This is a genomic window from Vibrio sp. 10N.247.311.14 (assembly GCF_041467715.1).
Lineage (GTDB): Bacteria > Pseudomonadota > Gammaproteobacteria > Enterobacterales > Vibrionaceae > Vibrio > Vibrio crassostreae_C.
In genome coordinates this window covers 1-57,671 of the sequence record NZ_JBFSVE010000009.1, presented here as the reverse complement: position 1 = coordinate 57,671, position 57,671 = coordinate 1, and the positions used below count along the sequence as shown (strand labels likewise).

General features: G+C 44.7%; 44 protein-coding genes (1 of these 44 running past the window's edge). 17 read left to right on the top strand and 27 right to left on the bottom strand.

Annotation, left to right across the window (positions count from 1 at the left end):
- A protein-coding gene (locus tag AB6F11_RS05110) for a LysR family transcriptional regulator (protein WP_102394259.1) crosses the window boundary here: on the top strand, positions 1 to 548 show its 3' portion. 382 nt of this gene lie to the left of the window's left edge; 548 of the gene's 930 nt are visible here — the last part of the coding sequence; its start codon lies off the left edge, out of view; the stop codon is at positions 546 to 548.
- Positions 549 to 706: 158 nt separating this feature from the next.
- Here the strand turns inward: AB6F11_RS05110 and AB6F11_RS05105 are convergent, their stop codons facing one another.
- The 5 genes from AB6F11_RS05105 to dsrO form a co-directional block, all read right to left on the bottom strand.
- Positions 707 to 1,768, bottom strand: coding sequence for a c-type cytochrome (locus AB6F11_RS05105; protein ID WP_102394260.1), 1,062 nt, complete (start codon positions 1,766 to 1,768; stop codon positions 707 to 709).
- Between the two features lie 9 nt (positions 1,769 to 1,777).
- Positions 1,778 to 2,419 (bottom strand): c-type cytochrome, encoded by a 642-nt coding sequence (locus tag AB6F11_RS05100; protein WP_102300028.1) that lies wholly within the window; start codon positions 2,417 to 2,419, stop codon positions 1,778 to 1,780.
- Positions 2,420 to 2,910: 491 nt separating this feature from the next.
- Positions 2,911 to 6,003 carry a tetrathionate reductase subunit A gene (locus AB6F11_RS05095; protein ID WP_102394261.1) on the bottom strand — a complete coding sequence of 1,031 codons (3,093 nt, stop codon included), beginning with the start codon at positions 6,001 to 6,003 and terminating at the stop codon, positions 2,911 to 2,913.
- Positions 6,004 to 6,017: 14 nt separating this feature from the next.
- Entirely contained in the window at positions 6,018 to 7,148 is a 1,131-nt protein-coding gene (gene nrfD, locus AB6F11_RS05090; protein ID WP_102394262.1) for an NrfD/PsrC family molybdoenzyme membrane anchor subunit, read from the bottom strand.
- Positions 7,145 to 7,981 carry a sulfate reduction electron transfer complex DsrMKJOP subunit DsrO gene (gene dsrO, locus AB6F11_RS05085; protein ID WP_102279811.1) on the bottom strand — a complete coding sequence of 279 codons (837 nt, stop codon included), beginning with the start codon at positions 7,979 to 7,981 and terminating at the stop codon, positions 7,145 to 7,147. Before dsrO ends, nrfD begins: the two co-directional genes overlap by 4 nt.
- 270 nt (positions 7,982 to 8,251) lie before the next feature.
- On the opposite strand from dsrO, the gene AB6F11_RS05080 reads away from it, so the two are divergent.
- The 3 genes from AB6F11_RS05080 to AB6F11_RS05070 all read left to right on the top strand — a co-directional run bounded on the left by AB6F11_RS05080 (position 8,252) and on the right by AB6F11_RS05070 (position 12,363).
- The gene (locus tag AB6F11_RS05080) at positions 8,252 to 10,147 is read left to right on the top strand and encodes a sensor histidine kinase (protein WP_102394263.1); all 1,896 of its coding nucleotides are present in this window, start codon (positions 8,252 to 8,254) and stop codon (positions 10,145 to 10,147) included.
- A gap of 11 nt (positions 10,148 to 10,158) precedes the next feature.
- On the top strand, positions 10,159 to 10,761 hold the full coding sequence (locus tag AB6F11_RS05075; protein WP_102394264.1) for a response regulator transcription factor: 603 nt from the start codon (positions 10,159 to 10,161) through the stop codon (positions 10,759 to 10,761).
- 363 nt (positions 10,762 to 11,124) lie between these two features.
- Complete coding sequence (locus tag AB6F11_RS05070) at positions 11,125 to 12,363, top strand: tetratricopeptide repeat protein (RefSeq protein ID WP_102394265.1); 1,239 nt, start codon at positions 11,125 to 11,127, stop codon at positions 12,361 to 12,363.
- Between the two features lie 232 nt (positions 12,364 to 12,595).
- On the opposite strand, the gene sstT is transcribed toward AB6F11_RS05070, so the two are convergent.
- On the bottom strand, positions 12,596 to 13,810 hold the full coding sequence (gene sstT, locus AB6F11_RS05065; RefSeq protein ID WP_102394266.1) for a serine/threonine transporter SstT: 1,215 nt from the start codon (positions 13,808 to 13,810) through the stop codon (positions 12,596 to 12,598).
- Between the two features lie 635 nt (positions 13,811 to 14,445).
- Here sstT and AB6F11_RS05060 point away from each other — a divergent pair.
- The 3 genes from AB6F11_RS05060 to AB6F11_RS05050 all read left to right on the top strand — a co-directional run bounded on the left by AB6F11_RS05060 (position 14,446) and on the right by AB6F11_RS05050 (position 16,841).
- Positions 14,446 to 14,766, top strand: coding sequence for a hypothetical protein (locus AB6F11_RS05060; RefSeq protein WP_017072398.1), 321 nt, complete (start codon positions 14,446 to 14,448; stop codon positions 14,764 to 14,766).
- Complete coding sequence (locus AB6F11_RS05055; protein ID WP_017081815.1) at positions 14,767 to 15,990, top strand: HlyD family secretion protein; 1,224 nt, start codon at positions 14,767 to 14,769, stop codon at positions 15,988 to 15,990. It abuts the gene before it with no gap.
- Positions 15,991 to 16,178: 188 nt separating this feature from the next.
- On the top strand, positions 16,179 to 16,841 hold the full coding sequence (locus AB6F11_RS05050; protein WP_029224309.1) for an OmpA family protein: 663 nt from the start codon (positions 16,179 to 16,181) through the stop codon (positions 16,839 to 16,841).
- 56 nt (positions 16,842 to 16,897) lie between these two features.
- On the opposite strand, the gene AB6F11_RS05045 is transcribed toward AB6F11_RS05050, so the two are convergent.
- Complete coding sequence (locus tag AB6F11_RS05045; RefSeq protein ID WP_017081817.1) at positions 16,898 to 17,905, bottom strand: AraC family transcriptional regulator; 1,008 nt, start codon at positions 17,903 to 17,905, stop codon at positions 16,898 to 16,900.
- A gap of 285 nt (positions 17,906 to 18,190) precedes the next feature.
- Here AB6F11_RS05045 and AB6F11_RS05040 point away from each other — a divergent pair, with 285 nt between their 5' ends.
- Together AB6F11_RS05040 and AB6F11_RS05035 are read left to right on the top strand one after the other, a co-directional pair.
- Complete coding sequence (locus AB6F11_RS05040; protein WP_102394267.1) at positions 18,191 to 19,159, top strand: alpha/beta fold hydrolase; 969 nt, start codon at positions 18,191 to 18,193, stop codon at positions 19,157 to 19,159.
- Positions 19,160 to 19,307: 148 nt separating this feature from the next.
- Positions 19,308 to 19,499 carry a hypothetical protein gene (locus tag AB6F11_RS05035; protein ID WP_102394268.1) on the top strand — a complete coding sequence of 64 codons (192 nt, stop codon included), beginning with the start codon at positions 19,308 to 19,310 and terminating at the stop codon, positions 19,497 to 19,499.
- Between the two features lie 310 nt (positions 19,500 to 19,809).
- Here the strand turns inward: AB6F11_RS05035 and AB6F11_RS05030 are convergent, their stop codons facing one another.
- The 7 genes from AB6F11_RS05030 to malT form a co-directional block, all read right to left on the bottom strand.
- Entirely contained in the window at positions 19,810 to 20,343 is a 534-nt protein-coding gene (locus AB6F11_RS05030; protein WP_102394269.1) for a DUF4136 domain-containing protein, read from the bottom strand.
- Between the two features lie 387 nt (positions 20,344 to 20,730).
- Positions 20,731 to 21,795 carry a ribosome small subunit-dependent GTPase A gene (rsgA, locus tag AB6F11_RS05025; protein WP_102398414.1) on the bottom strand — a complete coding sequence of 355 codons (1,065 nt, stop codon included), beginning with the start codon at positions 21,793 to 21,795 and terminating at the stop codon, positions 20,731 to 20,733.
- A 462-nt stretch (positions 21,796 to 22,257) separates the two neighbouring features.
- Positions 22,258 to 22,716 (bottom strand): copper chaperone PCu(A)C, encoded by a 459-nt coding sequence (locus tag AB6F11_RS05020; protein WP_017064234.1) that lies wholly within the window; start codon positions 22,714 to 22,716, stop codon positions 22,258 to 22,260.
- Between the two features lie 85 nt (positions 22,717 to 22,801).
- On the bottom strand, positions 22,802 to 23,398 hold the full coding sequence (locus tag AB6F11_RS05015) for an SCO family protein (RefSeq protein ID WP_004732104.1): 597 nt from the start codon (positions 23,396 to 23,398) through the stop codon (positions 22,802 to 22,804).
- Positions 23,395 to 23,835, bottom strand: coding sequence for a hypothetical protein (locus AB6F11_RS05010; protein WP_017061864.1), 441 nt, complete (start codon positions 23,833 to 23,835; stop codon positions 23,395 to 23,397). The genes AB6F11_RS05015 and AB6F11_RS05010 overlap by 4 nt, the downstream gene beginning before the upstream one ends.
- Positions 23,836 to 24,038: 203 nt before the next feature.
- Positions 24,039 to 24,959 carry a DUF368 domain-containing protein gene (locus tag AB6F11_RS05005; protein ID WP_102321107.1) on the bottom strand — a complete coding sequence of 307 codons (921 nt, stop codon included), beginning with the start codon at positions 24,957 to 24,959 and terminating at the stop codon, positions 24,039 to 24,041.
- 603 nt (positions 24,960 to 25,562) lie between these two features.
- Entirely contained in the window at positions 25,563 to 28,271 is a 2,709-nt protein-coding gene (gene malT / locus AB6F11_RS05000) for an HTH-type transcriptional regulator MalT (protein ID WP_017061867.1), read from the bottom strand.
- Between the two features lie 567 nt (positions 28,272 to 28,838).
- On the opposite strand from malT, the gene AB6F11_RS04995 reads away from it, so the two are divergent.
- From AB6F11_RS04995 to glgB, 3 genes are all read left to right on the top strand, one after another.
- Positions 28,839 to 31,292 carry a glycogen/starch/alpha-glucan phosphorylase gene (locus AB6F11_RS04995; RefSeq protein ID WP_017064238.1) on the top strand — a complete coding sequence of 818 codons (2,454 nt, stop codon included), beginning with the start codon at positions 28,839 to 28,841 and terminating at the stop codon, positions 31,290 to 31,292.
- Between the two features lie 185 nt (positions 31,293 to 31,477).
- The gene (gene malQ / locus AB6F11_RS04990; protein WP_017067441.1) at positions 31,478 to 33,658 is read left to right on the top strand and encodes a 4-alpha-glucanotransferase; all 2,181 of its coding nucleotides are present in this window, start codon (positions 31,478 to 31,480) and stop codon (positions 33,656 to 33,658) included.
- A 174-nt stretch (positions 33,659 to 33,832) separates the two neighbouring features.
- The gene (glgB, locus tag AB6F11_RS04985) at positions 33,833 to 36,013 is read left to right on the top strand and encodes a 1,4-alpha-glucan branching protein GlgB (protein ID WP_102394045.1); all 2,181 of its coding nucleotides are present in this window, start codon (positions 33,833 to 33,835) and stop codon (positions 36,011 to 36,013) included.
- Between the two features lie 80 nt (positions 36,014 to 36,093).
- On the opposite strand, the gene AB6F11_RS04980 is transcribed toward glgB, so the two are convergent.
- From AB6F11_RS04980 to AB6F11_RS04955, 6 genes are all read right to left on the bottom strand, one after another.
- Positions 36,094 to 36,564, bottom strand: a complete 471-nt coding sequence (locus AB6F11_RS04980) for a TetR/AcrR family transcriptional regulator (protein ID WP_017072409.1) — start codon at positions 36,562 to 36,564, stop codon at positions 36,094 to 36,096.
- A gap of 223 nt (positions 36,565 to 36,787) precedes the next feature.
- Positions 36,788 to 37,627, bottom strand: coding sequence for an energy-coupling factor transporter transmembrane protein EcfT (locus tag AB6F11_RS04975; protein WP_017064241.1), 840 nt, complete (start codon positions 37,625 to 37,627; stop codon positions 36,788 to 36,790).
- A complete protein-coding gene (locus AB6F11_RS04970; protein ID WP_017064242.1) occupies positions 37,624 to 39,318 on the bottom strand; it encodes an ABC transporter ATP-binding protein in 1,695 nt (564 codons plus the stop codon). Before AB6F11_RS04970 ends, AB6F11_RS04975 begins: the two co-directional genes overlap by 4 nt.
- Positions 39,319 to 39,324: 6 nt before the next feature.
- A complete protein-coding gene (locus tag AB6F11_RS04965) occupies positions 39,325 to 39,873 on the bottom strand; it encodes an ECF-type riboflavin transporter substrate-binding protein (RefSeq protein WP_017066579.1) in 549 nt (182 codons plus the stop codon).
- Positions 39,874 to 40,175: 302 nt separating this feature from the next.
- Positions 40,176 to 41,306, bottom strand: coding sequence for an HlyD family secretion protein (locus tag AB6F11_RS04960; RefSeq protein WP_017061874.1), 1,131 nt, complete (start codon positions 41,304 to 41,306; stop codon positions 40,176 to 40,178).
- Positions 41,306 to 41,701: a DUF3302 domain-containing protein gene (locus tag AB6F11_RS04955; RefSeq protein WP_017061875.1), complete on the bottom strand. Its 396-nt coding sequence runs from the start codon at positions 41,699 to 41,701 to the stop codon at positions 41,306 to 41,308. Before AB6F11_RS04955 ends, AB6F11_RS04960 begins: the two co-directional genes overlap by 1 nt.
- A 250-nt stretch (positions 41,702 to 41,951) precedes the next feature.
- On the opposite strand from AB6F11_RS04955, the gene AB6F11_RS04950 reads away from it, so the two are divergent.
- Complete coding sequence (locus AB6F11_RS04950) at positions 41,952 to 42,854, top strand: DMT family transporter (protein ID WP_017061876.1); 903 nt, start codon at positions 41,952 to 41,954, stop codon at positions 42,852 to 42,854.
- 32 nt (positions 42,855 to 42,886) lie between these two features.
- On the opposite strand, the gene AB6F11_RS04945 is transcribed toward AB6F11_RS04950, so the two are convergent.
- From AB6F11_RS04945 to deoD, 4 genes are all read right to left on the bottom strand, one after another.
- Positions 42,887 to 44,467, bottom strand: coding sequence for a GGDEF domain-containing protein (locus AB6F11_RS04945; RefSeq protein ID WP_102394046.1), 1,581 nt, complete (start codon positions 44,465 to 44,467; stop codon positions 42,887 to 42,889).
- Positions 44,467 to 45,936, bottom strand: coding sequence for a hypothetical protein (locus tag AB6F11_RS04940; protein WP_102394047.1), 1,470 nt, complete (start codon positions 45,934 to 45,936; stop codon positions 44,467 to 44,469). The genes AB6F11_RS04945 and AB6F11_RS04940 overlap by 1 nt, the downstream gene beginning before the upstream one ends.
- Before the next feature lie 186 nt (positions 45,937 to 46,122).
- Positions 46,123 to 47,592: a lactate dehydrogenase gene (locus tag AB6F11_RS04935; RefSeq protein WP_102394048.1), complete on the bottom strand. Its 1,470-nt coding sequence runs from the start codon at positions 47,590 to 47,592 to the stop codon at positions 46,123 to 46,125.
- Between the two features lie 82 nt (positions 47,593 to 47,674).
- On the bottom strand, positions 47,675 to 48,385 hold the full coding sequence (gene deoD, locus AB6F11_RS04930; protein WP_017061880.1) for a purine-nucleoside phosphorylase: 711 nt from the start codon (positions 48,383 to 48,385) through the stop codon (positions 47,675 to 47,677).
- A 346-nt stretch (positions 48,386 to 48,731) separates the two neighbouring features.
- On the opposite strand from deoD, the gene AB6F11_RS04925 reads away from it, so the two are divergent.
- Positions 48,732 to 49,706 carry a L,D-transpeptidase family protein gene (locus AB6F11_RS04925; RefSeq protein WP_019821668.1) on the top strand — a complete coding sequence of 325 codons (975 nt, stop codon included), beginning with the start codon at positions 48,732 to 48,734 and terminating at the stop codon, positions 49,704 to 49,706.
- A 177-nt stretch (positions 49,707 to 49,883) separates the two neighbouring features.
- Here the strand turns inward: AB6F11_RS04925 and AB6F11_RS04920 are convergent, their stop codons facing one another.
- Positions 49,884 to 50,150 carry an Lpp/OprI family alanine-zipper lipoprotein gene (locus AB6F11_RS04920; RefSeq protein ID WP_017061882.1) on the bottom strand — a complete coding sequence of 89 codons (267 nt, stop codon included), beginning with the start codon at positions 50,148 to 50,150 and terminating at the stop codon, positions 49,884 to 49,886.
- Positions 50,151 to 50,511: 361 nt separating this feature from the next.
- Here AB6F11_RS04920 and AB6F11_RS04915 point away from each other — a divergent pair, with 361 nt between their 5' ends.
- The gene (locus AB6F11_RS04915) at positions 50,512 to 51,843 is read left to right on the top strand and encodes a DEAD/DEAH box helicase (protein WP_102398413.1); all 1,332 of its coding nucleotides are present in this window, start codon (positions 50,512 to 50,514) and stop codon (positions 51,841 to 51,843) included.
- 131 nt (positions 51,844 to 51,974) lie between these two features.
- Here the strand turns inward: AB6F11_RS04915 and AB6F11_RS04910 are convergent, their stop codons facing one another.
- Positions 51,975 to 53,222: an SGNH/GDSL hydrolase family protein gene (locus AB6F11_RS04910; RefSeq protein ID WP_102398412.1), complete on the bottom strand. Its 1,248-nt coding sequence runs from the start codon at positions 53,220 to 53,222 to the stop codon at positions 51,975 to 51,977.
- Positions 53,223 to 53,709: 487 nt separating this feature from the next.
- Between AB6F11_RS04910 and AB6F11_RS04905 the strand changes: the two genes are divergently transcribed.
- Both AB6F11_RS04905 and AB6F11_RS04900 read left to right on the top strand, forming a co-directional pair.
- Positions 53,710 to 54,651 carry a triacylglycerol lipase gene (locus AB6F11_RS04905; protein ID WP_102398411.1) on the top strand — a complete coding sequence of 314 codons (942 nt, stop codon included), beginning with the start codon at positions 53,710 to 53,712 and terminating at the stop codon, positions 54,649 to 54,651.
- Positions 54,652 to 54,688: 37 nt separating this feature from the next.
- Positions 54,689 to 55,576 (top strand): lipase secretion chaperone, encoded by an 888-nt coding sequence (locus AB6F11_RS04900; RefSeq protein ID WP_102398410.1) that lies wholly within the window; start codon positions 54,689 to 54,691, stop codon positions 55,574 to 55,576.
- A 107-nt stretch (positions 55,577 to 55,683) separates the two neighbouring features.
- On the opposite strand, the gene AB6F11_RS04895 is transcribed toward AB6F11_RS04900, so the two are convergent.
- Positions 55,684 to 57,327 carry a methyl-accepting chemotaxis protein gene (locus AB6F11_RS04895; protein ID WP_102398409.1) on the bottom strand — a complete coding sequence of 548 codons (1,644 nt, stop codon included), beginning with the start codon at positions 57,325 to 57,327 and terminating at the stop codon, positions 55,684 to 55,686.
- Between the last annotated feature and the right edge of the window lie 344 nt (positions 57,328 to 57,671).

Below are 57,671 nucleotides of genomic sequence, written 5' to 3'. Positions count from 1 at the left end.
ACGATAAGATCGCCAACATCATTGCAGGACAGTTCGATATCGCGTTTCGCTTTAGTAAGCTTGTTGAATCGAATTTGATTGCCAAGAAGATTGCCGACAGTAACTTCATGTTGGTCGCCTCGAACGACTTTGTGAAGCAGCATGGTGAGCCGAAGACGCCACAAGATTTACTTGCGCTACCTGCCGTGATTTATACCAATGGTGATATGACGGTCGATCATCTGCGTATCAGTGAAGAGCCGCATGGCAACACTTTCCAAAGCCTAACGATTCGTGGCAACTATAAGGTCAGTGATGTTCGTACCATGGTGTCTTGTGTGAAAGACGGTTTAGGTTATGGCTTCCTTGATCAATCAAACCTGTATGCCTCAATGAAAGAACTGGGCTTGGTTACTTTACTGCCGGATTATCCGATCTCTACAATCGATACTGCGATCTACGCTGTCTATCCACACCGTAAGCAGACCAAACTGGTCAAAGAATTCATCACTACGGTTCAAGACTATATTGGCTCTCCGACCATTTGGGAGAAGATGCAGCAAGGTTAGTTGTCTTTCTAAAAGTTTAAACACAAAAAAGGAGCCAGGTCGTCATACGATCTGGCTCCTTTTTATTCTTCCGGCGAATACTGATTTACAATGTAAAGCTTAGCTATAGCAGGCGTGAGCAGTTCTTACTTTCGAAAAGAGAGGCTCATGATTCGAGATCAGTGCTCGTGAATCGCTTCCTTGCCACTTGGGTACGCTTTAGAACCCAGCACACCACCGTCGACCTCTTTACCATAGTAACCTTGGTGGTTGTGGTAACGCTTAGCATTGCCTGCAACATCACCCTTGTATCGTGGGTCTTGTGGGCGTTCATGACTGTTCACAAACGCGGCCACATCCCATGCATCCTGAATTGAAAGCTGTTGGCTCTTTCCAAGCGGCATGTTTTCATAGATGAAGTACGCGGCGGTGTTCACTCGGTGCATACCTGCGCCCCAGTTGAATGAGTTTTCGCCCCAAAGTGGTGGCAGGTATGAGCGACCATCAGCCCCTTTAATTCCTTCTCCATTTTGACCATGACAGGTTTGGCAGCTGGTTTGGTAAACCTTTTCACCACGCGCTATCGACGGCTCTTGTTCAGGGTTAGCAATCTTAGGGTAGCCACGACCGGCCAACTTGCTTCTGTCATCAATTGGGTATTTGCTTAGCAGCTCTTCAGGAAGAGGGAAGCTTTCCGCTTTTCCTCCGACTTGTAAATCTGCATCGCTGATCTCAGGGACGGGCGTGTCTTGCATGCCGTTCTTATCTAAGATGCCACCCATCGCCAACCAGTATGAGTAGGCCGTAAGCGCGACCATCTCTTTTGAGCCTACTGCTGGTGGTAAGCCATTCATTGAATAGGTAAAACAACCTTGGATACGTTCTGCGTAGCTGTTTACCTTGTCGTTTTTCTTACGGTAAGTAGGGTAAGCCATGTACGCTCCCCAAAGAGGTGCAGCATTTGCCTTCATGCCCGCTTGCATGTGGCAGTTTACACAGTTTTGTTCATTGCCTACGAACGTCCCACGCATCTGCTGAGAATCGACAAACAGCGAATAGCCCAGTTTGACTTTGTCACCAAATTCCCCAGCAGGGATATCAACCAAGCCTCGTGGTACCAGATATTTGTTATCTTGAGGTTTCTCAACTGCTGGCAGTTCGGTTTGACGATCAGGCAACTCTGCTTCGGCATAAGCGATTCCAGAGGCAAGGGTTGCGGTAATTAAAAGTAATGTTTTCATACGAGCCCTTTAGTATCGGAAAGATGCGAAGTAGTAAGACAGGTTTTTGATTTCATCGTCAGTTAACTTACCGGCGATGTTGCCCATCATGTTCAAATCATCACCCTTACGAGTGCCGTTTTTCCAAGCATTGAGCTGAGTTTGAATGTAGTCGGCGTGCTGGCTCGCTAGGCGTGGGAATTTGTCTACGCCCATACCACTTGGGCCGTGGCAGGTTGCACAAGCAGGAATGTTTCGATCCCAATCGCCTTGGAATACAAGCTTACGGTAGGGGTTATCAATATCCGCTTGTGAGCCGCGCTGTTCTAAATCGCTGAATTCGTATGAAGGTAGTGAAGCAAAGTACTCTGCTACTTCACGACGAATAGCAGGATCAGACACACCATCCGCCATGCCCTTCATGATCGCGCTTTGACGCTCACCACTAGAGAAAAGAACCAGTTGATGTTCAAGGTAGTCAGCATTGAGCCCAGCTAGCATAGGGGCAATGTTGGGCATGCCTTTACCGTCAACTTGGTGGCAGCCACTACAGGTTTCTGCAGCTTCTGGCATTGGATTAGGCGCTGCTTGTGCAAAACCAGATAAAGAAAGGCTTCCCAGAGCTGCGATACAAAGCGTTAATGTTTGAGTTTTAATTTTCAGCTTAGTCATGAGGCGTCGCTATTGGTTGTAGTGCACGCATTTTCGACATAATTGATTGTTCGCGCTATTGTGGATTTCCACATTAATTCACTTTGAATTTGAGGGAGGTCTCACATTAATAACCTCAACCACCATAATGGTATTGATGTGAATTCCGTCAGGCTAATCCAATCGCTGTTTACGAAATGCAAGGAAACTGCCATGTTCGCCTCGGTGTAACTGCTTGTTAAGGCTCTTTTATGGCACCGATTGTATAAGCATAGCTGCTTTATAGATGCGGGCTTAAAAAGTTGTGATGAAGGGAAGAAAAGAGAAGTGAAGAGTGTTTGTTGCGGGTTGGGTTGAATGTTGCGGGTTGGGTTGAATGTTGCGGATTGGATGTTGTCGATTGAATGCTGTCGATGTATTGACTGCTAAAAAAGCAGAGCAACCTCGAATGACGAAGTTGCTCTGTTGTGTTCCTATTCAGGAATGACTAGGGATATATGTTGGATCACTGATTAGACTTTGTAGATCTTAGCCGGAAGCGCTTGTCTTGCTGCTGCACCCACAACCCAATCTAACATCACGCCTTTGCCTTCTCTCGTCGGGTCAATCAAGCCTATATCATTGATGTTAACGCCATCGTTCGACTTCATCTTCACTGGTTGTTGTGTGTCACCAATCCAGTGTGCACGTTCACCGAGCTCTTTGTGTCCAAAGCCGTGTTCAAAGCCCAATGTGCCTTGTTTGATGCCATCAATCACCATCGCCAACGCGTGTGTGGTTGAACTCGGTGTTTCAATGGCAAATACGTCGCCTGTTTTGATGCCAGCAGAAGAGGCGTCTTGCGGGTGAATGTAAACTGGGTTCACGCCTTTGATAGACTCCAAACGTGGTGACAAGTTAGATACTGCACTGTGAATGTTGGATTTAAAGTTGGTCAGAGTAAATGGCCACTCTTTGGTCGGGAACTGCTCTGCCAATGGCGTGCCGTCTGCCAATTTTTGTGGATACCACGTTGGGCAACCCATGTACTGCTCGCCGCTGATGGTGTTGCGAGAGGTACCCAGCTTTTCATTCCAGATAGCCAAAGGTTTGGTCCATTTGTATTTCATGGTTTCATTGGTGTAGGCATTGGTTGCGTCTTCAAAACGACCGCCACGCGCAAAGATATACGCCACTTTGAGCATCTCTTCTGGTTTAAGCGTTTTGTTCATCACAGGCACTAGGCGCTCTAGACCAGACCAAACGATATCTTCGGCATCTACATTCGGCACTCCGCCTTTAACGAACGCTAGATTAGCCGCAGAGCGTAGGTAGAAATCTTCCGCACTATGGATGCCGTGCCAGTTACCTTGGCTGTCTTTGATTACGTTATCGCCAAAGCCACCTAAGCTAAGTGTTTTTGCAACATCAATAAAGAAGTTCTCTAGGTTGATGGCGCGCCCATCTTGAGTGCGTGAGGTTTTAGGCTCAACTATCGGCCAGCGAGCGGTGATCGCTTTGGTCGCAACACCATGCCATGGTGTTGCCATGCCCCAGCTTTCGTAGGTAACCGTGTCTGGCACAAGGTAATCCGATAACGCTGTCGTTTCATTGATGAAGGCATCGATAGACACGATCAAACCCAGTTGCTTTGGATCCTTAAGCTTTTCACCTAGTAAGTTATCTAAGCCTGGAACGCCATAAAGTGGATTAGCCATGTGGTTGATCCACGCTTTTGCGCGGTAAGGATAGCCATCAATCGCAGCTGATAAATGCTCGGTTAAAAGCGGCGCTGATATTGGATACCACGGCGCGCGTGTCGGGTAAGGTGATTCACCTGCCGCAACACGACGCTTGTATTCGCTGGTCTTGTGATACGGGAATTTGCTGCGAGATAAGAACACACCTTGAGGCTTAGTCTTGCCTTTGAACTTGGTAAAGTCATAACGTGGGCCAGCAACCGAAGTTGGGTAGCCGCCCGCTTTCGCCATCGCCCCGCCTTTTGCATTGATGTTACCAATCAGCGCGTTCAGCATTAGGATAGAGAACGAGTTGTAGAAGCCGTTGGTGTGCATGTTGCCACCATGAGTATCAACAACTGCTTTCGTTCCGTAGCTGGTGAAGCGTTTCGCCAGTGCAATAATCTGGTCTTGTGGAATCTCACACTGCTCGCTGTAGTAAGCAAGGTCATATTTGAAGGCTTCTTCCTTCAATCTTTGTAGAGAAGATTTCACACGAACGGTTTGACCATCAATTTCTACGTCTTGATCGACGAACAGAGCCGCTTCATTCACCTGAATATGCGATGATAATAGTGACGTTGTCACATCTAGTGCGATAAATCCATCATCGTCAGACATCGGTTCGCCTGTTTCTAGCAAACCCACATCCGATGCGCGAAGCATACGCCCGTTTTGTGGGTGTGCTTCGTCACTGATTACAAGGTGTGAAGCATTACACCAATGCGTGGTGCCTGCTTTTTGCATCGCTTGCGTACTTGGGCGAGACAAGAAGTCGTGATTGTAGCGTTGGTTCTCGATGATCCATTGGATCATGCCCAATACTAATGCTGAATCGGTGCCAGGTTTGATCGGTAGCCAGTTGTTGCGATCGCCCGCAGCAAGGCTTGAAGATCCTGCAGGAAGGCTCGGAGTCACTATGGTGTAGCTCAGTTTTCCGTTGGTACGAGCCTCAGCCAATTGTCTTGCTTGACGCTTGAACGGGTTACCCGCTTGAGCCGGAGACATACCGATGAAAAGAATGAACTCTGCGTTGTTGAAATCTGGTTTTAAGTGCGAGAACTTGTCTAGATCGTTCATGATCGCACCTGAACCTGCACGGAATGCGTAGCCACAGTAAGAGCCGTGGTGACCGAAGTTTCGTGTACCATAGCTGTTGAATGCAAAGCGCTTCAAGATGTCATCACGGCCTTCATTACCAGCATTCGTCACCAACAATTGGTTGGCTTTGGGACCGTATTCAGGGTTGTTTGGATCAAGTGGTGTTTCGATATCGCGAATCGATCGTAAGCCTTCCACTTCGCCTTCACCGAACAAGTCACCACCTTCGGTGATCTCAGTGATTAGTTGCTCGTAGCTGATCGGTTCCCACTTGCCTTCACCACGTTTACCGACACGTTTGAGCGGTTGAGTGATTCGGTATGGGCTGTTTTGAATCTCTAACATGCCATTACCACGGGCGCAGGCTGTCGAACGATTATTGATACCGGATTCTCCAGACAAGCCAATGTAGGCGTCTTTTACCGGTGTTTTGAACGGGATTTGCTGATCACTTGATAGCGGATGGTAGGGATTGCCCGAGATACGCAAAATTTCGTCATTGCGATTATCGATACGTACACGCAAGCCACACAGTGTCCAACAACCGAAACACATTGATGGTGCTACGCGCTGATTTGGATTCGGCGAGATCTTATCTTGTTCATCGACACTGTATTCCGTCTCTAACGAATTACCGTGGTGGATGTGGTTGGTTTTCTTACCCGCGGTGCCATCAAGAGCACCGTGAACCATGTGTTTTGTGGTTGTCGCATAACCTGCAGCAAAAGCTCCAACACCACCGGCAGCAAGGCCTGCTTTTAAAAATTGACGACGTTTGTTATCCATGATGATTCCCCAGACTACAAGCTATGTGAGCGGTTAAGTGGTGAAGGTGTATTTTGGTTTGGCTTCGATGTTGTCTTTGGTGCAGAACCAGTAGACACGATCTCAGAGGCGAACAACGCAAGTGCTAACCAAAGACCACACATACCAACAATGCCGAGTAATCCTGCGCTACCCATCGGCAGTTCATAAGGGAATGGGCCAACATCGAAACGTGGAATGGTTTGAACTTCCATCATGGTGACCCAACGTACCGCCCATGCAGAAACTATGGTCGCAAGCGCAACACAGATAATTCCTAGCTTACTTTGCGATAGGCGTTGCAGTGGTAGAACCAAGATCATGCACAGCAAAATGCTGGTGGTCATGATGCCTAAATTGATGCCCCAAGCGTCATTCTCATACAGGCTGAAGTGACCATGGTTAGATGCCCAAATCGACGTGAGAATGATGGCAAGGCCACCCGTTAAGGTAATGGTTCTTTGTATCAGAGCTAGGTCTGTTGGTTTTAAGCTTGGCTTGCTTGAAGGCAGAAGAGCCCAAATCAACAGCGTTAAACCCGTTGCAGCAAAGAATGCAGTAGTGAACCAAAGTAGTGGAGAAGCCGGTTGATGCCAAAGCGGTCGGCTCGCCAAAATCGCAATCTCTGCGCCTGTATAAAGCGCGATGCTTAGGCCCGAAATAGCCGTCACAGCAGCGAGTGCAATCATCAGCTTTGATGATATTTGCCATTTACCTAGCGTCAGCCAAGACAAACGTTTTAGAAGTGGGTTTTCACTCTCTTTGAGCTGTGCGATGTCATCACGCAGGTAAACCCAAGCAGTCGCAACAGCCAGACCAGAAAACAAAGGTAGAAACAGAGAGCCCAATGACATCCATGACCAAGGTGTGATGTGAGCGTAGAAGTGCCACGCACGGCCAGGTTGGTGTAAGTCACCGGTTAGCGCCAGTGGGCCAACAATCGCGCCGATGGCCATCACAAGCACAAGGGCAGAACGAAATTGGTGGCTGGTTGAGTTCTTGAATATCAGTGCAATCAAAAACAGAATAGCGGCCGCGTAAGCCGAACCAATGTAGAAGAAATATTGAACCGCCCACGGTAGCCAAGCGATCTCTTGAGCGGGAACTAACACCTCAGTGATATTCATGCTGTCTCTCCTTGTTTGCCTTGTGTCGCGATTGCCAATTCTTGTTTGCTAGAGGATGAGTTATCGATGGCGGCTGGATCATAAATCGCAGGTTGGCCTTCAATGTGGCTAACGAATCGCTCATTCATGCCGATATAGAAAACATGTGGGTTGGTATTCTGCTCTGGTTTAAGCACTTTTATGTCGTCTTGGTTTTCATTGAGCAGGCGGTTAATTTCGCTGTTTGGGTCTTTGAGGTCACCAATCACACGAGCACCACCAACACAGGTTTCGACACAAGCGGGCAGTAAACCGTCTTCAAGGCGGTGTGCACAGAAGGTGCATTTGTCTGCGGTAAGGGTGTCGTTGTTGATGAATCGAGCGTCGTAAGGGCAAGCTTGAACACAGTAAGCACAGGCTACGCAGCGTTCGTTGTCGACCATTACAATGCCGTCTTCACGTTGGAAGGTCGCTTGAACAGGACAAACCTTGATGCAGGGTGCGTTGTCACAGTGATTACATAGGCGAGGTAACATGAATGATTTCACGTCTTGCTGAGCTGTCGAACCATCATCAAGGGAGACTTCATATTGTTTTACGGTGGTTCTGAACTGGCCAATCGGCGCTTGGTTTTCAACGCTGCAGCCAACAGTGCATGCCTGACAGCCAACGCATTTACGTAAATCAATCGCCATCGCGTAGCGCTTGCCTACTTCGCCTTTGCGGTCAGGCTGGTTGTTATTGCGAATGGCTGTGCTCGCGACTGCGGTGTTGATTCCGGTAATGGGAATGAGCGCAGCGCCGGCGGAAACTTTACCAAATTGGCTGAGAAACCGTCTTTTCAATGAGTCCATATAGGTACCTATAAATGGGTATTCGATCTGTTAGGCTCATTGTCAGTTTTTGACCGTTAACGGGGTATTGTGGATTTCCACATACCCAGATCAAAGTTGATCTAGAACAAATGTGGTTTTCGCTATCTAGCTGTTATGCTTTGTTTTAGAGGCTTATCTCAAGCGCTCTAAAGGGTGAGTTAAGCGTTGGACATGTCGTCAGCTTCAAGAAAAAGTGAAATGACGAGAGAATAAATCGAATAAACAATCTGCTTGGAGAAAGAGATTTCAGTGACAGTTCGAAACCTAATGACAGTCGTTAGCCTTTGTTGGCTGAGCCTAACCGCAGGAGTGTGTTTAGCGGCTCAATCAGAACAAGTGATAGCAGCCCCAAGCTCAAGCCCAAACCAAAACCAAAATACAGGTGAACCCGATCAGATTATCGAGGTTGGCGTGTTGGCGACCCGAGGAAAACTTGCGGCGCAGCAGCGTTGGCAGCCTACGATGGATTGGCTGTCTGAGCGTATTCCGGGTAAGCACTTTGTTCTCAAGCCTTTTAATTTGGAAGAGATGGCCGAAGCGGTGAAAGATGTGACGGTCGATTTCGTTATTACTAACCCAGGTCAGGCGGTTCGCTTAGGACGACAGTACGCGCTTTCTTGGATGGCGACTATGACCAGTCATAACTTCGAAGAGCCAAGTTCTAACAATACCCGCAGCATTGGTTCTGCTTTAGTGGTAAGAAGAATGTCGCCCTATATCTCTTTCGAACAACTCAGTGGTAAGCCGATTGCAGCGGTCTCGGAAAATGCATTTGGTGGTTACTTAACAATGCGTTATCAAGTGATGCAAGAAGGGCTTAATCCCAACCACTTTTTTTCCAATACGCAGTTCTTAGGTTTCCCTATCGATGCCAGCTTGTACCAACTGCGAGAAGGACACATTGAAGCGGCTGTGGTGCCAGCTTGTTTGGTCGAGAGCATGATCAGTGAAGGCTTGCTGGTGGCGGGTCAGTATCGTGTTATCGGTAATCAAGCGCCTGAAGGTTTTCGATGCCAAGTGTCTACGCCTCTGTATTCCAACTGGTCGTTTGCTAAAACAGAGCGAGCCTCTTCGGCATTAGCTAAGCAAATGAGTCAGGTGCTGTTTTCAATGCCAAAAAGCAGTGTGCCAGCCGTTGCTGCGAATGCTTCGGGTTGGACGTCACCCACAAGCTTGCTCTCAATCGACAAGCTTTATCAGCAACTCGACATACACCCACTGCAACAACCTTGGTGGAAAGAAGCGTTAATCTGGCTTAAATACAATCAACAGTGGGCTTGGGCGTTCTTTATTTTTGTCGTGTTACTGAATGCTTACCACTTCTGGTTAGAGTACAAATTCAGCCGCAGTAAAAAACAGTTAGAAGCGACGCTACACAAGCTGAAAAGCAAGAGTGAACAGCTGGAACATTCGCAACGTATCGCGGTGGTTGGTGAACTGGGAAGCAGCTTGGCACACGAGATCAATCAACCTTTGGCGGCCATTCGCAACTACAGCGAAGGCGGCTTATTACGGATTTCGAAGAACAAACCATTGACCGATATTGAACCTGTGTTTGAGAAGATTCAGTCTCAAGTGGATCGTGCTGATGCGATCATTCAACGCTTAAGAAACATGATAAAGAAACGCTCATCAGATAAGTCTCAGACGGACATCGAGCAGTTACTCACAGACACCATTGAGCTGCTGCAATTTCGATTACAGAAACACAAGATAACCATTGAGCGCCACGCTGTAGGTAAGCCAATCCAACTGCATGTCGATCCTGTGGGATTGCAGCAAGTGATTGTAAACCTGATCAACAATGCTACTGACGCGTGTAACGCACAACAACACCGCGAACAAAGCGCTGCGTCTGATATTGATAACAAAAACAGCGAGCCACCAACAATTAAAGTGATTACCGAGTATCAACCGGATAAAATGATGCTGTCGGTTATCGATAACGGCACGGGTTTAGATTTCACCGAACAACAAGTCACTCAAGCCTTTGTGAGTAGCAAAGAAAATGGCTTGGGTTTAGGGCTTGCGATTTGCCAAGATGTGATTGAAGACCACAGTGGCCAAATGGCCATCAAATCATTGACTCCTCATGGCTGTCACGTCGCAGTGACGTTACCTTTTTCTCTTTCAAATGATTCATAAGGAATCTTGTTATGTCTGAACTTCATCAAACGTTACCGGTCTATGTGGTTGATGACGATGAGTCGATGCGTGACTCATTGGTGTTCCTATTGGAAGAGCATGATTTTATGGTGTCAGCCTATGAAGATGGCCCAAGCTTTCTGGATTCAGTGGATTTGAGTGCGCCGGGGTGCGTGGTGTTAGACAGCCGAATGCCTGAAATGAGAGGGCAACAAGTTCATGAATTGATGGTGAAAGCGCAGAGCCCACTGTCGGTGATCTATCTGACGGGCCACGGCGATGTGCCAATGGCGGTAGAGGCTCTACAAGCCGGTGCGGTGAACTTCTTCCAAAAACCGGTTAAGGGCAGCGAATTGGCTCAGGCAATCAAACAAGGGCTAGAGGCTTCTGAAAAGCACTTACACATGAACGTGCATCGCCAAGCGTATGCGTCGTTAACTGAACGCGAAATAGACATACTAAAGCAGATCATTGATGGCAAACGTAACCAGAAAATTGCCGATGAATTATGTATCGCGATGAGAACGGTGGAAGTACATCGAGCGAGTTTGATGAAGAAGTTTTCGGCGAAGACGGTTGCCGAGTTGGCTTACATATACGGTCAATTGACCTAGGCATAGAGCTATTTCTGTATGCCATTTGAACTAAAGCTGTATGAAGGTTGTACGAAACTATTGATTGGAAAACATCAAGTTCGTCACCAAGCTTTAGGACTTTCCTGATGAAAGGCAGCCTTCATCATTTATTTATATTGAAGCAAGATCACATCGTCTATGGACTGCATACGGATTGAAACCCCTAGGCTTCTTATCGCAATGTAATCCTGAGATACTGAACTAAGTTCATTTTAAGGCGGAACGTGCCAGTAACTGCACTTTTCCCTGTAATTCGAAACATAACATTCACTATGGGTAGAACACACTCTCAACGTCGAGTCTTGTATCTGCTGAGTTAGGTTAAAATATTCTATGAGTACAATGGGAATCGCAATTGGTGCGACGGCTCTTTCGTTAATACTTGTGGCCGTATGGCTGGTTTCTTTGTCGTTAAGAAAGCAGCGAGTGGAACAAGAACGTAAAGCTCGTGCTGTCGCTTACCGGAAGGCGATTGAAAAAGCACGCATCCAAGAGCAAAAAGAGCGTAACTTCAAAGCCGAAACCGGCCATGTTCCATCGATTTTGTATTTGGCGAAAGAGGCTGAACGTAACAATATTAAGGAAGCCCTATATTGGTACGATAAAGCCGCGCATTTAGATAATGTCACCGGCATGTACGGCATTGTACGCATGAGTATGAAGCGTAAAGAAGACTTAATTTTAAGAGAAAAAGCCAACTTTTGGCAGCTCGCTATTTCAGCTTTAGATAACGATATGGTTGCGAAGTTTGAGATGGGTAAAGCGCTCGTTTTTGGTCGCGGAACCGATAAGAATATCCCCAAGGGTTATACCTACATCGAAGAGTCAGCGACGGGCGGAAACACCGAAGCGATGCTGTTTATGGGGGAGTGGTGTCTAGACAGAGAAAACCCAGATTACTCAGCCGAAAGCTCATTCGAGTGGTACCAAAAGGCCGCAGATAAAAACAACTTAGACGGAAAAATCAAACTAGGTTTGAGTTATTTGAATGGTGTTGGTGTGGAGCCCAATCATGGTGAGGCTGTTTACTGTTTTGAGACTGCCGCGGAAAAGAACAGTGCAGAAGCCATGTTTAGAGCCGGTGAAGCTTGGATTGACCATGGTGAACACGGTAATGCGATTGCCTATATTTGGTTGTTTTTGTCCGCTCATTTTGGTTATTCAGAAGCAAAACAGTTGAGGGATAAAGTTGGGGGTGAACTTGGGGTTGATGCTGTCGTAGGGTTGCAGGCTCTCACGAAACCAATCATGACCAAATTGACTCAAGAAGCCGTCACCAAACATTCGGTTATTAAGGCGTTGAATAAACTCTACAAACGTAACATCCCGATCCCTAAAAAGGTGAAAGAGGTTACTGAAGAAGAGGAAATTGACGAGTCGAATGTGCAAGGCAGCGATGTTGAAATGAGTTTCGAGATGAAAACCCCGAACTCCAACCCAGAGCACAACCAACAATATTCACCAGAGCAACACGCAGCGTCCCAAACGGGTTCGGCTCAAAGCACAGATAATGCATCGTCACCAGCGCCTAGCAGTGCGTCTTTAGACTTTAGCCAAACCAATTGGAGTAACAAAAATTAAGTCAGTAGCTTGATGAGATGAGCGTTCGAGCGAGTTGAACTCTCATTTAGGTCAGCTCAGCTTATTTTAGTCACACTCCATTGGAGACGGGACACTCTGAGTTAGGAATGACAGGATCAAAAAAGGGAAGCGAATGCTTCCCTTTTTATTTATGTGCTATTTGCTTTTAGAGCTTAGAGCTTAGAGCTTAGAGCTTAGAGCTTAGAGCGAAAGCCTAATACTTAAGAGCTTATTAAGCTTTGTTTTGCTCAGCTTTACATACAGCCGCAGTGAACACGACGTCTGTTGAGCTGTTAAGCGCTGTTTCCGCTGAATCTTGAATCACACCGATAATGAAGCCTACCGCTACAACCTGCATCGCTACATCGTTAGAAATACCGAATAGGCCACATGCTAGTGGGATAAGCAGCAGTGAACCGCCAGCAACACCCGATGCGCCACATGCTGAAATTGCAGCAACAAGGCTTAATAGAATCGCAGTGAAGATATCAATCTCAATACCCATAGTGTGTACAGCAGCAAGTGTTAACACAGTGATAGTGATTGCAGCACCCGCCATGTTGATCGTTGCGCCTAGAGGAATAGATACAGAGTAAGTATCTTCGTCTAGGTTTAGCTTCTTACAAAGGTTCATGTTTACTGGGATGTTCGCAGCACTTGAACGAGTGAAGAATGCAGTTACGCCTGATTCACGAATACATTGGAATACTAGAGGGTATGGGTTCTGCTTTGTTTTAACGAAAACAAGCAGTGGGTTAACCACTAGAGCAATGATGAGCATTGAACCTAGTAGTACCGCTAGAAGTTGACCATAGCTTGCTAGCGCCTCAAAACCAGTGGTTGCGAAAGTCGCTGAAACTAGACCGAAGATACCAAATGGCGCTAGGCGAATTATGAAGCGAACAATGTGTGAAACACTGTGGCTTAGATCTTCGAAAACCGCTTTGGTTGTTGCAGATGCGTGGTGCAGAGCAAGACCAAGACCGATAGCCCAAGCAAGAATACCGATGTAGTTTGCGCTCATTAGCGCGCTAACTGGGTTGTCTACAAGCTTGAATAGAAGCGTGTGAAGAACTTCACCAATACCTTGAGGAGGAGTAGCACCTTCCGCGCCAGCAACCAGTGTCAAAGTGGTTGGGAACATGAAGCTTAATACTACGGCTGTAAGTGCTGCAGAGAAAGTACCAATCAAGTAAAGCACGATGATTGGACGCATATGAGTATGCTGACCTTTCTTTTGGTTTGCGATAGAAGCTGCAACAAGAATGAATACTAAAATTGGGGCAACAGCTTTCAGAGCACCAACAAACAGACTACCTAAAAGGCCTGCGTCTTGAGCTGCTGAAGGAGAAACCATGGCGAGAACGACACCGAAAACAATACCAGCAAGGATCTGTAGGACAAGATTCCCACGAGCGATGCGGGCGAGCATGTTGTGATTTTGCATAAAATACCTGCAATTGTTAATTTATTATAGTGATGTATCTTTTATAAAGTTGTACCGATTCCAACTATACACTAGTGGAATGGGCGGTCATATTAGCGGGATCTAAGAGGGTGTCTAGGAATAGTTTACTTTTAGGGTGATTGTTTGCGCTGCGTGGTGTTTTTAGAGCTAAATGTTAAATTTTTGTGCTTTTGTTGAGGTATAAGTCTGCTGAATAATGTTCCATTGGCTTAATGTTCTAGTATTTATGGTGTGTAAACCATTACTGATAAAAACATTGTGTTCGGAAATAGCTGCCTAAACTTGTATAGGTAAAAAAGCCACTTCAACAGACATCATAGACATCACCTACTTTGCTTAATCTACGTTGGTGCATGACTTGCCATGTTTTGTCGTTATCTAATCTTTCTATCGGCATTCCCACCTACTTAAGCAGCGTTAGCTGTGAATCTCATCAGCTCTCCTTAATAGCGTCAGGCTACTGAACTTAATACCTTGCTACTTTGATATATCGCACACCTTATCTGGTGATTTATATCATCATGTTATTTTATATGACGTAATTTATCTAAAATTGCCGTTGTAAGTGGGTGGCATATATCCTGTGTTGGTCTTAATTTACAAGAGTATGAGCAATGAGTTTAATCAGTATCCCTTATGTAGAGACCTCTGCAGATACCGTTTTACATATAGCAGCCGCTATCGTGCTGATCAGCACCATAGCGGCTGGCCTGTTCGGTTTTTGGAAGCTTCACGAGATCCCTATTCAAAAGGCTCATAAGACTGACCACCATCAGATAGGGTTGATTACCGCGCTCACTTGGATTGGCTTCATTTGGCACTGGGTGTGGGTTCTCGCCATTATCATTGCGTTTGTAGATTTTGAAAAAGCCATTATCCGACTGCGTGATTTATGGAATTCTCCGGCTCAAGTTAATCAATCAGAGGATGTCTAAATGTTAGAAGGTTTAGCGGTTTGGTGTTTGTTCATCTATTTATTAAGACTTGTTGGCATGCCTTGGAACACAGGGACTAAAGCATTCGCTTATCTAGGAGGCAGTGGTTGGTTGTTATTTGTGTGGGTAGGATTAATTAACTATACACCAATGGATTTGTCGGGAGGCTCTGTGGTGCAGTCTCCTCACATTCAGCTTCGCCCAACCTCAACCAATGTCTCGGGCAAGGTCGACCAGATTTATATCACCCCGAACCAACGCATTGAGAAAGGACAGTTAATCTATGAGATTGAAAACGAGCCTTATCAAATTGCTTATGAACAAGCGAAGATTTCGCGCGACTCGGCAAACGTAGCGGTTAGCACTGCGGCTGAAGAAGTAAAAATCGCTGAATCCAGCTATCAGGCAGCGTTACATGATTTTGAAATGACACAAAGTGAGCTTTCAGCTGCTCAGTCAAATAGAGACTTACAGAAAAGAACGTTGAAGCGTTATCTTGAACAAAACCGAGTCGTGCGTAATACGATCACTGAAAGCATGATTGATAACCAGCAAACGGTCGCCGATTCTGCTGTGTACACTGTGGCCAAGCTTGAGTCACAGCTGAGCAAAAAGAAATCTGATGTAGAGAAAGCCAAGCTACAAATAACCAAAGCGGAACTCTCGGTTGAATCCCGTCAGTCAGACTTTAACGAAACAATTCAGAAGGTGAATAAAGCGAAATGGGATCTTGATAGCACCAAGATTTATGCACCCGCTGATGGCTTTGTGACTAACTTTATTCTTCGTGAAGGTCAGCTTGTTTCTAGAGTTCCACGATTGCAGATGTACACCAACGAGAAATACGTATTGATGAGAGTGAATCATCAAGCGATTAGAAATGTTAAACCGGGTCAATTGGCTGAATTTACAACGCCAGTTTATCCAGGGAAAGTATTCACGGCAGAGGTTGAAGGTATTATTGAAGCAACCGGCGAAGCGCAAAGTAACTTGCTTGGCTTTGACCAGAATGTTCGCTCTACGACAGGCAAGAACCTACAAAACAAACATCACTTTGTTAGGTTGAAAGTCTTTGAACCTGAAGGCTATAGCGTACCAGTCGGCTCGGTTGGTTTAGCTTGGATTAGCGGAGAAAAGCCAACAGAGCTTATGGCGTTTCTTGATGTAATACGTGGAATCATTTTACGTATGAAGTCGCAGCTTTACTACTTCTACTCTTTCTAGATCTAGAACCAGAGTTAATTCGGTTATTTAATTCCGAATTATTCAAAATAAGATTATTAATGAAATTACGGGCCACAGTCGTGGTCTGTAATTTTAATATGTTTGCTATTCAGTGAATATTTAATCGAAAGTCTAAATTTAACTGGAATATATTTATGCTATTCATATCTTCTGAAATAAAAAGATGCATTAAACCTATTATCTCTCTGTTGCTATTAACGAGCTTGGTGGGCTGTCAGGCGACTCAACGTCAGGACGCAACGACTGGTGAGATGGAAACGAATTCCACTACAAAAGGGGCTGCGATTGGTTCTTTGTCTGGTGCTGCGATTGGTCTCCTGTCTGGAGATAATTCAAAAGAACGGAAAAAGAGAGCGTTAATTGGGGCAACGGCTGGCGGTCTCATCGGTGGAGGAGTCGGCTACTCACTGGATAAACAAGAGGAAGCTTTGCGTCAGGAGTTGCTAGATTCAGGCGTTCAAGTAAAGCGTGTTGGTGAAAATGAGTTAGTGTTGGTGATGGAAAACGGCATCGGTTTTCGCTCTGGTGAATACCTACTTGAAGCGACGGTATACAATTCATTGAATGGTGTTGCGAGAATATTGGTCGAGTACCCAGATTCGTATTTGCAGATCAAAGGCTATACCGACAGTACTGGCAATGATGCTTCTAATCAGCAGTTGTCTGAGAAACGTGCTGATTCAGTAAAAGCTTACTTAGTGAATCAAAAAGTGAAAGGTGGACGAATCAGTACCAGCGGCCTTGGTGAACGTTACCCTATTTGTGACAATGCAACCGAAGACGGAAGAGCCTGCAATCGCCGTGTCGAGATCAGTATCCAAGCCATCTAGCGAGGTGATGCAATCTTTCTCATCCGCAAGTAGAGACATTTTGCGGATGTTCTATTTTATTCTAATGACTTGAGGTATTGCTTTGGTGTCATGCCTCGATGTTTCTTAAACATATGTGTAAAACTGTCTAGGTGGCTATATCCCAATTTGTGGGCAACTTCGTCGACAGGCATTGATTGGCTTAGCATCTTGACGGCTTTATTACTCAAGACAAAACCACACATTTCGGTGAAGTTATGGCCATACTTGTGGAATCTGCGTTGAAATGTTTGTGTAGATAGACCAAATAATTTCGATACTCTTTCGAGCGTCGGTAATCCAAAGTGACATGAGTAATTGATGGCCTCATAAACCAATTTAGTATCATCGCTTGGATCGGGCATATCTAAGCATCGATCCAAGTCCTCAAAATTTAAAGAAAAGGTTTGTTTGGTATCTTGATTTTCAGCCAGATTTGCCAAGCGTAAGTTGGAATGAAACCAGATCTCTGTTTGATGATGATTCCATGTTACGTCACAGCCAAAATAGTCTCGATATAGGTTCTCATCCGCACGCTCCCCAGAAAGTAATACGCGCATCGGAGCGAAATCTACCCCAAGGTATTTCTTCAATATCTTTAACATCAAAACAGCGACTCTAATACTGTCATGAACGTCTAAGTGTTCTGCGTCATACTGATTGTTGTAAGTCCACTTGATGATAGACCCCGCAGGTGCAGCAACCCAAAAAGCACCGGATTGAATACACCCCATGCCGTAATTTACCTTTCTTATCGTCGACATTAAGTCATGACCAGAGAACATCCATTGGCCTAATCCGCCCAAGTCTTCGACCCGGAAATGGCGCACAGCCTCGAGCATAAAGTTTGGATTTTTTGTATAGCATTCGAGTTCTTCATAAAGCTGAAATACCTCAGAAATGGGCAACAGGTTCATTGTGTGATTAAACGCGGATTGGGGAATTGTCTGTGGGGAGATTGGATCTGAATAATATTGATTACATACGTTGTAATACAAATTCATCAGGCTATTTACCCTTATAAAGTAAGTTGTGTTGATAGTCATTGATCCATCCAAACCTCTGTGAATTAGGTCATAAACATAGCATAAATGACGTAATTTAACGAGTTTTAACAGACCCCAACGATGTTAGTTAACATCAAATATATCGGTAAAGTAGTGGCGATAATATTAGTAACAATGGTGTTAACTACAATTGTTGATAGCTGTAAATACTGAGTTGAGTAAACCCCAATACTATTTTTTGAGAACCATAAATAAATTGGATGGAAATTTTTAATCATGGTTTCAGCGTCTTTTAACTTCAGAGAATTAAATAGAGATTAATTAATGACACATACTCCTAAGATAGAAAAAATTAGCGTGTTTGATCGTATTAACGCATCGGCACTGATGTTATTGACTTCTGAATATAAAAGCTTGGAGCAGTTGCGAAGAAAAAACGACTATCCAATGTTCCCAACATTTGAAACGACACCATCCATGCCAATAAAGCGAACCAAGATAAATGGTGTCGATATTCGATACGCACATTCTGAAGCGATTGGTAAACCGACTCTTGTGATGCTTTCCCCTTTTCCTCAAAGCATTCTTGCGTATGCCCCTATCTGGAGTGGGTTGGCTGAACACTACAACCTATATGCTTACGATATGCCTGGGTTCGGCGGAAGTGCGGGCGGGATTGAATACATGTCTTTCAAGGCTCAAGGCGACTTTTTAAAAGAATTCTTAAATCATTTGGATATTCAAGAACCACATTTATTGGGGCCTGACGTTGGTATGCCCGCGATCGTTTACTACGTGGGCACATATGACAATGATGTCAAAAGCTTATTGATAGGCGATGGTCCAGCAATTAATCCTTCGTCAAATGCAAGCGCCATCCGAAAAATGGTCGACTCATCGTTTTGGCGCACTGTTTTTAAAGTGACAGGGGCTGGCTCTTTAGTTCAAGGCTGTATCAAGGTTTGCTATACGAACTATCGCCCCAATCAAGAAGAGATTTCCGACTATATTGCTTCTTATCGCAATCGAATTCCTGCCGTCATGCAATGGTTTAAAGATTACCCAAAAAGTCTAGCAACGGTTGATCCATTGCTCGATAAAATAGAGTTACCCACTCAGATATTTTGGGGAGAAAACGATGCAATTCTTTACGTCGATAATGGAGAACGTTTAGCTAAACGTATGTCGAATGCTGAGTTAACAGTATTCAAAGGCAGTGGTCATTTTTGTTATCAAGATAGGTATCAAGAGTTTTCGGTAATGGTGAAATATTGGATTGATAAGACGCAATAACAGTTAAATGACTGAGTAAATATGATTGAAATGGAACTACGAGAAGGTTCATGCTCAATAAAAGTGAATGTCGATTTATTGAGCGCCTTTCGAGCTTTTTACCACTTCTATCCTCATCCCTTATCTAAAACTAATCAAGGCATGGTAAATGCAGAAGCTAACCCTTTTAGCGCTAAGTTGTATTCTATTATTAGGTTGTTCTATCAATAAGGTAGCCGAAGAAAAAGACCACTTCGTTGATGATTATATCGAAATTAATAAACACAATATTAAAGACTTACCTCAGTTGTTAAATGCTATCGCGTTTGAATATTCTAGGTTTGCCAATCAAGCTGAATAGCCGCTTTTTGCCCTCGCTAACAATTATGTTTCACGATCCTGTTTTAGAGTCGAGCCTGGTACATAAAGAGCATTTGAGTACGTTAGGCATGCCCTTAAACGTCTCGCTATATATAGACGAAAATGGAGATCCTAACGTGATTGGAGTGAAACTCGTCACTCGGACGTGAGTTACAGCGTTAGCTTTAAGGTTGAGGGTATATAACAATATGATGCAGCTTTGGTGCCTTCTTCCTTGAATGCCTAGGCTTCCTCTATCTGTACACTCAATGGCCAATATTTGAAGAAGTTATCACCTAGAAGTTTTAAAATCATTTGTACGAAGGGTACTGTTGAAACATTTCAGCGATCTCCTCGTAAATCAGCTCTTCACGTTCCTTAGAACTCATTGAGCGAGTCAATTTCCGGCTTGAATTCGCGGTCCATACAACGATGTTGGTTTTATCATCGATCAGTTCTACAACCAATTGTCCGTACGTCTGTTGGTGATAATTTTGTGGAGTGGACATTCCCCCACGGAAATTGTTCCAACCATAGCCAATACCAAATGACGAGCCGGAAGACACAAGTTCAGATGCTTGCTGAAGTTGGTAGCGGACGTATAGGTCGCCTCCGTCCTCTACAAATGAAACCCCTGTGCGGCTCATTTCTTTAATGATCGCACTTTCAATCCTGATTGAGTCGATACTAATCGGTATTTTGTTCTTCTCTTCTGCCGCAGTCCCGGGCGAGCTGAAATCATAGGTTTTATACATTGAGAAATCGGTTTGCTTATCGAAGTCAGTATTTATTGTAGAGCAGGCAGCTAGAGGAAGCGTTAATAATATGGTGGTTAGACGAAGCATTTTCTATCTTCTTGGAAGGTGGTTTGAAATGAAATTTTCTTCTGAAGGTGATTATACTTGTCCGGTATTCGATACTTTATGTTCGTTATATTCAGTCAATCTGATAGTAAAAGTGACGCGATTAATCGTATTTTAACTTTATTGTTCAAGGGCGAATTATATTGAACTGGATAAAGAGAATCATTAACGTGATGATTAACTCGCTAAGAAAAATTCCAACTATTATAAATGGTGAATTTTTACTTTCGGAAGCAGACGATATCTTAATATCCCTTGTTGATGAGGAAGGGAATTTGTAGATAAAGCCCCACGCGATTGACACGTGGGGCTCGGTGTTTCAGCTCAGCGTTGAGCGATTAACTCAGATTACCGTCAATATCCAACTGCTTAAGCTGAGCCTTTCTTAATATTGCGGCTTTCTGACTGTACGTTTCGGTACATTTTGGAAAGCTGCTTATTGTTAGCGCGTTGCTCTGCAAGAGAAGCGCCGTTTCTTGCTTGCTCTCTCAGTAGCTTTTGATAGTTAGTAAATCGTCTTTCAGACAGTTCACCACTCTCAATGGCAGCCCTTATCTTGCATCCCGGCTCTGATTCATGATGACAATCAGAGAAGCGGCAGTGCATTGCTAACTCTTTGACGTCTGAAAAAGTTTCACTCACGCCTTCAGCGCAGTCTGCAAGTTGTAGCTCTCGCATTCCTGGAGTGTCGAGAAGCAAGCCACCTGATGCGAGCAAGTGGAGTGATCGTGATGTGGTTGTATGACGACCTTTACTGTCGTCTTCACGAATACCACCAGTTGCCTGCGATGCTTCACCTAGCAATGAGTTAACCAAAGTCGACTTACCCACACCAGAAGAGCCCATTAGCGCGACGGTCTTGCCGGTTTTACACCAAGGTGACAGTACTTGGGTTGAGCCTTGATCTAGGCTATTGACCGCTTCGATCATCAGCATCGGGTCTAAGCTTTGTACCTGTTGTACTTTGTCTTGGTAGTCGTCACACAAGTCTTTCTTCGTCAGGACGATAACCGCTTCAACTTGTGCTTCATTTGCGAGTGCCAGGTAGCGTTCAATGCGACTCAGATTAAAGTCGTTGTTCAATGAAACCACGATAAACACTGTGTCGATATTGGCTGAAATATATTGTTCAGACACACGACTGCCCGCAGCTTTTCGGCTAAAGAGCGATTGGCGTTCTAGTAAGCGATCGAATTGCAGTTCAGAGTTCAATATTACCCAGTCGCCAACGGTCATTGCCGGTTGGTTTTGGTGGATGGGTAGAACAATTTCACCTTGCTCTGACGCTAATGTATAGCCATTGCGGTGATGTGCGACGATACGAGCAATGACGGAGTGATCATAGTCTTCGAGTGTCAGTTGTTGTTGGAATACAGGTTGCCATCCAAGTTGTTGAAGTGACATTGGATGAGAAAATGCGTTTTGTGAATTCATGTCTATTTACCCAGACGTGCGAGCTTTCTTTTCTTATGAGAGCATTAACTTCTTGTGAGATCTCTTATTGTTGGTGAGATCAGAAGCGTTAAAAGCTAAAAAAGCGTCGAGACGTCAAAATTGCTTTAGAGTTTGGGTCGAATTCAATAGATAGGACCCCGGATTGATTCATGCATAATGAGCATGCTTTGACCATGTGCGATCAAACGTAAACCGGGTAAAAGTGTGCGGTAGCCAGCTGGTGGCTTAATGTTGGTAGTTCGAGATTAAAGTTTGATTAACCAAACAAATTAACGCGTTACTTTTACTGCCAGTTTTAGTGTTTTCATTACAATCATCTTCTATTCTCCTTGGTTTATTAATGTGTTCAGGCTTTGAATAAAAAGCGCGCTCAGTTTAACAAAAAGCCACGATGGCGAGAAGTCATCGTGGCTTAAATTATTTTATCAATTGTGAATACGATTAATGATGGTCGTGGTTCATCTTTTTCATGCCGCTCATCACTTTCTTCACTGGTGCGTCGAAGGTCTGTGTTTCACCATTGGCAAAGGTCAGTATCATCTCGATTTGCTCACCTTCTTTTAGGCTACTTTTTAGGTCGAACAACATGATGTGTAGGCTGCCAGGTTTAAGTACCGCTTCACCGTTTGCAGGGATGGTGATTTCTTGAACTTGGCGCATTTTCATAACATCGCCATCAATGATTACATCATGAAGTTCTACTTTACCTGCTGCAGGTGTTGTTGCAGAAACAATAGCGCGATCTTTATCGCTGTGGTTTATCAGAGTCGTGAACACCGCGCTGTTCACTGCTGAAGGCGGGGTTGCACGAGCGTACGCGTCATGAACCATAATATCGCTACTAGCCTGAGCAAAAGGGGTTAGCAATAAGCCTGCTAGAGCAAGTGCTTTTAACTTCATGTTGTTGTCCTTAATTTTTATGTTTTTGGTCTGGGACCTGACTTTTTGTTCGAACTTTATTAGTTAAGTTCTTTGTTTTTACGTTTTACTGCGTCAGCTTGTTGATAGCCTCAACAATTGGTGCTGGCGTTAACGTATGCGGCACTTTGGTAATCAAGGTACCGTCGGGCTTTAAAAAATAAAAATATGAGCTGTGGTCTAGGGTGTATTCCAACTCTGAACCTTCAAGCTTGGTCTTTCTGAAAATAACGCCGTAGTTATGAGCCAGAGTCGTTGTGACATCCAATGGACCACTTAGTCCTTCCATCATCGGGTGGAAGTATTGCGCGTATTCATACGAGGCTTCAGCGGCATCACGTTCAGGATCGAGAGAAACAAACATTGGGCGAATCTTGGCTTTTGCTTCATCAGAAACTTGGTTAAGTGCTCCGGCCAACATAGCCAAAGAAGTGGGGCATACATCCGGGCAACGTGTGAAACCGAAGTAAACGATACGAATTCTGTCATCGGTTTGGTCAAAGATTTCCGTTGGTTGGTTGTCTTTGCCGAAAAGAGTCGTTGCGGAGAACTCTTGTTTTGCAGCGTGTTGTTCTTGAACTTCGTTTTGCCCATCAAGATAGCTTTTGACACCAAAGCCAAGTACAAAAGCGACAACCAATGCTAACGACCAATTTCTACTCATCTTGCCATCCTTATTGCAGGGTTTACAGTATCGACACCATCAGTGAGTTCACCGATCCATGTCATTTTATCTAAAGTACATACAGGTAAAATCACATCACCTTCATAGGTATTGTTGCCAATGCTCTTTAATTGAAAACGCGCTGATCCCATTTCCATTTCTAAACCTGTGAGCGATAACACCAGTGTCTCAGATGCAGCACCTTCCCAAACTACCTTTATCTTTGTGGGTAGAAGAGGTTGCGCGGTTTCTCGGTCAAGCGACATTGAAATGGATTCCTGCTCACACGATGTGGTTGAAAGCATGCAGTAATCATCCAAGCTGACGTCGGCAGTTGAGTGCTCCATCGCTGATTTAAACTGCTGAATTGCTTGCGGCCCATAAAAGCCTGCCACGAGAGCGATCCCAACAGCAGCAACCTTTAATGCAGAGTGCATGTCGTGTTCTCATTTAATTTTATAAGAGCGGCGATGTTATCACACCCCTCAATACGTGCTTGTATCAAAAAGCAATTTTGTGCGTATGGTAGAACTAAAAAAGCGAAGCCATTGGCTTCGCTTTTGTCTGTTTAATAGATATGTGAGCTTAGTATTTCTAAGCATTATCCGTTCTAAACGCTTTCCAGAAGCTGGCTGAATGATTAGTCAGCATTACGCTCTGCAAACTTCTCCAGGCCTAAAACCAATGCAATCGCAGCAAACATCATCACAATCGCCATGACCAACTGAGAAGGCTGAGAGGTTACCGCTTCAAAATCAAACGGTGATAGGTTTTCTTGAATCAGAGGAACTTGTTCACCTTTTGAGTTTGTGCGCCAGCTGATGGTCTCTTTCCAAGGCCAGATCTTAGGCAGCGTACCGATCATCAAACCGGTTAAGAATACCAATGTGAAGTCGCGGAATGAACGCAATAGCCAAGACAGTACATGTGAGAAAGTCAGCAGTCCGATCACACAGCCCGCAAGGAATAGCGCAAGTATATCGACTTGAAATGATTTAACGGCGCCAAGCACGGGGCCATACATGCCAATCAGGAGCAGAATAAAGCTGCCTGAAATACCGGGTAAAATCATCGCGCAGATAGCAATCGCACCCGCAATCAATACGTTGATGCTGGTTGGTTCCATTTGCAGCGGTTTAAGCACGGTAATGCTATAAGCGAAAGCAACGCCAAGCAGCAAAAACACGAAGCGAATCATATCGCGTTTCTCTACTTGCTTAAGAATATGGAAAACCGAGACCAAGATCAGGCCGAAGAAGAAAGACCACAGTGGAACAGGGTGGGTGACTAATAACCAAGAAATCAATTTTGCGAATGTCGCAATGCTCGTGAATACGCCCGCGAACAGTGAAATTAGGAAGAAACCATTGATGTGATTAAACGCGGCTTTGAAGCCTTCGAGTTTCCATAAGCCAAGTACGCTAGGGTTAATTCTGCGAATGCTTTCTAGCAGCGTATCGTAGATACCAGTGATGAATGCGATGGTTCCGCCCGACACGCCAGGTACAACGTCTGCTGCGCCCATTGCCATGCCTTTGAAAAAAGTACTTAAGTAGTTCATTGCTTCATAGAGTTGAGGATGATTTTGTGCAGTATACAAACTTTAGTGTAAAAAAAGTATGAATATGCTTTTGGGGAAGGGCTTTTATTACTCTATTAATTGTAAGGCAATAAGTTGAAGTGAATATTTGCCTAACATTTAGATAACAACCACTTAGTGATTTGTCATTAAGAGCAGAGATGAAACTGATCCCTTATCGATATTGCATCTTGGTTGCAATATGCAAATGCACTTTGCAATTCGCATGACAAATTCATGGTTTTTATGCGGTGCAGGGCTTATAAAACGTCGAATAAAAGTTGGCACGCTAACTGCATTATATACATTGACCCTTCTTAAGCCGAGGGTCACCTAGCCAACTGACGTTGTTAGTGAACTTATGATTTGTTCACAAATATATAGAGCCAATCGCGATTATTGCGGTTGGCTATTTTTTTGCCTGTCGTTTGGTGATCGTCTTTTTACTTTTCCCATTCCTACATTTTTAGGTTCTAAACTTCAGATGAAAAAAAAGCCAGCCACCATCGGTGACTAGCTTATGTTTTCTCGAATCAATCTCGAATCTCGAATCTCGAATCTCGAATCTCGAATCTCGAATCCGTTTTAGTACCCCATCAACTGCAGCAAGTTCTCCGCTGTGCTGATTGCTTCTTTACGGTTAGCAATGTTGAGCTTTTGGTAAAGGTTACGGATGTGAGTCTTGATTGTGGTACCCGCTACATCGAGTTCTTGAGCGATCTGCTCATTACTGAATCCTGAGTAGATCAGACCAAGTACTTGCCATTCACGCTGGGTGAGTGGGCTAGTACGCACAAGCTCAGGAATGTTCGGGTGATTAACCAAGTTCTCAACAAAGTCTTCATCGAAGTGAACCGAGCGGCTGCGTTGGGTCGCGGAAATATCTTTCATGATTTGTTGTGCGCGGTGACGTTCTAAATCACCTAAGCCTGGCTTGTTGCTCAACTTATCCAAGATATGCCCGATAGTCCCACCGTCTACCAAGAAGTTACCGACCATACCGGTTTGGTTAGTCATATGAAGCGCTTCTTCGAGTAGTATTCGTGCGCTGTCTTCATCGTTAATTTGTGTACGTAACACGGCTTCAACGATCAAGTTGCGGTTGGTGTCTGTAATCAGGTGCGAACGCTGGGCTTCACTCTTAAGGAAAGTCAGCGCTTCTTCGGCGTCTTCATACTGCTCAAGGATGATGTGAGCACGAACGATGTTTCGCCACTGAAGTTGGCAGAAGTGGTTACTTGCCGATTCAGGTCGAACAGCCACACTCAGCCAATCACGGATAGCTTCTTTATCGCCTTTTACTTGCCAGAACAGAATCAAAGAAAGAGAAGCATTTGCCGTCCAATCTACGTGGTAAGTCGATTGACGCAATAGGTGCTGAATCTGGTCGATAAATTTCGACGCTTTATCAATCTCACCACGGCTCAATGAAATACGAGCCAACATAGAATAGCTGTGCAGGTGTTTACTCGGAGAGTGGTGACCAAGGATATCTAAGCCTTTGTAGCAACACTCTTCCGCTTCATCTAGTCGGTTCCAACACCAGAAGATCTGAGCGCGAACACGCAGCAAGAATTCGTGCAGAGGTACGTATTGCAGCTGATGTTCTTCAATCAATTTGAATGCACTGTCTTGTAGCTCAAATGCAGCTTGAACATAACCTTGAGCAATCAAGATTTCGCTTTGTTGCAGAATCGCCCACAGGGCCTGATGGTAAACCTGATACTGACGTGCCAGTTTTTCTGTTTGTTGCATCATCGGTAGCGCACGGCTTAGGTTACCCATTACGTGATTCACTTCGCCCACAACCGAGGTTGCGACAATGCGGCTACGATAAACGGTGGTGTTCAACTGACTCAACGAAAGCTCAGCCAATTCCAATGCTTTCTCAGGCTCATTGCTGTTGATGGCAACTTGTGCGCGTAAGGCGTTGTATTGGCCTTGCTGCTGAGTATCGAGTTCAATGTTTCGCGCTTGATATTGAGTCTCAGCCTCTTCCAACAAAGTACCCACTTGGTCATAACGGTGCTGACTTTGTGCAAGCCAAGCGCGCAACATCGAAAGCTTTGGCTCACTGTATAGTTGATCTGTGGTTAGCTGTTTGATCGCCATTTCTAATGACGAAAGCTCACCTTGGTTGAACATCGGCCAACCGTGCTCAGTCAGGATTTGAATGATCAGTTCTGGATCTTCAGCACGCTGTGCGTGACGTAGTGCTTGGTGTGGTGTGTTTTGCTTGATCCACGCTTTTGCAGCACTTCGATGCAGTTCAGCTTCTTGCTGAGGAATTCGAGCTTGGCGCTCATGTGCGAGGAATTCACCAAACAAGTTATGGAAGCGATACCAGTTCTTTTCACCTTCAAGCGGGTAGATGAACAAACCAAAACGGTTGAGTGATTCGATCATACCTAACGCATCTTCACGCTGTGTAAGTGCACACACAAGCTCATCGTTGAAGTGATCAAGCACAGAACATTGCATCAAGAACTGTCGGGTTTCTTTGTCTAGCAGGTCGAATACTTCTTCAACCAAGTAGTCCCAAAGATGGGCGTGGTTAAAGTGAGAGAATGACTCTGCGGACTGTGCAAGAGTGCGTTTTTGGTGTTGTGCTTGTAGCGCGATAAGTTGTAGTGCAGAAGGCCAACCTTCTACATAACTACAAATGCTATCTGCCGTGGTGTCATCAATGCCGTCGGCTACGCGTTGGTTGAAAAAGCGTGTGGTTTCTTCGGTATCAAACGCCAACGAGTCATTACCTAATTCGATCATTAAGTCACGAACGCGCAGGTTTGCTGTACCAAGTGGTGGCGTACCACGACTGGTGACAACCAACGTTAGGTTATCGGGCATGTGTTTGAGGAAGAAGCGCATGGCTTCGTGGATGTCGTCATTGTTGACCAAGTGATAGTCATCCAACACCAGAAAGCACTCGTGATGGAATTCCGACATCTCGGCAAATACTTCACTTAATAAAGAATGCAGCGATGAAAACTGTCGCTTTTCTGCCAGTTTTTGGGCATTCGGACAGGCATTTTGAGTCGCTTTATTAAGTGATTGAAGTAGGTAGTTGATAAAGCGGAAGGCATCATTGTCGCTATCATCAATGCTGTACCAACCCACATTAGGTTTATCTACCAACCATTGTGCAGCCATGGTGGTTTTGCCGTAGCCCGCTGGAGAGCGGAACAACACAAGCTTATAGCAATCTGCATTGTGAAGCAGATCGAGAACCCTAGGTCGTAGGATTGCATTATGTAAGCGGCCGGGACGAGTCAGTTTCGAAGGGATCCACATATCGAAGTTTTACACCTATTCCGTGGCTATGTTCTGGAATATCCCAATCTATCGTTGAGTGCACTCCAATGACATGAGCCTAATTACTTAAGTCTTTACTCATATTACGTGAAGCCAAACGTTACCGACTACGATCCTCCTCAGAAACCTTGCACTCCTGCATGTTTTTGGGTGTCTACGCCCTTTATTTGAGACTTTGCTCACGTTGCGGGTTGGTTTGTGAATGTGACTTCGTTCATCCCTACACGGGAATCAATGCAAAAGATGAGAGTTGGAAATTATTTTCGTGATCTGAAACTCAGATTTGGCAATGACTTTAAATGGGTTAAATAAAAGTCACATCAATTGAAGTTAAGTTATCGAACGGGAGCTTGTGATCTTAGTCACTCCAAGTTTTTGTTCGCAGTCAGAACATGAGAGTCAGATCACTAACCCTAAGTCGGTACGCCCCCTACGCCCTCCCATCTACTCCTAGTCAGTTGCATTAGCGGGAGGATGTTTAGTTTATGGTGACCATGCACGATATGTCACAGATGAATTAGAACTATTAAAAGCGAGATTTCTGAAATGAAACCAACTCAGCAAAAAACTTTCGATAAAGTGTCATTCCAAGAGAGTGTTAAGAAACATTTATCTGCAACCTACGCAACAACGATTGAAAACGCAGATAGCCGCGCATGGTACCTAGCAATGGGGCGTGCGCTAGCAGAACTCACAACATTTGATCTGTTAGAAACTGAAAATGACGAAAAAATTAAGAACGCGAAGAGCGTTAACTACCTATCACTTGAGTTTTTGATTGGCCGTCTAACAGGTAACAACCTGATCAGCATGGGTCTATACGAACAGATCACTCATGCAATGGAAGAGCTAGGTCAAAACCTAACTGACCTTCTAGAAGAAGAACGTGACCCATCACTAGGTAATGGTGGTCTTGGTCGTCTAGCTGCTTGTTTCATGGATTCTTGTGCCGCTCAAGAATACCCAACAGTAGGCTACGGTCTTCACTACGAATACGGTTTATTCAAGCAGTCTTTCCAAGACGGTCGCCAACAAGAAGCACCTGACGCATGGCGCGGTGTTGAAGGTTACCCATGGGAAGTGGCTCGTCCAGAACTAGCACAACACATTGGTTTTTACGGTCATGTAGAAGTTGAATTCATCGACGGTAAAGAAGTACGTACTTGGGTTCCAGGTATGGAAGTGAAAGCAATGCCTTGGGATCTACCTATCGTAGGTTACGAGTCAAACACGGTTTACCCATTGCGTCTTTGGGAATGTCAGGCAATTGCACCATTCTCACTAGCAAGCTTCAACAACGGTGACTACTTCGAAGCGCAACACTCGCTAATCGATGCAGGTAACATCACTAAAGTACTTTATCCGAACGACAACCACGAGAAAGGCAAGACTCTGCGCCTAATGCAGCAGTACTTCCACTCAGCAGCGTCTGTTCGCGATATTCTACGTCGTCACGAAGCAGCAGGTTTCTCTCTAGAAGATCTGCCTAAGCAAGAAACGATTCAGCTTAACGATACGCACCCAACTATTGCGATTCCTGAGCTAATGCGCATCTTGATTGACGAGAAAGGTCTATCTTGGGACCAAGCATGGGAAATCAGTGCTCATACGTTCGCATACACGAACCACACACTACTTCCTGAAGCACTAGAGACTTGGTCTGAATCACTGATCAACCGTCTTCTTCCACGTCACATGGAAATCATTTTTGAAATCAACCACCGCTTCATGCAAGAAGTTCGCAAGATGTGGCCTGGTGATGGTGAGAAGCAAGCGAAGCTTTCTATCATCCAAGAAGGTTTCCACCGTATGGTTCGCATGGCAAACCTATGTGTGATTGGTTCTTACAAAGTAAACGGTGTAGCTGCGCTTCACTCTCAACTGGTTAAGAAAGACTTGTTCCCTGAATTCAACGAAATCTTCCCAGGTAAACTGACTAACGTAACGAACGGCATCACGCCACGTCGTTGGTTGAAGTTCTGTAACCCAGGTCTATCTGCGCTAATCACGGGTAAGATCGGCACTGAATGGCCAGCAAAACTTGAGCAGCTAGAAGGCATCGCTAAGTTTGCAACAGACGCGAAATTCCAAAAAGAATTCATGGCTGTTAAGAAAGAAAACAAACAGCGCCTAGCTGATTGGGTTCAAGAGAACATGGGTATCGAGCTAGATACTAACGCTATCTTTGACGTTCAAATCAAACGTCTTCACGAATACAAGCGTCAGCACCTAGATTTGCTACACATTCTATCTCTGTACCACCGTATTCTTAACGAACCTGGTTTCGAGTGTGAGCCACGCGTATGTTTCTTCGCAGCGAAAGCAGCACCGGGTTACCACCTAGCGAAAGAGATCATCTTCGCGGTTAACAAGATTGCAGAGAAGATCAACAACGACCCTCGCATCGGTAACAAACTGAAAGTGGTATTCATTCCTGACTACCGTGTAAGCATGGCTGAAATCATCATCCCTGCAGCAGACGTTTCTCAGCAAATCTCACTAGCGGGTAAAGAAGCATCTGGTACGGGCAACATGAAGATGGCTCTAAACGGCGCGCTAACTATCGGTACGATGGATGGTGCAAACGTTGAGATTCGTGAAGAAGTGGGTGATGAAAACATCTACATCTTCGGCCTAGACGTTGATGGTGTTCAAGCTCTGAAAGCTCAAGGCTACAACCCATACGACTACTACAATGCAGACCCACTACTGAAAGCATCTCTAGACCTACTGACTGGCGATGAGTTCACTCCAGGTCAACCAGGCCTTCTACGTGCAACGTTTGATAGCCTGCTAGACGGCGGTGACCCTTACCTATGTCTTGCTGACTTCGCATCTTACGTGAAAGCGCACGAAGACATGGGCACGCAATACAAAGACCAAGCAGGTTGGGCTAAGAAAGCAATTCTTAACACAGCATTGGTTGGTAAGTTCACATCAGACCGCTCTATCCGCGACTACGTGAACAACATCTGGAAACTTGAAGCGGTTAACCGTTAATACTTCCAAAGTAGCCAAGGCAGTTTCTGCCTTGGCTCAATTAGCTTGTGAGCAAACGAAAGGCTTAAAGGTTTCGTTTATAAACAAGCTGCTTACAAACCGATTGTCACAAGCTAATTGATTAGTAAAAATTAAATTAACAACCCTACAAAATAGAAAGCGTCAGAACGTTTTCGGAGAGAGCGATGAAAGAACAGACCGTATTAAAACAAGTCGCAGAAATGGCAAACATTGCCGACAGTTACGTTAGTGCGTGGGGCGATGAAGCACAAGTATCAGACGAGACGATCACGTCTCTATTGGCTTCGTTGGGCTACGATACAAGCAGCGATGATGCACTGCTTAAGTCAGCAGAAAGAAAACACAAAAAAGATGTACTAGACCCAGTTCTTGTCTTGCGTGACGGTGAGCCAGTAGAAGTGGCGCTTAATCTAGGTGTAAGTGCTCGTGAAAGTGAGTTCAGCTGGCGCTTAGAAACCGAGCAAGGAGAGGTACTTGAAGGCTATCTTCAATCTCAAGTCATTCGTGACGAGCGTGCCGAGGGTGGCCCTTTAGTGTTTGCATTGCCAAGTGATTTGGCATGGGGTTATCACAAGCTCATTGTGAGCCGTAAGCGCCGTAAGAAGCCTTACGAGATGACACTGATTATTACGCCAAAAGCGTGTTTCAAGCAGTCACCAATCGAGCAAGGCAAAAAGCTTTGGGGACCCAGTGTTCAACTTTATACCCTAAGAACTCAGCATAACTGGGGTATTGGTGATTTCGGAGACCTAAAACAGCTTGTTGCGGATATCGCTTCTCGTGGTGGTGACTTCGTTGGTCTAAACCCAATTCACTCATTGTTCCCTGCGAACCCTGAAGGTGCGAGCCCATATAGCCCATCTTCTCGTCGCTGGTTGAACATCTTATACATTGATGTGAGTTCAGTTCCTGAATTTGCACTAAGTGCAGAAGCACAACAAACAGTCGGCAGCGCAGAGTTCCAACAGCGTCTACAAAAAGCGCGTGAAGCACACTGGGTAAACTACACCGAAGTGTCTGAGCTTAAGATGAGCATCTTGCCTCTGCTATTCGCAGAATTTAAGACTCGTCATCTAGACAAAAACAGCGACCGTGCACAAGCGTTCTTAGCCTTCGTAGAAGAGGGTGGCGATAGCCTGATGCATCAAGCGGCGTTTGATGCTCTACATGGTGAACTGCATGCAGAAGATTCTGGCATGTGGGGATGGCCGGTATTCCCTGAGAAGTACCGTACATTCGACAGCCCAGCGACACAGAAATACATCAAAGAGAACTTAGAAAACGTTCATCTGTACATGTACCTGCAATGGCTAGCAGATTGCCAGATCAACGATGCACAGTCTCTTGCAGAAGAGAAGGGCATGGCTGTTGGCCTGTACCGTGACTTAGCGGTAGGTGTTGCAGATTCAGGCAGCGAGACTTGGGCTGACGAAGGCAACCTAGTGATGGATGCGAGCATTGGTGCTCCACCTGATATTCTTGGTCCTTTGGGTCAGAACTGGGGTCTACCTCCGTTAAACCCAGAAGTGCTTCAAGAAACAAGCTACGACGCTTACATCAAGCTACTTCGTGCGAACATGAAGCACTGTGGTGCACTGCGTATCGACCACGTTTTAGGTCTACTGCGCTTGTGGTGGATTCCAAAGGGTGAGAACGCAACTAAGGGCGCGTACATCTACTACCCAGTACAAGATATGCTGTCTATTCTGGCGCTTGAATCTCACCGTTACCAATGTAGCGTTATCGGTGAAGATTTAGGAACGGTACCGGATGAGATTGTCGACATCCTTGCAGATGCTGGCGTGCACTCTTACAAAGTGTTCTTCTTCGAAACATCAGAAGATGACGGTGGTTTCATCTCACCAAAACACTACGCATCACAATCGATGGCGGCACTGTGTACTCACGATATGCCAACGCTTCGTGGCTTCTGGCACTGTGATGACCTGAAAATGGGCCAAGAGATTGGCTTATACCCAGATGCAGAACAATTAGAAACCTTGTTCGATGACCGCCTAGAGTGCAAGCAAGGTATCTTAGATTCAGTAGCATGGCATGGTTTCCTACCAGAAGGTGTGGGCCGCGATGCGAGCCAAGTACCGATGGACTCTTACCTTGCTGAGGCACTTCAACTGCACGTAGCGGCTGGTGGTTCAACACTACTGAGCGTTCAGCTAGAAGATTGGCTAGAGATGGACAAGCCAGTAAACATTCCTGGCACGGTTGATGAATACCCTAACTGGCGTCGTAAACTATCAATGAACTTGGACGAAATATTTGCTCACGAAGGCGTTAATCGTATCGCTTCTAAGCTGACTGACGTTCGAGAAAAAGCCGGTAAGTAATGACGTGAGTGACTTGAAATTAGGTGGTTTTTTGCTTACGCCGTACGAAACTACAACCTCGGTCACTCAATAATGAATGCTCATCTGGTAGAATAAACCGTCGTTATATTGCCCGCACTAATAGCGGGCATTTTTGTATTATGTTTTTTGGATGTTTGGTTAGGGAGAAACGTTTTGGAACTAAGTTCGATTTCAAAGCAAAAACAAATATATACCCAACTATCACAGGCTTGTTTCACAGACCCATTCGCGTTTTTAGGGCCATACCTACCTTCTGAGCAAGGTGCATTACGTGTGTGGATTCCTGGGGCAGATAAAGTCGAGTTGATTGTTGGAAAGGAACCTCGTATTGAGTTAGCGCGAGAGGGTGAAAGTGGTTTCATTCTTAAGCAAGAGAGAGACTTACGTTTTACTCACTATAAGCTTGCGGTTGATTGGGCTGGCGTAGAACAGATCATCGATGATCCTTACCAGTACCACGATCTGTACGCGAGTTATGAAGATCTTCATACACCGAAAGATATGTATCATCACATGGGGGCTCAGTTTATTACGCTAGAGCGTGATGGACAGACGATTTCAGGTACGCGTTTCTTGGTGTACGCACCGCATGCAACTGCGGTAAGCTTGGTGGGTAACTTCAACGCTTGGGATGGTCGCCGCCACCCAATGCAACGCCTAGATTACGGTATGTGGGGCTTATTCATTCCTGAACTGGAAGAAGGCGCTCAATACAAGTTTGAATTAAAAGGACCAAATGGCGAAGGCTTACCACACAAAGCTGACCCATGGGGTTTCTACTCTGAGCAATACCCATCGTTCTCATCGGTAACTTACGATCACGCTCGTTACCAGTGGCAAGATACTCAATGGCAAAATCGCCCGGTAACGCAAAAGCGCAAAGAAGCGCTTTCGTTCTATGAATTGCATGCAGGTTCTTGGAAGCGTAACGCTGAAGGTGAATTCTTAAATTATCGCGAGCTTGCGGCAGAGCTGATCCCATACCTAACGGATCTTGGCTACACGCACGTTGAACTAATGCCAGTTTCAGAACATCCATTCTACGGTTCTTGGGGCTATCAGCCTGTAGGTCTATTTGCACCGACTAGCCGTTTTGGCTCTCCAGATGATTTCAAATACTTCGTCGATCAATGTCACCAAGCGGGTCTTGGCGTTGTTCTGGACTGGGTTCCTGCTCACTTCCCAAGTGATGATCACGGCCTAGCAAACTTCGATGGTACGCCATTATTCCATGATCCAGATCCACGTCGTGGTTGGCATCAAGATTGGAACTCGTACATTTACGATTTAGGCAAAGAGCATGTTCGTCGTTTCTTAGTTTCTAATGCACTGTACTGGTTCGAGCAATTCCACATTGATGGCATCCGTGTTGATGCGGTTGCTTCGATGTTGTACCTCGACTATTCGCGTAGCCATGACCAATGGATCCCGAATGCGGATGGCGGCAACGAAAACTACGACGCTATCGCAACCCTTAAGTGGATGAACGAAGAAGTGTATAAACACTTTCCGAATGCGATGACGATTGCTGAAGAATCAACGGCTTTCCCTGGTGTTTCAGCACCGACTTTTATGGGCGGCTTAGGCTTCGGCTTTAAGTGGAACATGGGTTGGATGCACGACAGCTTGTCTTACATTCAAGAAGACCCAATCAACCGTAAATATCACCACGATACGATTACCTTCCCACTGGTTTACGCACACAGTGAGAATTATGTATTGTCTCTGTCTCACGATGAGGTGGTTTACGGTAAAGGTTCTATCCACAACAAGATGCCTGGTGATGAATGGCAGCAAACGGCAAACCTACGTGCTTATATGGGTTACATGTATGCGCAACCAGGTAAGAAGCTGAACTTCATGGGTGCAGAATTTGGTCAGACGGCTGAATGGAACCATGACGACCAGCTGCAATGGTTTTTGCTGGATTACGAGCGTCATCAAGGTGTTCAGCGTTTAACGAAAGACCTGAACAATCTGTACCGCTCTGAAGCTGCAATGCACGATCTTGATTTTGATCCGAAAGGCTTTGAATGGCGTCTACAGGACTCTGCTCAAGCGAGCATCTTAGCTCATGAGCGTATCAGTGAATCAGGCGAGCGTGTATTGGTGGTTTCTAACTTTACCCCCGTTCCTCATGAGCACTTCCGCTTAGGTGTTCCAGCACAAGGTCAGTACTCTTTGTTATTGAATACAGACTCTGCGGATTATGCAGGCAGTGGCTTTGAAGTGAAGCCGGTTGCTGAGGTTGAATCAGTAGAAAGCGAAGGCTTAGACACATCGATTGAGCTGCGTTTACCACCGTTATCGACCGTTTTTTACAAGCTAAATTAGGTCTATTAGTTGAAGTAAGCGATAACTAAAAAGAAAATGGGAGCCGAAAGGCTCCCATTTTTGTATTTATAACGTTTGGTCTAATGCTGCTTGAAGTTCGTGAGATAGAACATTGAACGTCCTACGACAGTCTCAAGGATTCGAACGGAATCAAGCCCAAAGCTATTAAACATTATCTCGCGGAATTGACCATCTGAACTGATGTTAAACTGTTCAGGGCTCTTGACCTGGGAGGCATGGAAAAACATCAATTTGATCACGAATCGAAATTGATCATTATCTAGAGCGTTTTGCCAAGATTGAATGAATACTTCTTCCGATGAGAACTCTAGATTCTCTATAACAATTGATAGCATGTGTTGGTGTAACGCTGATCGGATAGCGCGGGTCGATGGATAATAGCCCTGAAGCGTCGTCAAACTAATGCCAATTTCTTGAGCAATCCTTGCATAAGTTAGTGCTTCATGTCCTTCAGCCAGAAAAAGGTTTAGTACGATCTCATCGTAGTGCTTTTGATTTTCTAGTTTCTGTACTTGAGTAATTCGAGCCATTACAAATCTCTATTGATTGTAACATTCTGTAAAAGAGTATATTAAGAGCTTATGAATTAAATCTCAAACTCCAAGGGTAAATAACTGGTCAATTTATCGTTAAATATAGTCAGTATTGTGTCATTGGTTCAATTATCAATCAGATTTTGGCATAAACAAAAACACCGCCCTATTGAGCGGTGTGTTATTTAAAGTCTTTGTTTATCTATGCTAATTCAGATGACTAGAACGGATACCAAAATAACTGCGGCTCTAGAATGCGTTTCGCAATGGCTAACACCACGATAAAAGCGATGACACCTAAACAAACAAAGTCGATACGTTTCAAAGGTGCATAGCTATACCAAGTGCGAGCTTTGTGTCGGCCAAAACCTCGTAACGTCATTGCGTTAGAGATCTCGTCTGCTCGGTCCAAGCTAGAGAAAATGAGCGGGCCTAGAACCTTAGCCACATTTTTGATTCGAGTAATTAGAGGCGCTTTCTTTGAGAGCTCTACACCACGAGCCTGTTGAGCATGCATGATATTGATGAAGTCTTTCTTAACTTCTGGCAAGTAACGCAGTGTTAAGCTGACCGCATAGGCGATCTTGTAAGGAACACCGATACGGTTGAGGCTAGCTGCAAACTCAGTCGGATGCGTTGTGAAGACAAAAATCAACGCTATCGGGAACATGCTCATGTATTTGAGCGTCACAGTAACCAAGTAAAACAGAGTCTCTTGGCTCAACGAGTAGTTACCCGGCAATGTCAGCAATAAGGTTTTGCTGCCGATGAGCTCAGTACCTTGCTGTGGAGCCAGCAGATACATGAACAAAGCATTTAGGCTCAATACACTCGCCGTACCCAATAACAGAGGCTTATATACGCGTACAGGCACATTGGTCAGCTTTAGCAGGTATAAACCAGTCACAATAAGCAGTGCAATCAATCTTAGGTCGAACGTAGTTAAGACCACGGTTACCCAAGCTAAGAAGAGCGCAAATTTGGTGATGCCGTTAAGTGCATGAAGCGGTGATTTTGTATCAATGTAATTGATGCCGAATTTTACTTTTGATACGTTCATTGAGCGCTTCTCTCGTAGTCGATGAAGTACTGCATGAATGCGTTGGTGTCGTCGATTTTCATCATAGTCGCGAGTTCATAAATGCTGGTGGTACAAAGATTTGCGCGTTCTAACAGCGATGGCTGACTGAATACTTCCGTCATCGCGGCATTGGCAATCAGCTTGCTGTCAGCAATGACAATTGAGCGTGTGGTGTACTCTAGAACAAGGTGCATGTCGTGTGAAATGATCACGACGGTGATACCTAACTCGCGGTTAAGCTTTTGGATAAACGCCAGCATTGAGGTGTAGTTGCGGTAATCTTGACCCGCTGTTGGTTCATCCAAGATCAGAAGCTCTGGCTCCAATACTAAGATAGAAGCGATCGTTACGCGTTTTTTCTGACCGTAGCTTAGCGCTTCGATTGGCCAGTGGCGGAACTTGCTCAAGCCACACAGCTCAAGAACGTTTTCCACCTTCTCTTTGATTTCCTGCTCTGCAACCCCACGATTACGCAGACCGAATGCAACTTCATCAAAAATCATATGATGAGAGATCATATGATTTGGGTTCTGCATCACGACACCGACTTTCTGGCTTCTTTCAAAGATAGAAAGCTCAGATAGGTCTTCACCATTTAGATAGGAAGAGCCTGAATCGGCATCGATCACACCCATGATGAGTTTAGTGATGGTAGATTTGCCTGAACCGTTTTTGCCTAAGATTGAAACGAACTCACCCTTACCAATCTTAAAGCTGACATCTTCGAGAGCGTTCTTTTCACCATCGTAAGAGTAAGTCAGGCCGTGGACCTCAAGCAAAGGTTGGTACTGCTTCTCGGCAACTGGAGTCGGCCGCTCTGCAAACCAAGCCTGAACCGCAGGGCGGAATCTTTTGTAATCGAGAGCTTTGAGGTTTGATAGCTTATCTTCACTGGTCAAAGGTGCTTTCGCTGCCTTCAGAGCAGATAAATAAAGTGGTTCACGAATACCGTGTGTTTCAAGCAGTTCAGAAGCTAAGATTTCATCGGGTGTCATGTCCGCGACAATTTCACCGCGCTCCATCAAGATCACTCGATCGATATCGCGATGTAGTACATCTTCAAGGCGATGCTCGATGATGACTATAGTCTTGTTGGTTTCTTTATGAAGTTGGTCGATGATTTCGATAGTCGCTTTACCCGTTTTCGGGTCAAGGCTAGCCAAAGGTTCATCAAACAACAGGATGTCAACGTCATCAACTAAGATGCCCGCTAATGACACGCGTTGTTTCTGGCCGCCGGATAAATCATGTGGCGAGCGATCAAGCATATCTGCTAAGTCGACCATTTTTGCTGTCGACTTAACCAGAGGGTACATATCAATGTTCGACACTAACTGATTTTCCAGTGCGAATGCGATGTCTTCGCCAATACTCAAACCGACAAATTGGCTATCAGTATCTTGTAATACTGTGCCAACCTGCTCGGTATAGTCGTGCATAGAAAAATCAGAAATGTTCTTACCGTTGATCTCTAGAGAGCCAGTCACCTCACCTTTGATAGCATGAGGGATCAGACCGTTAAGGCATTGACCTAGGGTAGATTTACCACTACCGCTTGGTCCAATAATGACGATTTTCTCTCCTTTCTCTATCCTTAGATTGATATTTTTTAGTGTCGGTTTATCCAGCGACTCATATCTAAAAGAGAAGTTCGAAAATGCTATAGTCATTATCGCTTATGCCTCAGTCAGGTTACGGCTTTGTTTGTTGCGTTTAGCGACTGATTTTAGGATCAGTAAGCCAACAACAGCGATCAGAACGGTGTTACCCGCAGCAATGATAGAGAGTTGAGTGAAGACTTTAGTAAACGGTTCTGCATAAAGGATGGTATCTAGGAATGCAGAGCAGCCGTAACCAACCACATTACCGGCAAGGGCAAGTACCACAAACAGCGCGAAGTCCTTCATAGGCAACTCACCTTGCTGAAGGCGGTTCTTGGTCAACATCGGGAATAAGCCGATAACCATGCCTACGATACCTGAGCCTAAAACCCAAGTTAACCACACACCCCAGCCTGCGAACAGATCCGTTACCCAGTGACCGATAAAGCCAACTAAGAAGCCAACAATAGGGCCGAACAAAACAGAAAACAGTGCTAGAACTGCCATTGCTGGTTTCAATGTCGTGTTAGCAAACACTGGGACACCAAACATAGGTAAACCACCAATGCCGTACAGTGCCGCGCCAATGGCGATAACGACCACTGTTTTAGCTGAAAAGTTCATAGATAACCTCGAATACTGAAAGATAAAGCTTAATAAAGAACGAATATTCACCATTATTAATATGCGTCTCAATGAGAACGTTTTTTGGGCAAATATAAAAAATAAGGCGCGCATTATACAGTAGAACCCTTCCATAAGGGAAGGTAAGTGTCTAGATGTCTAAAATTCCATCTGAACACCTAAATATCGTGTAAAAAGCGTAATTTTACGGTTAATCTAGCAACAAAAAAGCCAGAGCGAGTCTGACTTTTTCATTCGTCTTAACAATGTGTTAAGCGGGTTCGTCACGTACCTTTGACCGTTTAGTGGTCTAGGTATAGATAGTTTTGCCAACTCTTCATGCGAATAAGGACCTTGCGCATGATTGAAACGTGGGTGAAGCTGTCAGAATAAACGGCAACTTCAACCGCGGTACCCATAGGTAAATGGTAGTCAGACAGGTCATCAGTGATGGTCATTTTAGCAAATACGCGTCCATTAGTACGAAGTGCATTGGTACCAATAAGTGTCCCGCGCGCTTGAATTTGACTCTCACCAATAGCTGGGATTATTTCATCAATGCGTCCTTTGAAAATCTTGCCTGGTAGTGCTCTGAATAAAAATTCAGCTTCGAAACCAGGATGCAGTCGTTGCAATGAGTTTTGTCTGAATGCTGCGATGTAGTATTTTTCTTCCGTATGGACAAATGTCATGACAGGAGCAAGAGGTAGCGGTACAGCCATTACGCCTGGACGCAGTGCTAGTTGTGTAACATATCCATCCGTTGGTGCTCTCACGACCGTTTGGTCAAGGTTGAATTGAGCCTTACGTAAGTCTGCAAGTAATCCTGCCACTGCGGTGTTCTCGCCACCAATTTCAGAATTTAGAGCGATCTGAGCTTGTTGTTGACTTGCTTCTGCTACTTTTACTGCTGCTTCCGATGCCTTATAAGCTTGTCTACGAGTATCCAATTGTTGTTCGGTAAACGCACCACTTTCAAAGCCACGCTTATAACGAGAAAATTCGCGTTGCGCTTTGTCTCTTTCTGCAATCGCTTTGATTTTAGCTGCTTCAGCTTCAGCAACTTGAGATTCAAGCCCAAGTGCTCCTTGGCTTGCTTCTTTTACTTTCGCTTCGAGCTTAGCGACTTCTGCTTCAAAAGGGATAGGGTCAATTTTAAAGAGGATGTCTCCTTTCTTTAAAGGAGAATTCGCCTCAACAGGAACCTCAATGACTTTACCTCTAACGCCTGAAACAATTGGAGTCGTTGAGTAAACTTGGTTGCCAAGTTGTGTGAAAGGATGGTTGTAGTTCATTAATAGGATCAATGTTCCTACGATGACCACACCACCGAGCACTGCGGTAGGCACTGTCCATTTGTTTAGTGGGATATTAAATACTTTGAAAATAGTGATACAAAGTGCCGCGTAGGTCATTATCAGTAGTAAATCCATTACTTAGCCTCCTGATCTTGAACGTTGTTTGACTCTTTTTTTGTGCTGCTTTGTTTAGTATTTGCTTGTTTGAGCTGTGCGATCTCTTCTTGAAGGGTGCTAACTTGATCGATTAAAACATCCACTCGGTGATGAATATCGTGCTGCTCTTCTTCGAGTTTTTCGAAGCCCCAGCCTCGGTCTTTCCGCCATAATGTTGCCCAAATCCATAGAAAGGGCCAAATTGTGTGCAAAGTGAATAGGCTAACCCAGCCTGAGACGTGAATTGCGTCTTGGTGAGGATGATTACGTTCTTTGGCTATTTCATAAGGGATATCGTGAATAACGATGATGCCGTAAAAGATGACTAGAGCAACGAAAATGAGTAAGCCGAGTGCAAAGTAGTCTAAAAACATAACAGATCCTTGTAATGTTAGATGTTAGTTATAAATATAGTACGTTATCATCCAAGTAATTGTTATAAAAATGATTTGCTGAGTTATAAATAATGAGTGTTCGCTTCTAATGTGAGCAAAACTATTGACGAATCTTATAAAATCTCATCGCGTTTGAAGAGGCTATTTCGGCTTTCTGGTTGGTATTTTAGCTGAAATGATGACAGCTACGATTCTAAATGACGTGCACAACCACAAAGGATAAACACGGATGTATATAGGTGAATTGGCGGCTATTGGTGCTGCGATTGTGTGGGCGTGTGCGACATGGATTTATGGACAGTTTGGTCATCGCTTCTCTGCGATGCAATTGAACATTGTTAAGGGTGTAGTGGCGTCAGGGATGATGTTGCTGGTGATGCCTCTTATTCCGATGCCGGAGTTTGAACTGAGTACCAACCATTTTCTGATATTGGCAATTTCAGGTGTGATTGGCATTGCGATTGGAGATAGCGCCTATTTTGCGGCGTTGAAAAGAATCGGTGCCAATAAGACGCTGTTACTGGAATCTTTAGCCCCGCCTCTTTCTGGTGTGCTGGCATTAATGTTCCTGGGCGCTGTATTGACAGTGCAAAGTTGGCTCGGTGTCGTGATTACAACACTAGCGGTGACCTTCGTTGTCTTCCAGCCATCAAAATCGGCGAGCGGTGAATCGAATAACAAAGCGCAGTGGGGTGGCATTGGTTATGGGCTTGTGGCGAGTGTCTGTCAGGCATCTGGTGTGGTTATTTCTCATTACGCGTTAGTGGCGGGTGATATCCCACCATTGTTAGGTGCTTTGATTCGCCTGACGATTGGCGTGTTTGCTGTGATGCTGATTATCCCTTTCGTTGAAAAGAAGCCGTATTCATCGATAAAAAGAGATTTATGGGAAATGACCAAGCTCGATAAACTGTGGTTACTAGGAGCAATCTTTGTCGGGACGTTTCTCGCTCTATGGCTTCAACAAGTGGCGTTGAAGAATGCTAACCCTGCGATTGCACAAACGTTGATAGCGACCAGCCCGGTCTTTATTTTGGTGATTTATGCGCTGAAAGGGGAGAAGGTGTCAAAGCAAAGTATCATAGGCACACTTGCCGCCCTTGCTGGTATTTCTCTGTTCTTTTATCAATAAGCAGTTGGCCTAAGCTACAGAGCTATATGCCACTACTCTGTACACACTTGATTACGGCCGTTGGCTTTAGCTCGGTATAGCGCTTTATCGGCACGGTAGAAGGTACGTTGAGTATTCTCTCCGTCACGATGCAAAGTGATACCAATACTCACGGTCAAACCGCGCTCCCCAAGTATCTCATGCCAACCGAATTGGAAAATGCGCTCTCGATAATTTTCAGAGTGCATTTCTGCCTTCGGAAGATCAGTGTTCTCTAGAATGACGAGGAACTCTTCTCCACCAAATCTGACACATGACGCGCCTCTAAACTTAAAGTATGAACGTAGCTCTTGAGACACACTAACAATCGCTTTATCGCCCACTAAGTGACTCAGTTCATCATTGATAGACTTGAAGTGGTCAATATCAATAACCATCAGCGCGAAAGAGGTATCGTGCAGCAGCATGTCTTTCAGTTTCACATCTAACCAGCGGCGGTTGTGCAACCCTGTTAATGGATCTGTGAATACGTCTTGTTGAAGCTGAGCCACCGCATTCTTGTGTTGTTCGGTTGTCTCTTTGAGCTCTTTGTTCTCTTGTTCAGAGAGAATGAGTTTGAGTTGTAACTCAAAACGAGACAGTCGGCGTAGCTGGCTTGCACCGAGTTCACTGATCGGGATCTGCTTCATCAGATCGGTTTCAATTCGGTAGCCTTTTTTCTCATAGCTTAGCGCTTCTTGAAAACGCCCTTGATTCATACACACATCACTCTGCGAATCGTAGAATCGTTTTGCAAGTACTGGCGACGAGTAGGCTTTCACGCGTTTGTCTGTGCTCGACAAAATCATGCTCGCGTAGTCTTGCTTGCCGGTTGCACTTAGGCAATGTGCGAGCTCTAGACGAGTCATGGTTGCAAGCCAGCTTGCTTGAGTGCTGTTGGCTGGGTATTGAACCTTAGACAGACAGCGTAGCGCTTCATGGTGTTTTTTCTTAGCGCGCAGCACCTTTGCTTGGTAAAGCAGTATTTGAGCTGTGAGCAACTTGTCACTGACCAAAATACTCAGTTCTTCGCACTCATTCAGTAAATCGCTGGCTGCTGTAATGCGATTGAGTAGAAGTAGGCTTGCTACCATATGCAGCTTGAATTTGAGGCGAAGTGAGCGACTGCTTATCGCATGGTCTATGCTGCTGATTTTTTGGTAGTAACGAAGTGCTCTGTTGTGATCGCCATAGGAATCACACAGGTTGCCCATGCCTAAAATAGCTAATACATACTCATCGATATGACCGTGTTCAACCGCGATAGTCGATGAACTGACGAATTCATTGAGTGCTGAGGTGTAATCACCAATTTCAACTAAGCGGTCACTTAGGCTGCTCTTGACTGTCAAAATGTCTTCAATATCGGCAGGAAGGTGGAGCAGATCGAGTGCTCGTCTTAACTCTTCGATACTGGTTTGATTTTGTTGTAACTCGGCACGGTATTCAGAGCTGATGATATAGCAGTGCGCTTGCTCTGTTTGCGTTGTCGAAACGTGCTGGCGAATGTGGTTCCAGAAGATGATCGCTTCTTCACCTGATACCGATGAAGGGTCTAAACCGGCGTCTGTGATCTTGCTTAATAGCGTTTCCATTATTCTATTACCTCAGCATCGTCTTCTTCTAATTGTTCAAGCGTAAACGGGAACGTCAAAATATCATTGAGGCTGACGGTCGGTCTTGAACCTTTTAATCCTTTTCTATGCCAAGGATAGATATCAAGCATGGTGCTGAGAGTTTGGAAGGTTTGCTCTGCGGCTTCGCCTTTTTCGGAAAGCATAAGAGCCACACGTTCAGAACTTAGCCTTGCAATGAAGTCATTCTGGTTACATAAAGCATGAGCAATCTCGGTACAGACATCTAAGTAATCAGTATCGACATGATGGAACATAATGATGCTGTGGTTTGAACGCTTAAGCTCTGTCTTAAACAGTACCAGTTTTTCCCACCAAAAGGTTTCAGAGACAACGTAAGAGAGGTGCTTTTCAGGATCGTATTCGTGTTGGCCACGAATACGATTAATCAGCTTTCGTGCCCTCTGTTCAAGCTGGCGTTTTGAACTGCGTGCTTTGTCCAAGCCGACACGATTAGTTTGCTCTTTAAGCATACCGATAGAATATTGACGGTACTTTTTAAAGGCGACGAGTGCGGCTTGGAAGTCTTGGTTTTCTTCTGCAACTAAGGATTGTTGGTAACAGATTTGGCTTAACAACTCGCCATTATCGAACTCGTTTGCGGATTGTTCTGCGAGCCTTAGTAATTCCGCCGCCTGTTCTGGTCTTTTTCTCAGGAGTTCCAATCTAGCTCGGCTGATATATGAGTGCGCCTTCATCCAAACGAGGTTGTGTTCTACGGCTAGATTGTGTGCTTTGGCCGTGGCGCGCTCTGCGTCATCTAAGCGTTCGAGACCAAGTAGGGCAAGGCCTCGGAAGTCCCACACCTCAGCGTGCCAAGTGTTATCTTTATGATCTTTTAATGCTTCTTCTGCGCCGTCCAATACCGATAGCATTTCAATATAGTTGTTGAGCAGGTAGTAATCCCACGCGAGCAGTATTCTGGCTTTGCCTTCTAACCAACCAATGCGGCTGTTGTTAGCCACTTTAACGGCAAGCTGGTGGGTAGAACGTGCAAGTTTATATTCGTGGGTCATTCGCCAAATATTGCCAAGGCCAATGAGGCATTCAATTTGAATTTCGACTTCATCAACCAACGCGGACTGCTCTAAAGCATTGATCCAGAACTGCTGGGCGGAATAGTACTTGGCTTGCCCCCAGAACTGGAGCGCGTGTAAATGGAGGATCTCAGGGAGAAAAAGGTCGGTATCTAATCGGCTTTGGCGCTTGTAGGCTTCCTTGATGTATTTTAAACCTTTTTGGTAATCCATCAGGTTCCAGCTACACCTTGCCATTAGCATCAATGACTGGATGGCACCCTCTTCAAACAGAACTTGCTCTGATCGGACTAGGCACTGTTGGGCAATCTCTAGGATCACTGACGGCTCAGAGTCGACACGAGTTTTAAGTTTTTCTAATTCTGTTTCAAGAAGGTACTGATTTTTGTCCAAGACTTACATCCATGATTATCGAACATATTGATAACACAATCATTATAAGAGTGTAATTTGAGATAAGCACCAATTATCTTTCGTAGAGCGTCAAAGGAACATCGATCTTTTCTAATTATGGGTGTTACCTCATGTTGTCGCTTTAAAATCAATGAGTTCCCGAATAATTACCTAAAGGCCTTGTTGCTATGAAAGTAGTTGCTTTAGAGTTAATGGCAGCTCTGCTACGCCTAAACGTTGTGCTGCCGTGAGCCCTTGCTTATCTTGGTAGCACAGATTGTGCCAAGCTCTAAATATGTCGAGCAATGGAAGAATGCCCCCAGGACGAAGCTTACGTCTGGGCTCATTAATAAAGCTATCAAATAACAGCTGAAAGCGTTGTTGATAGAACTTAGTTTGTTGAATTGAGGCCGTGTTAAACCACTGTTTTGGTTCTGGATTGTTACCGGTTAGGTAGCAGATACCTTTCTGATTATCACCCTGATTGGCAATAGCCCAGCGATCTCGCCACCAACTCATGTGAACGATGTCGATCTTTTCAAAACTTTGGTCGTCTTGCCAGCCTGAATCTTCCTCTACATACATAAGGTCAATATTTTGACTCTGAATACGCGGCAAACATACGCTTAAAGCGGCAGATCTTAGTAACGGATCTTGTGGCATATAGATGGCGACATGCTTGTCTTCGTTACACATATCCAACACATGTAAGAAGTGAGCATAAGAGGTATAAGGCGGTCGAATGAGTGCACCCTTTGAAGGGTAGCTAAATGTGGTGAGGTTACCCATAGGGTCCTCAACGTTACCTCTCGCAAGAATCACTTGGTACTGCTGTTCAATGCGCTCTTTTAGTTTGTCTGACTGTTGAGGAAGCTCAAGGTTTGCCTCTGAAGAGTGCTCTTTGGATACAAAGCGCGCTACATCATCATAAGGGTTGTGATCAACATTCCCTGATGGCTCTTCATTTTGTGAGTAATTCACGTGTTGGCAAAGGATATAGCCAGAATGCGCCTCACCCGTCGCTATCCAAACCACACCGTTGTTACTTTGTGGCTGTAAGCGCTGATAATGGGAAGCGAATTGATAGTCTTTGGCATGGTTAACCCATCGTGCATCGATCATCGCTAATTTACGACGACAACGGCTCGCGATATGGTCAACATGATCATAGAAAGTCTTTGGGTTGATCTCTAATTTTCGGCAGATTTCACGTACGGAATAGCCCATGAACAGTAAGCCCATGAGGTTCTCTTGAAATTGGAGTTTTTTGTTGGATCCAGACCATTTATCAACGAAGGTTGATTGGCAGTCTTTGCATCGATAACGCTGCCTGTCACCACTGTAGCCGAAGGCATGATAAAGATGTTTATGGGTATGAACCGATAAGCCGAAATTATCGCAATCATCATTACGACAAGCAGGGAGCCCATCGCTGTGAAGTTGTCTTAGGCGATGAAGTTCGCTTAACACTTCACGGTTGTTAAGTAAGGGGGGGAAAGCTCCACATTCACGACAAACCATCGCTGGACGCTTAGGGTTCGCGTGTTGCAAAACATACCGTTTTGCATCGCTCAAGCCAAAGTTGTCACACGCCAATGTTTTACAAAAGTTGAGTTGCAAACCATCCGCGTCTTTTGGCAGCTTGTCGTTAGACACGATCTCCCCCTCGGGATTATTTGAGCAGCCAAGCGAGCCTGGCTGCGGGGTAACGCTTTTCAATGTATCTTTGATCAAATCGTTAGATGTTGATTGCTGTCTCTAGAGCAACTTTCATCATGTCGTTGAAAGATTTTTGACGCTCTTCAGAACTTAGTTTTTCACCACGGATGATGTGGTCAGATACTGTTAGGATAGTTAGTGCTTTAGCACCAAGGTCTGCAGCAACACCGTAGATACCAGCCGCTTCCATATCAACACCTAGGATGCCTAGCTTTTCCATTTTTTCGAAAAGGTCAGCTTCTGGAGTGTAGAAAAGGTCTGCAGAGAATACGTTACCAACTTTAACTGGAACTTCTTGTGCACGAGCTTGGTTTACTGCTTCTTCTAGAAGACCGAAATCAGCGATAGCAGCGAAGTCGTGGTTGTTGAAACGAATACGGTTTACTTTTGAGTCAGTAGATGCACCCATACCGATAACAACGTCCATTAGTTTAACGTCGTCACGTACTGCGCCACAGCTACCTACGCGAATTACGTTTTTCACGCCGAACTCAGCGATTAGCTCGTGTACGTAGATGCAACATGATGGGATACCCATACCGTGGCCCATTACAGAAACTTTCTTACCCTTGTAAGTGCCTGTGTAGCCAAACATGTTGCGAACGTCACAAACTTGCTTCACGTCATCAAGGAATGTTTCTGCAATGTATTTTGCGCGAAGCGGGTCGCCCGGCATAAGTACTGTTTCTGCGAAATCACCAGCTTGAGCATTAATATGAGGTGTAGCCATGGTCGTTCTCCAAAGTTTAAACGGTAATTATAGGAACAGGATTTAATCAATTACCGATTCTGTTGAATTGAATTCGTTTTGTTGAGGCAATATTAGCGAGTTAGAACGTGGCCCCATGAGACTTTAGTCACAAAACAGGTCTGCCATTATAGTTTTATTAATATTGATAACCAAATATGTTGAAAGCGTAAAGGCAATCGATTTTGTATGGGTAAATTGCAAGCGAATGAGAGGAAAAGGCCTACACATAAACTTGTTGCCTATCAGTTTCGAGCCAACAATACGTTGTAGAGACGTTTGATCAGAGATAATCTAAACTTTGATAAAAGACAAACCAAGGATTTGTATGTCGTATTGCGTTAAACCGACGCCTTTGCCGTCAATGAAAACACGACTTCACAGGGCGGCGTCGCTTGTTGTAAGAACCACTTTGCTTGCCAGCGGGATAGCTTCATCGTGGGTGTCTGCTGCAACCTTTGAATTGCCACCGACAGAAAGCCGCATTGTGGGCAGAATCCAGCAGCATGAAGTGGCGGCGGGCGAAACCTTGGCCATCATTGCCAAGCAATACGATATTGGTTTTCTCTCTTTAATGGCAGCTAACAAAGGGGTGGATCCTTTTCTTCCCGCGGAAGGCTATGTGTTAAGCATTCCAAGCCGCTTGATTTTGCCTGACACCCCAAGAAAGGGGATCGTCATCAATCTTGCTGAGTTAAGGTTGTATTACTTTGAGCCCGAGAAAAATCAGGTGCATGTTTTCCCTGTCGGCATCGGTCGAGTGGGGCGCGATACTCCCGAGATGATCACCAAGATAAGCCAAAAAAGACCGAATCCAACATGGACGCCACCAAATTCAATCCGCAAAGAGTATCTTGAAAAGGGTATTGAATTACCGAGAGTGGTTCCCGCTGGGCCGGAAAATCCATTGGGTGAGTATGCTTTGAGACTTGCTTATGGCGCTGGCGACTATTTGATCCATGGTACTAACAAAGACTTCGGAATAGGTTTACGAGTTAGCTCTGGTTGTATCCGAATGGAACCTAAAGATATTGAGTGGCTATTTGAGCAAGTGAACCGTGGTGAACAGGTCACCATTATCAATGAGCCGATTAAGGTGTCATTAGAACCAGATAGAAGTGTGTTTGTTGAAGCGCACGAGCCATTAACTCGAAGTGATGGTTCAAAGAAATCATTACAGATCCCTGTGGAACTAAAATGGTGGCTTGAAGACGCAGAACTGCCAAATTCAAAGGCGAAAGCGGTTATCTTTGCTCAAAACGGCGTACCTGTAGAGATAGCACCACCTGTGATTGAGTTTTAATTCGACTGCCTCTTCTGTAACAAGGTGCGTTTTATCTTTTCTCTACTCGAATCAATACCTTCTACTCGAATTGGTATCGCCCAAAAAAAGCACCACATTCGTTAAGAAGTGGTGCTGTCTATGTACTGCTTTTTGCGACTTATTTAATCTACAGCTTAATCGCGATTAGATCTCAAACTACTTAGTGTAAGACTCAGCGATGTTATCGATGCGTTCGTTAGCACGATCCGCTTCTTCTTTCGCTGCCATAGCGGCTGCTTCTGCTTCTTGAGCCTTCATTTCTGCGGCTGCTTTGTCACTCTTAAGTGCTTCAACTTCGCTTGTAAGTTGAGCCACTTGGTTAGTTAGTTGATCCATTTCTGACACTGCAGCTTCTTCTGGTTCTGAAGAACAACCGGCTAAAATGAAAACTGATGCTGCAGCTGCGATTAACGTCTTATTCATAAGAACTCCTTGCTTATTTATCATCAAAAGATGCGCTATACATTCTTTATCATATAGTCGCTTCATTAATGATTGTAGCGACTAATTTTTTAACTGCAAAAACAATAACTAAAGAAATTGCTAAATTTTTGAGGTAATTAGCTAAGTATCACGTTGTGTCTCATTTATGAGATGAAGGATTTAGAGACGACTTGTAGGTGTTTTTGGAGAGCTATCCCTTTGCTAGCAATGCATACGTTGTTCTAGCTAAAGATAGATAAAGGGATAAATTTACTGTGATCTCTATCCTTATAAAGTACTTTCGCGGTATCATGTCACGTTAAATTAATTTTATTCAATACCATCATGACTGGAGAGTCCTTTGCACTTTAAAGATTTAGGCTTAGATAACCGCTTACTGAAGAACTTAAAACATTACGACTTCAAGAAGGCGACAGAGATCCAATCAAAAGCGATCCCTGTTGCTATTGCTGGTAAGGATCTATTGGCTTCATCAAAAACGGGATCAGGAAAAACATTGGCGTTTGTGTTGCCAATGATACATAAAGCATTAAAAACAAAAGCGTTTTCTGCTAAAGATCCTCGTGGTGTAATTTTGGCTCCTACTCGTGAGCTAGCGAAGCAAGTTTACGGCGAACTGCGTAGCATGCTTGGTGGTCTGTCTTATGAAGCGGCGCTTATCTTAGGTGGTGAGAACTTTAACGACCAAGTTAAAGCATTGCGTAAGTACCCTCGCTTCATCGTAGCGACGCCAGGTCGTCTTGCTGACCACCTAGAGCACCGCTCATTGTTCCTTGATGGTGTTGAAACGCTAATCCTTGATGAAGCAGACCGTATGCTTGATCTTGGTTTTGCTCCAGAACTGCGTCGTATTGCAAACGCGGCTAAGCACCGTCGTCGTCAGACGCTAATGTTCTCTGCCACTCTGGATCACGCTGAAGTGAACGGCATTGCCAATGAAATGCTGGATGCACCTAAGCGCATCTCGGTGGGTGTTTCTAACGAACAGCACCTTGATATCACTCAGAAATTCTACCTATGTGATCACCTAGATCACAAAGAAGCGATTCTAGACCGTGTACTAGAAGAAGCTGAATACCGTCAGGTTATGATCTTCACAGCAACGCGTGCTGATACTGATCGCCTAACGGATAAGCTAAATGAGAAGAAGCTTAAAGCTGTTGCACTGAGCGGTAACTTAAACCAAACACAGCGTAATGCGATCATGAGTCAGTTTGAGCGCGCGGTTTACAAGATTTTGGTTACAACCGATGTTGCTTCTCGTGGTATCGATATTCCAAACGTAAGCCACGTAATCAACTTTGATATGCCGAAGCATACCGAAGAGTACGTTCACCGTGTTGGTCGTACTGGCCGTGCAGGTAACAAAGGCGATGCAATCTCTTTGGTTGGTCCAAAAGACTGGGACAGCTTCAAGCGTGTTGAACTTTACCTTCAACAAGATCTTACTTTCTCTGTGCTTGAAGGCCTAAAAGGTAAGTTCAAAGGTATTAAACCTCGTAAACCTGCGTTTGTTAAAGGCGGTCCTGCGAAGAAGAAAACCAACACTCAAGCGAAGAAAACGCCGAAGAAACCAGTTAAGCGCGATAAGAGCTTCCACCAGAATGTGGCAGTGGGTGATACAGTGTTTATCCCTAAGAAGAAAGTTGCGCCAAAAACTGACGACGAGTAATCAACAGCCAGTTAAAAGCGTTTGTTTGTAAAACTGACATAAATAAAAACCGCCATTATTAGGCGGTTTTTTTGTATCTGACTTTTGTGCCTAAGAGGTGCTACCTCAAGTTACAGTTCAACTTGGCGGCTTTAGAAATCAAAGGTAGAGAACGAGTACGCCAAGATATGGTCTGCGATGTATTTGTGAGTAGCCGTAGTTGGGTGCGTCACGCCCCAAAAGACATAACTGTCTGAACCATAGGTCGCACAATCATTGGTTAAGCTGTGGCTTTTCAGGTAGTCGGCCGCAGAGCTTCGATTGATATTAAGACAAGCATCACTCGCGTTTCGAAAGCCATGTTGTTGTGGGTTATCGGTAATGCTGGCGAACAAGGCGCTTGCATCGAACAACACCACATTTTTCCCCATACCTTGGTAATACTCGGCTTGAGCTTTGATGAACTGGTTAAATTCTAAGATCTTGCCACGAACTTTTATGATCTCTTGCTCGGTCGAGTATTTGAATTGAGGGGCTTTGGTTGCATCGGGTAAGGTGAACAGCAGGATATTGTTCGCACCGGATTCCGTTAAGCGGATCAGCGCGCTGCTAAAGTCAGCTTTTACATCGGCGACTTCTCGATCGTAGTTCATGAAGTCATTGAGACCAAACTCTAAAGTAAATAGTGAGTTTTCCGGGCGATAGTTTTTGGCAACTTTCATGTAGGTTAGATAAGAGGTGACTTGATCATAAACACCAGTCAATGCCACGTATTGGTTGGTACCTGCGGCGCCACCCACAGCCCAGTTATACAGAGGGACACCTTTCGCTTTTGCTAAATACTCCGTCCAGACTAAACCATTCGAAAAGTGCCCTAAAAACCACGAATCTGCGTTCGGAAAAACCCATTGTGAGCCATTAAATAGATTACCAGTGTCGGACAGGCTATCACCAAAGGTGACAATACGGTTGATGCTACTGGCTTGAAAAGCGTTGTCGTTGGTCCAGATTGAGTGGTTGTAAGAGAAGCGATTATCTGCGGCAAAGTAGGTGATGTCAGCGGCGTCATGTTGGATGTTGAGCGTCTGTTCGCAACGCTGTTTGATTTCAGATTGAGGCGCATCACTGTAGAACATGTTTTTGAAAGAAACAGAAGACCACCAATATCCGTTGATCGTGTAGTAATCACCATTCTCTTTCTTTGCCCACTTCCAGTCGGTGGCTGGGGAGTCATGAGAGGCATCGGTTCGATACCAACATCTAACGTACGAATAGGTCTCTGAGCCTTGTGTACTGAGTACTTGTGCAGATGTAATCGATTCTGGTGTTGGTATTGAGTCTTCAGCGGCATAAGCGCCAAAAGGCAGGGCTAACGTGAGTATTAAAGCCGTATTTTTCATCACTGTATTCTCTTTTGTATTTAGTGAGCCAAACAAAACGTTGTTGCTTGTTGCCTATTGTTTGTTGATAAGTGGATAAGTAAATAACTGGTACGACCTATATCTAAGATTAATAATTAGCGTCAATACATTCAGGCTTATGGTGTGTCGTTAATGGCATAAGCATCAAGTTTTCAACGAGTTTGTGGTTGAAAAATACCTGTTTCCAAACGGTTATTTGTCGATAAACTTTGGATTATTACGAATGTTGAATTGATATTTGAGTCAGAGTATTGAAAGAACAATCTCATCAATCTTAGTTAAATGTTAATTTAATCAATTGCTTATGGTTTCGGTTTTCCTTCTGATTCTGTTTGCCTGATGTTCATCGCACCTGTTTAATTCAAGTTCGCCATCACAAATATCAAATCGTTACTTTCTGTTTTATAAAATCATCATCTACGGTTTTTTTACTCATCAGAGGTCTAATCTGTTTAAGGAAAGAGCATTGAAAAAGATATTAATTTGGACGATAGCCTGCCTATCCAGTTTTGGCGTATATGCCGGAACGAGCGCATCAGCATTAGAAGCCAGCGGATACACTGAAACGAAATACCCCATTATGTTGGTACATGGTCTGTTTGGTTTCGATACATTAGCGGGCGTCGACTATTTCTATGGCGTACCTGAATCCCTAACCAAAGATGGCGCGAGCGTATATGTCGCTCAGGTCTCTGCAACCAACAGTTCTGAGGTCCGTGGTGAACAGTTACTCGGCCAAGTTGAAACGCTGTTAGCTGCAACAGGAGCAAGTAAGGTGAATCTGGTTGGTCATAGCCACGGTGGGCCTACGGCTCGTTATGTTGCGTCGGTTCGACCGGATCTGGTGGCTTCAGTGACCAGTATTGGCGGTGTGCATAAAGGTTCTAAGGTTGCTGATCTCGTTAGAGGGAACGTATCTGAAGGCTCTGTCACAGAAGGTATCGCGGTGAAATTAGCAGGTGGATTAACGACACTGATTAACCTTTTATCTGGTGGAACGGATCTCGACCAAGACGGCCTCGCTTCTCTTGAAGCATTGACCACAGAAGGCTCACTAGCATTCAACCAGTTTTATCCTGAGGGCGTTCCGACGTCTGAGTGTGGTGATGGTGAGTGGCAAGCAAGTAACGGCGTTTATTACTATTCATGGACAGGGTCTTCCACTTTTACCAACCTTCTTGATCCTACCGACGGAGCGATGACAATCCTAGGCTTAGCTTTCAATGAACCTAATGATGGCTTGGTAGGAGCATGCAGCGCCCATTTGGGCAAAGTGATTGGTGATGATTACAAAATGAACCACCTAGATGAGATCAATGGGTTATTGGGAATTCACCACTTGTTTGAGACAGATCCCGTAACTCTATATCGTCAGCATGCCAATCGATTGAAGTTGGCTGGCTTGTAGTCTGCAAAGCCGTTTAATAAGAAAACAAGGAAGTATGATGAAAAAGACCGCCATTTTGTCGATAACCACGATAGCCCTGATGAGCACAGCGGCGGTCTTTTTATATCTAAATAATCAAGATACACATACTGACGACGAACAACGCGTCTCCTCATTGAAAGTCGCCTCTCAACAAGACACCGACATCGATAACGCATCAGCCAAAGACATGATGGAATACTTCGTATCGGGTAATACAGAATTAACCGTTGAAGATATTCGTGACAATGTAGCAAAACACCACGAGCAATCATCAACAGCCGTGGTCGATGAAGCACTGTTTGCCAAATATCTAGAGTATAAGTCGGCACTGACATCGTTGGACGTACAATTCGTTACCACATCCATTTCCGCTGATGACCTGCGCGCACTCAATCAAGCGCTCCTTGACCTTCAAGCTCAGTTTTTCAGTGAGAGCGAGATAAGTATTCTGTTTACGCACGACAACAGAATGAGAGAAATCGCCTTAGAGAAGTTACTTCTGAAACAGGAGGGATTAGAGGATGAAGAATACCAACAAAGACTTGAATCCTATCTATATGAGCAACCTGATTATGTTCAGTCGAGTCACCAGAATCAGGTGTTACTCCAACAGCTCTCTAGCTCTGAAGGTCTCGATGAACAGGGTAAATACTTAAAGAGAAGCGAACTTGTTGGTGAAGAAGCAACCCAAAGGCTTGAAGCTCTTGATAAAAAAAGAGCGGCCTTTGAAGGCTCGTTAGAGGTCTACTTCGCAGAACGGAATGATGTTTTGAACGACTCAGCCTTATCAGAAACCGAACAACAAGAGACACTTGCGCAACTTCGGACAGAGCATTTCCTACCAGAACAACTGAGAAGGGTAGAAGCGATTGAAAGAATTCGAGCGGCTGAATCTGGTCAGTAGTGTCTAAAAACGAAAAACCAGCCATGATGGCTGGTTTTTTTGTTTATAGGTGAGCTCTAAAGCGCATACAGCTTGAATCTGTTGCCTTGAACCTCTTAACTTAAACCCTATACCTTAAAGTAGTCCAACTGCTGTTTCTGTTGCTCGGCTAGGTTAGATAGCTCGTGGCTTGCTGCAGCGGCTTGAGTAATGCCGGTTACGTTTTGGCTTACTAGGCTGTAGATGTTTGAAATATTACGGTTGATGTCTGAGGTTACTTGGCTTTGCTCTTCTGCGGCTGAGGCTACCTGAGTGTTAATCTCCGTCATATCCGTTACCGAGTTAGCAATGCCTGAAAGGGCTGTGCTTACTTCCGCTGCCAGTGTTTGGTTGTGCTCTAGCATAGCTAATGAACTGCTCATGCTCTCGTTAGCGTTGCCAGATTGAACCTGCAAACCTTCAATAATGGTTTGGATCTCTTTAGTTGAGTCTTGTGTGCGTGCCGCTAGCATTCGAACTTCATCAGCAACAACCGCGAAACCACGACCACTTTCACCTGCGCGAGCCGCTTCGATTGCTGCGTTAAGCGCAAGCAGGTTAGTTTGTTCAGAGATGCTTTGAATCACCTCAATCACTTTACCAATCTGCTCAGAGTGCTCTTTTAGCGTGCCCACAACATTTGCAGCTTCGCTTAGCTGAATCGCCATCTGTTCGTTAGCTTTGTTGCTTTCATTAAACAAGCTCATGCTGTGTGTTGCCATTTCGTCGGCTTGCTTAGACGCTGAGTCAGCTTGTACTGCGTTCTCATTAACGTGCGATGCGGTGCTTTCTAGTTGGTTTACAGCAGAAGCGACTTGCTCCACTTCTTGCTTCTCTTGGTCTGAGTTAACGCTGGACTGTGTCATTACAGCCGCTAACTCTGTCGACGCAGAAGCCACTTCGATACTGATTCGAGACAGCGAGCTTACCGTATCACGCAGTTGGTCTACCGATTGGTTTACGTCTTGCGCAAGGCGTGAGATTTCATTATCGCCATACTCTTCTGCTTTTACTAACAAGTTACCTTTGGCTACTTCGCGCATGGTTTCCTGAATATTGCTGATCGGTTTAACAATGATACCAGCCAGCGTCCAACTAATAACTAGAGCTACAGACAGGATCACCAACAGTGCAATGGTCGCTGTATTGAGTGTGCTGGTGTGTTGCTGGCCATTGATGTCGACTTCTTGAGTCGCAAGCAGGTTCAACTTTTTAGAAAGTGTGTTGATCGCTTGCACCATGTCATTACCTGCGTGACGGTATTGGTCGATTGCAATCTGGTAGCGGTTTTCAAAATCTGAAGAGAGTGATGCATCGCCGTGCTTCGCTCTTAATAAAGGAAGCATTGTTGTACGAGAAAAGTCGACATAGTGATTCATCGCTTTGTTCATCGCGGCCACTTCATCTTGCATGCCTGGAACTGTGTCTAATGAATTCAGTAGGCGAGTATTTTGGTCGCGTTTTTGGTTTAGTGTTTCAACCAGTGTTTTTACGTCATCAGCATTGAATAGACTGTAAATCGCTTTGATGCGCATGCCATAGCTGTTGTCGACGATTTCGCTTAGTTCTTCTTTATGTAAGATTAATTGGTCGGTCGCTACTGATACATCTTTGAATGCACTTTCTAGCTTTTCACCACCGATGATGACACCGGCTAAAAGTAAGACGACGGAAAATAATACGGGTATGAGAATTTGTATTTTGATTGATAAGCCACTGAGAGGTTGGCGCATGTAATGTCCTTCTTTGAATAAATAAATGAGCAGAAGCAATTGTTATTATTGTAATTAGCAGGTGATTCTAACTTCTGAGAATGACAATTCAATCAGTAATGAATTCGATTTTGATATATGAGATAGATATTTGATAAATTTTGAATATTTATTGTACAAACAAGGCTTTAGCCATTTTTAAGGTAGGGTTATTTGGCACAGAACCTTGTGTGGTATTAGGTAATAAAATAAAAGGATGGCGAGATATTGAGCGGTTTAGCTTGTAGTGGTCAACTGATATTGGCCACGCTCCTAGAGTTTAACCAGAACAATCGTTCTGATTCATTGGGAGTCAAACCACCGTT

Bases quoted from the DNA above. Each gene is read 5' to 3' on its own strand.
- AB6F11_RS05105 (WP_102394260.1), bottom strand. From the start codon at position 1,768: ATGAAAACATTACTTTTAATTACCGCAACCCTTGCCTCTGGAATCGCT.
- AB6F11_RS05100 (WP_102300028.1), bottom strand. From the start codon at position 2,419: ATGACTAAGCTGAAAATTAAAACTCAAACATTAACGCTTTGTATCGCA.
- AB6F11_RS05095 (WP_102394261.1), bottom strand. From the start codon at position 6,003: ATGGATAACAAACGTCGTCAATTTTTAAAAGCAGGCCTTGCTGCCGGT.
- nrfD (WP_102394262.1), bottom strand. From the start codon at position 7,148: ATGAATATCACTGAGGTGTTAGTTCCCGCTCAAGAGATCGCTTGGCTA.
- dsrO (WP_102279811.1), bottom strand. From the start codon at position 7,981: ATGGACTCATTGAAAAGACGGTTTCTCAGCCAATTTGGTAAAGTTTCC.
- AB6F11_RS05075 (WP_102394264.1), top strand. From the start codon at position 10,159: ATGTCTGAACTTCATCAAACGTTACCGGTCTATGTGGTTGATGACGAT.
- AB6F11_RS05070 (WP_102394265.1), top strand. From the start codon at position 11,125: ATGGGAATCGCAATTGGTGCGACGGCTCTTTCGTTAATACTTGTGGCC.
- sstT (WP_102394266.1), bottom strand. From the start codon at position 13,810: ATGCAAAATCACAACATGCTCGCCCGCATCGCTCGTGGGAATCTTGTC.
- AB6F11_RS05060 (WP_017072398.1), top strand. From the start codon at position 14,446: ATGAGTTTAATCAGTATCCCTTATGTAGAGACCTCTGCAGATACCGTT.
- AB6F11_RS05055 (WP_017081815.1), top strand. From the start codon at position 14,767: ATGTTAGAAGGTTTAGCGGTTTGGTGTTTGTTCATCTATTTATTAAGA.
- AB6F11_RS05045 (WP_017081817.1), bottom strand. From the start codon at position 17,905: ATGACTATCAACACAACTTACTTTATAAGGGTAAATAGCCTGATGAAT.
- AB6F11_RS05040 (WP_102394267.1), top strand. From the start codon at position 18,191: ATGACACATACTCCTAAGATAGAAAAAATTAGCGTGTTTGATCGTATT.
- AB6F11_RS05035 (WP_102394268.1), top strand. From the start codon at position 19,308: ATGCAGAAGCTAACCCTTTTAGCGCTAAGTTGTATTCTATTATTAGGT.
- AB6F11_RS05030 (WP_102394269.1), bottom strand. From the start codon at position 20,343: ATGCTTCGTCTAACCACCATATTATTAACGCTTCCTCTAGCTGCCTGC.
- rsgA (WP_102398414.1), bottom strand. From the start codon at position 21,795: ATGAATTCACAAAACGCATTTTCTCATCCAATGTCACTTCAACAACTT.
- AB6F11_RS05020 (WP_017064234.1), bottom strand. From the start codon at position 22,716: ATGAAGTTAAAAGCACTTGCTCTAGCAGGCTTATTGCTAACCCCTTTT.
- AB6F11_RS05015 (WP_004732104.1), bottom strand. From the start codon at position 23,398: ATGAGTAGAAATTGGTCGTTAGCATTGGTTGTCGCTTTTGTACTTGGC.
- AB6F11_RS05010 (WP_017061864.1), bottom strand. From the start codon at position 23,835: ATGCACTCTGCATTAAAGGTTGCTGCTGTTGGGATCGCTCTCGTGGCA.
- AB6F11_RS05005 (WP_102321107.1), bottom strand. From the start codon at position 24,959: ATGAACTACTTAAGTACTTTTTTCAAAGGCATGGCAATGGGCGCAGCA.
- malT (WP_017061867.1), bottom strand. From the start codon at position 28,271: ATGTGGATCCCTTCGAAACTGACTCGTCCCGGCCGCTTACATAATGCA.
- AB6F11_RS04995 (WP_017064238.1), top strand. From the start codon at position 28,839: ATGAAACCAACTCAGCAAAAAACTTTCGATAAAGTGTCATTCCAAGAG.
- malQ (WP_017067441.1), top strand. From the start codon at position 31,478: ATGAAAGAACAGACCGTATTAAAACAAGTCGCAGAAATGGCAAACATT.
- AB6F11_RS04980 (WP_017072409.1), bottom strand. From the start codon at position 36,564: ATGGCTCGAATTACTCAAGTACAGAAACTAGAAAATCAAAAGCACTAC.
- AB6F11_RS04975 (WP_017064241.1), bottom strand. From the start codon at position 37,627: ATGAACGTATCAAAAGTAAAATTCGGCATCAATTACATTGATACAAAA.
- AB6F11_RS04970 (WP_017064242.1), bottom strand. From the start codon at position 39,318: ATGACTATAGCATTTTCGAACTTCTCTTTTAGATATGAGTCGCTGGAT.
- AB6F11_RS04965 (WP_017066579.1), bottom strand. From the start codon at position 39,873: ATGAACTTTTCAGCTAAAACAGTGGTCGTTATCGCCATTGGCGCGGCA.
- AB6F11_RS04960 (WP_017061874.1), bottom strand. From the start codon at position 41,306: ATGGATTTACTACTGATAATGACCTACGCGGCACTTTGTATCACTATT.
- AB6F11_RS04955 (WP_017061875.1), bottom strand. From the start codon at position 41,701: ATGTTTTTAGACTACTTTGCACTCGGCTTACTCATTTTCGTTGCTCTA.
- AB6F11_RS04950 (WP_017061876.1), top strand. From the start codon at position 41,952: ATGTATATAGGTGAATTGGCGGCTATTGGTGCTGCGATTGTGTGGGCG.
- AB6F11_RS04945 (WP_102394046.1), bottom strand. From the start codon at position 44,467: ATGGAAACGCTATTAAGCAAGATCACAGACGCCGGTTTAGACCCTTCA.
- deoD (WP_017061880.1), bottom strand. From the start codon at position 48,385: ATGGCTACACCTCATATTAATGCTCAAGCTGGTGATTTCGCAGAAACA.
- AB6F11_RS04925 (WP_019821668.1), top strand. From the start codon at position 48,732: ATGTCGTATTGCGTTAAACCGACGCCTTTGCCGTCAATGAAAACACGA.
- AB6F11_RS04920 (WP_017061882.1), bottom strand. From the start codon at position 50,150: ATGAATAAGACGTTAATCGCAGCTGCAGCATCAGTTTTCATTTTAGCC.
- AB6F11_RS04910 (WP_102398412.1), bottom strand. From the start codon at position 53,222: ATGAAAAATACGGCTTTAATACTCACGTTAGCCCTGCCTTTTGGCGCT.
- AB6F11_RS04900 (WP_102398410.1), top strand. From the start codon at position 54,689: ATGAAAAAGACCGCCATTTTGTCGATAACCACGATAGCCCTGATGAGC.
- AB6F11_RS04895 (WP_102398409.1), bottom strand. From the start codon at position 57,327: ATGCGCCAACCTCTCAGTGGCTTATCAATCAAAATACAAATTCTCATA.